General features: G+C 53.1%; 27 protein-coding genes. 6 read left to right on the plus strand and 21 right to left on the minus strand.

Features of this window, described 5'->3' with window-relative positions:
* Nucleotides 1–558 precede the first annotated feature (558 nt).
* From CRP01_RS38760 to CRP01_RS38800, 9 genes are all read right to left on the minus strand, one after another.
* The gene (locus CRP01_RS38760; RefSeq protein WP_099155487.1) at nt 559–1,842 is read right to left on the minus strand and encodes a Gfo/Idh/MocA family protein; all 1,284 of its coding nucleotides are present in this window, start codon (nt 1,840–1,842) and stop codon (nt 559–561) included.
* Between the two features lie 222 nt (nt 1,843–2,064).
* Nucleotides 2,065–2,826: an SDR family NAD(P)-dependent oxidoreductase gene (locus CRP01_RS38765; RefSeq protein ID WP_099155488.1), complete on the minus strand. Its 762-nt coding sequence runs from the start codon at nt 2,824–2,826 to the stop codon at nt 2,065–2,067.
* Nucleotides 2,827–2,929: 103 nt separating this feature from the next.
* Entirely contained in the window at nt 2,930–3,838 is a 909-nt protein-coding gene (locus CRP01_RS38770; protein WP_099155489.1) for a helix-turn-helix domain-containing protein, read from the minus strand.
* Nucleotides 3,839–3,872: 34 nt separating this feature from the next.
* Nucleotides 3,873–4,325, minus strand: coding sequence for a DinB family protein (locus CRP01_RS38775; RefSeq protein ID WP_099155490.1), 453 nt, complete (start codon nt 4,323–4,325; stop codon nt 3,873–3,875).
* Between the two features lie 41 nt (nt 4,326–4,366).
* Entirely contained in the window at nt 4,367–4,855 is a 489-nt protein-coding gene (locus CRP01_RS38780) for a hypothetical protein (protein WP_143473732.1), read from the minus strand.
* A gap of 6 nt (nt 4,856–4,861) precedes the next feature.
* Entirely contained in the window at nt 4,862–5,929 is a 1,068-nt protein-coding gene (gene rsgA, locus CRP01_RS38785) for a ribosome small subunit-dependent GTPase A (protein ID WP_099155492.1), read from the minus strand.
* A gap of 4 nt (nt 5,930–5,933) precedes the next feature.
* Nucleotides 5,934–6,518, minus strand: coding sequence for a DinB family protein (locus CRP01_RS38790; protein WP_099155493.1), 585 nt, complete (start codon nt 6,516–6,518; stop codon nt 5,934–5,936).
* Nucleotides 6,519–6,603: 85 nt separating this feature from the next.
* Nucleotides 6,604–7,437, minus strand: coding sequence for a DUF2306 domain-containing protein (locus CRP01_RS38795; protein WP_099155494.1), 834 nt, complete (start codon nt 7,435–7,437; stop codon nt 6,604–6,606).
* A gap of 146 nt (nt 7,438–7,583) precedes the next feature.
* Nucleotides 7,584–8,174, minus strand: a complete 591-nt coding sequence (locus tag CRP01_RS38800) for a TlpA family protein disulfide reductase (protein WP_099155495.1) — start codon at nt 8,172–8,174, stop codon at nt 7,584–7,586.
* A 58-nt stretch (nt 8,175–8,232) separates the two neighbouring features.
* Between CRP01_RS38800 and CRP01_RS38805 the strand changes: the two genes are divergently transcribed.
* On the plus strand, nt 8,233–8,475 hold the full coding sequence (locus CRP01_RS38805) for a hypothetical protein (RefSeq protein WP_099155496.1): 243 nt from the start codon (nt 8,233–8,235) through the stop codon (nt 8,473–8,475).
* 40 nt (nt 8,476–8,515) lie between these two features.
* Here CRP01_RS38805 and CRP01_RS43610 read toward each other — a convergent pair whose 3' ends face one another.
* Together CRP01_RS43610 and CRP01_RS38815 are read right to left on the minus strand one after the other, a co-directional pair.
* The gene (locus CRP01_RS43610; RefSeq protein WP_099155497.1) at nt 8,516–12,583 is read right to left on the minus strand and encodes a DUF7948 domain-containing protein; all 4,068 of its coding nucleotides are present in this window, start codon (nt 12,581–12,583) and stop codon (nt 8,516–8,518) included.
* A 705-nt stretch (nt 12,584–13,288) separates the two neighbouring features.
* Complete coding sequence (locus CRP01_RS38815) at nt 13,289–16,942, minus strand: family 78 glycoside hydrolase catalytic domain (protein WP_099155498.1); 3,654 nt, start codon at nt 16,940–16,942, stop codon at nt 13,289–13,291.
* A gap of 398 nt (nt 16,943–17,340) precedes the next feature.
* Here CRP01_RS38815 and CRP01_RS38820 point away from each other — a divergent pair, with 398 nt between their 5' ends.
* Nucleotides 17,341–17,916, plus strand: a complete 576-nt coding sequence (locus CRP01_RS38820) for a DsrE family protein (RefSeq protein ID WP_099155499.1) — start codon at nt 17,341–17,343, stop codon at nt 17,914–17,916.
* 13 nt (nt 17,917–17,929) lie between these two features.
* On the opposite strand, the gene CRP01_RS38825 is transcribed toward CRP01_RS38820, so the two are convergent.
* Nucleotides 17,930–18,553 carry a metallophosphatase domain-containing protein gene (locus CRP01_RS38825; protein WP_099155500.1) on the minus strand — a complete coding sequence of 208 codons (624 nt, stop codon included), beginning with the start codon at nt 18,551–18,553 and terminating at the stop codon, nt 17,930–17,932.
* Nucleotides 18,554–18,674: 121 nt separating this feature from the next.
* Nucleotides 18,675–20,447 carry an amidohydrolase gene (locus CRP01_RS38830; protein WP_222845925.1) on the minus strand — a complete coding sequence of 591 codons (1,773 nt, stop codon included), beginning with the start codon at nt 20,445–20,447 and terminating at the stop codon, nt 18,675–18,677.
* A gap of 172 nt (nt 20,448–20,619) precedes the next feature.
* Here CRP01_RS38830 and CRP01_RS38835 point away from each other — a divergent pair, with 172 nt between their 5' ends.
* Nucleotides 20,620–21,837 carry an MFS transporter gene (locus tag CRP01_RS38835; protein ID WP_170110731.1) on the plus strand — a complete coding sequence of 406 codons (1,218 nt, stop codon included), beginning with the start codon at nt 20,620–20,622 and terminating at the stop codon, nt 21,835–21,837.
* A 118-nt stretch (nt 21,838–21,955) separates the two neighbouring features.
* On the opposite strand, the gene CRP01_RS38840 is transcribed toward CRP01_RS38835, so the two are convergent.
* The 3 genes from CRP01_RS38840 to CRP01_RS38850 form a co-directional block, all read right to left on the minus strand.
* The gene (locus tag CRP01_RS38840; RefSeq protein WP_222845926.1) at nt 21,956–22,825 is read right to left on the minus strand and encodes a ThuA domain-containing protein; all 870 of its coding nucleotides are present in this window, start codon (nt 22,823–22,825) and stop codon (nt 21,956–21,958) included.
* A 550-nt stretch (nt 22,826–23,375) separates the two neighbouring features.
* Entirely contained in the window at nt 23,376–24,662 is a 1,287-nt protein-coding gene (locus CRP01_RS38845) for an aminotransferase class V-fold PLP-dependent enzyme (RefSeq protein WP_099155502.1), read from the minus strand.
* Nucleotides 24,659–25,189: a DUF7935 family protein gene (locus tag CRP01_RS38850; protein WP_099155503.1), complete on the minus strand. Its 531-nt coding sequence runs from the start codon at nt 25,187–25,189 to the stop codon at nt 24,659–24,661. The genes CRP01_RS38845 and CRP01_RS38850 overlap by 4 nt, the downstream gene beginning before the upstream one ends.
* Before the next feature lie 336 nt (nt 25,190–25,525).
* On the opposite strand from CRP01_RS38850, the gene CRP01_RS38855 reads away from it, so the two are divergent.
* A complete protein-coding gene (locus CRP01_RS38855; protein WP_099155504.1) occupies nt 25,526–25,873 on the plus strand; it encodes a HesB/IscA family protein in 348 nt (115 codons plus the stop codon).
* Nucleotides 25,874–25,967: 94 nt separating this feature from the next.
* Here the strand turns inward: CRP01_RS38855 and CRP01_RS38860 are convergent, their stop codons facing one another.
* A complete protein-coding gene (locus CRP01_RS38860) occupies nt 25,968–26,816 on the minus strand; it encodes a hydroxymethylglutaryl-CoA lyase (protein WP_099155505.1) in 849 nt (282 codons plus the stop codon).
* A gap of 105 nt (nt 26,817–26,921) precedes the next feature.
* On the opposite strand from CRP01_RS38860, the gene CRP01_RS38865 reads away from it, so the two are divergent.
* Together CRP01_RS38865 and CRP01_RS38870 are read left to right on the plus strand one after the other, a co-directional pair.
* Nucleotides 26,922–27,146, plus strand: a complete 225-nt coding sequence (locus CRP01_RS38865) for a hypothetical protein (RefSeq protein WP_099155506.1) — start codon at nt 26,922–26,924, stop codon at nt 27,144–27,146.
* Nucleotides 27,147–27,313: 167 nt separating this feature from the next.
* Complete coding sequence (locus tag CRP01_RS38870) at nt 27,314–27,751, plus strand: DUF2141 domain-containing protein (RefSeq protein WP_099155507.1); 438 nt, start codon at nt 27,314–27,316, stop codon at nt 27,749–27,751.
* 61 nt (nt 27,752–27,812) lie between these two features.
* Here the strand turns inward: CRP01_RS38870 and CRP01_RS38875 are convergent, their stop codons facing one another.
* From CRP01_RS38875 to CRP01_RS38890, 4 genes are all read right to left on the minus strand, one after another.
* Complete coding sequence (locus tag CRP01_RS38875; protein WP_099155508.1) at nt 27,813–33,029, minus strand: T9SS type A sorting domain-containing protein; 5,217 nt, start codon at nt 33,027–33,029, stop codon at nt 27,813–27,815.
* 777 nt (nt 33,030–33,806) lie between these two features.
* Complete coding sequence (locus tag CRP01_RS38880; protein ID WP_099155509.1) at nt 33,807–38,408, minus strand: T9SS type A sorting domain-containing protein; 4,602 nt, start codon at nt 38,406–38,408, stop codon at nt 33,807–33,809.
* A 769-nt stretch (nt 38,409–39,177) separates the two neighbouring features.
* On the minus strand, nt 39,178–44,151 hold the full coding sequence (locus CRP01_RS38885) for a T9SS type A sorting domain-containing protein (RefSeq protein WP_099155510.1): 4,974 nt from the start codon (nt 44,149–44,151) through the stop codon (nt 39,178–39,180).
* Between the two features lie 551 nt (nt 44,152–44,702).
* Nucleotides 44,703–46,042 (minus strand): T9SS type A sorting domain-containing protein (locus CRP01_RS38890; RefSeq protein ID WP_143473733.1); only part of this gene is annotated, 1,340 nt, incomplete at its 5' end.

The following is a 46,042-nucleotide window of genomic DNA, read 5'->3' on the forward strand; positions in this document are numbered from 1 at the left end:
CAAATACAAATCAGCATAATTTTTTCACTCTTTTGCTTGCATGGGAACACAGTTCATCCTGAATTTTTTCAGGACTCAAAAATAATCTCGTAGCGGTTAAACATTCGTAGAAAAATAGTAGAATTCCTGGTTTCGACCTCAGCGAGGTAGTGTGTACAATATAGCACACTAATCATGCGGTATTTTTTAAATTTCTCCGTACTTTTTTACGCCAAAAAAGTACCCAAAAGGCCGGGCAAAATTATCCCTCCCACGAAGCAGGCACCCACACCCACCATTTTGCCCGCTTCCCAACCCGCACCACGACATCTGATTGCACTAAGTCGAACGAAAAGTATTGATAAAAAATGCACGCAATTTCTACCCCGCAGATTGTACACCCTACCTCAGCGAGGCCGCACAACATGGAGCAATGTGGTAAATGTGCGACCTTCCTGAGGTCGGAAAACGCTTATCTAGGCTAAATTCTACGAATATTCGACCTCTCTGAGGTCATACACCGCCTTTTATAAAATCCGGGGTGATTCATGTCCCCTATTTTAAATTTTCCGAAGCTTTTTAAAAAGAACTCCGGTTCTTCTTTTTCCGTAGTTTATTGGCTTCCTTGTCCTTGATGAATTTTTCCTTTTTAGGATCCCACTGCAAGGGCCGATTCAGCCAGTAAGCAATATTGGCCAGATTGCAGACCGAAGCGGATCGGTGCCCCGTTTCCACATCACAGATCGGCTGGGTCCGGTTTTTGATCCCATTCAGCCAGTCCGTGTAGTGGTTGTCACTTACGTACAGTTTATCGTCACTGGCTTTCAACTCCGCCGTAACGATATTCTCCGGCGTACTTTCCAGAAACTGACGACTCACATCGATGCTGCCTTCGGAGCCGATAAAACGCACCGCCCATCCCCGACCGAAATCTTCGTGGACCATCTCCACGCCGTTCGCGTAACGCATCTTCAGGCCACGTACCGCTTTGGGATCTTCCGGCGGGATAAATTCTACCGGACCGGTATGATCCATACCCAGTCCCCACTGGGCGATATCGAACATGTGAGCGCCCCAGTCGCAGAGAATGCCACCCCCTACTTCTTTGAAGAGTCGCCAGTCGGGCCAGAAATCCACATCATTGCTGGAGGGAGCCAGGCGATGGTTGTAGGCCAGCATGGGAGCCGGGCCGCACCAGAGGTCCCAGTCCACTTCCGCGGGTTTAGGTTCGGCGGGCAGGTCGTAGTCCCGGGCCGGGTCGCCCACATTAACCAGTACTTTTTCGATCTTTCCGAGGTAGCCGTTCCGCACCAGCTGGCAGGCTTTTCGGAAACCTTCCCGCGACCGCTGCATACTACCGGTCTGGACGATGCGACCGGTCCGTTTGGCCGCTTTGGCCATTTCGCGGCCTTCCGCAATCGTATGGGTCAGCGGTTTTTCACAGTAGACGTCCTTGCCGGCTTCCATAGCGGCGATCGAGGGAATAGCGTGCCAGTGATCCGGCGTGGCGACGATCACAGCGTCGATATCCGGCCGGTCGATCAGTTGCTGGTAATCGCGGTAGACATCCACCCCTTTGAAATCAGCTTTCTCACGGTGCTCGGCGTAAACGGAGGATACATGATCCTGGAACCATTTCATTTTGGTGGTCCAGACATCGCAACCGGCCACGATCTGCGCTTCGGTCTGCTGCAGAAAACGCGAGGCCAGGCCTCTACTTTGTTTCCCCAGTCCGATCATACCGATGTTGATCTTATCGCTGGGCGGCACAAAGCCTTTACCGAGTACGTAGCGTGGAACAATGGAAATAGCGCCGGCAGTCAAAGCCGTCTGTTTGAGGAACTTTCGACGGGAAAGGGCCATAATTGTTGATTTTTTCGTTTTGAAGGATTTTTAAAGGTAAACATCTTCCGGCGGAATGGTGAGTATTTGGGAGAGATTGTTTGCGGGGTTGGTTACCGGGCGGCAGGAGACCGGATAGCATCCGGGCAGGCAATTGTAATCACTGGAATACCCTGATACGAATATGGCCGATCCAGTAAACTACCGGATCGGCCATATCCCAATCAATACTCATCAAACAACCTACAGCATCATCCCCCCGGAAACCTCGATCCGCTGACCGTTGATCCACCGACCTTCCTCCGAGCACAGGAAAGCCACTACCCCACCGATATCTTCCGGCAGGCCGGCCCGGCCGAGGGCAGTTACCGAAGAAACGAACTGATTGACCTGCTCGTTATCCCGTACGGAGCCGCCGCCGAAATCCGTTTCGATTGCGCCTGGAGCGACAATATTAGAGCGGATCTGTCTTGCGCCCAGTTCTTTGGCCTGATAACGCGTCAGGGTTTCCATGGCGCCCTTCATCGCTCCGTAGGCCGCATAACCCGGGAGGGCAAAACGGGCGAGACCACTGGAAATGTTCACAATAGAACCTCCATTGGCCAGGATCGGCAGAATCTTCTGGGTAAGCAGATAGGGCCCTTTGAAGTGAATGTCGAAAAGCTGATCCAATTGTTCCTCGGTAGTTTCCGGAAAGGAAGCGTACACTCCGATGCCGGCGTTATTCACCAGATAATGGAGTTTTTTAGTGCCGAAAACTTCCTGCAATTTGGTTTGGACCTGGCTGACAAAAGCATCGAAGCTGCCCGCCTCTGCGACGTCCAGTTGAAAAGCAACGGCTCGTTGTCCCAGTTGCTCCACCTCCCGGACTACGGCCTCGGCTTCTTCCTGCTGACTGCGGTAAGTGAGCACTACGTCCTTTCCCTGCTTCGCCAGATGCAATACCATGTTCTTTCCCAGTCCCCGACTACCTCCGGTTACCAGGGCTATTTTACTTTGACTCATCTTTTTTATTTTTTTAATCAGTAATGAGTACAAAAGTAAAGGCCTACCACCGCCAGGGGTTTGCAAACATCAATGGCTTATTTGCAAAAATCAAATGATGTTCCTATTGCCGGAAGGCCACCGGCGTAAAGGAGGTATGTTTTTTGAAAAAATTGGAGAAATGCGCCACTTCACCGAAGCCCAGGGCGAAGGCGATCTCGGAAACATTCCAGTCGGTCTGCTTCAGCAGGATCTTGGCCTCCTTGATAATCCGGCCGCTGATGATGGCCGATGTGGTCTTGCCGGTAGTTTCCTTGAGTACCTGGTTGAGGTGATTGACGTGTACTGCGAGTCGATCCGCGTAGGCAGCCGCGGTGCGCATCTGCAGCCGTTGCCGGGGAGATTCAATTGGGAATTGTCGTTCCAGCAGTTCCACGAACAGAGATGTGATCCGGGTAGATGCATTCTGGGTGGAATGCGTGGCCGACATCGGCTGCAGCTTTTGCCCGTAGTGGATCAATTCCAGGGTATAATTGCGCAGCAGATCGTATTTGTAGATGTAATCCGAGGCCAGTTCCCGGTGCATTTTCTGAAAGATCGCATCGATCTCTTCGGCCTGTTCTTCCGACAGCTGGAACACCGGGTAGCCGCCGGGAGCGAACAAAGGCAGGTCATCCAGTTGGATGCCGCTTTTATCTTTGGCCAGATAGTCGCCGGTGAAAATACAGAAGGAACCGGACTGATCCTCATCCTCCGGCACATAGTGATAAGGCACCTTCGGCGTAGCGAACAACAGGGCATTCTTCTCGATCTCAATGGTCTTATCCGCGTATTCGGCGCGATTGCGTCCCCGGATGAGACTGATCTTATAGTAAGCCCTGCGGTTGTACGGCATCACCGGTTTGCCTTTGCTGGCCGCCATCAACTCGTCGATCTTAAACACATTGAAGTGTCCGATCTCCCGGCCGATGTCCTCCGGCACAAAAGATCGGGTCTCTTCGTAAAACTGTTCCAGAGTTGATATCTTATCCATAACCTTCAAATTGTAAAATTCAAAGGTAATACTTTTAGTCCAGTAATCGACGGTGATAATTGACCTGCCCGAGGTGATAGCCCAAATGGGTAGCCAAATGCACGAGGAAGTACTGGACAGCGGTCTTTTCACGGAATACCAGCAGCGGATATTCGGCCTGCAGATCTTCCGGACGGAGCTGATCCAGCGCCCCTTCGATCTCACTAATGGTCAGGTCGATCTCGGCCAGTATCTGGTCACGCGGCACATCCTTCAGGGAGAACTCCTCGTCCCGCTTGCGGATGTAGCCGGTTTTCCCCAGTTCAGCGCCAATGAAGGCCCGTAAATTTCCGATGAGGTGTAGTGCCAGATTTCCCCCGGAATTTTTGATATCTCCTTTTACCAGCCAAAGGTTGGCCTCCGTCTGATAGGCAGTTAATTCCTGTTTCAGGCGGTTAAGGTCTCGCGTAAAAAGGGCCTTGAGTGCGGGAACGACGGTTGTTTGCATGAAGTCAGTGTTTTAGGCGAATATGGGTAATAAATCTCGATTTAAAGTTCGATCTGCTGCTCAGCCAGCAGATAAGGGTACAAAATGTCTTCTATGGAACAAGTGACCGTGTCCGCGGGAAAGATCCGCAGGCGATCGATCCCCCTTCGGATAAAATATTCCCGGTCCCAGGGCGGAGAACAGCCCTTGCGGGTGGGCAACTTATCCTGATGGGCCCGGCTCATGCAGTGTAAATTAGCGATCAGTTGATCGTACTCCGCTTTGGGGATCCGGATCGAATATTTTTCTTTGGGCCTGATGGTATGATGAACCAAATAAACATCCATAGAGTCAAGAAAAGAACTGAATTGGTAAGTAGCCCGGGTCTCGCCGACTAGTCCACCGTACGAAATGGCTTCTATTGTAAAGCGATAATCCGCCAGCATCCGGTCCAGTTCGTCGGGACCAACTGACCTTTCACAAGCTATACTTCCTACGACCAGCAAGGCTACAACCAAAATACGGGACCAAATACGACGGAAAAAGATCATGCTCATTCAGAATTTATTGCGCCGCCGCTCCTCCTGGATCCGTTTGTACAACTTCCCTAATGATTTATCCTTGCGGCGCTGCTCAGCTTTGCTGGCCTCAAAGCGGGCTCTTTCCCGCTGCATCTTTTGAAAATTTTCGTAGGCAGCTTCTTCCAGCTCTCCTGTTTCCAGGGCTTCCAGTACGGCACATCCCTGCTCGTGCTGGTGGGTGCAATTTTTAAAGCGGCAGGCGTCCGCCAGTTCCATGATCTGATCAAAAGTCATCTCCAGTCCCCCGGCAGCATCTGTAATCCCTACTTCCCGCATACCGGGATTATCGATCAGAATGCCGCCCCGTTCCAGCAGAATGAGTTCGCGGTGGGTAGTGGTGTGTTTTCCTTTGCTGACGGCATCGCTGATATCTCCCGTTTTCATCAGATCGGTACCCGCCAGCCGGTTCAGCAAAGTCGACTTCCCGACACCCGAAGAGCCCAGCAAACAGTAGGTCTTACCCGCCTGAATGTAGGGAGCAAGTTCTGCCAGGCCAGTACCCTCCGTATTACTTACCGGTATGACCGGAATGTCGTTGATCCGCCGGGAAAGCCCGGTCAGCAGTTCGGCCAGTGCGGTCTCTTCAATGAGGTCGATCTTGGTCAGCACCACGATCGGTTCTACACCGGACGCGTGGCAAATCGTCAGGTAACGTTCCAGGCGGTTGGGGTTAAAATCCCGGTCTACAGCCTGTACGATCAAGCCGTAATCAATATTGGTGGCAATGATCTGCACCTGGGCGGATCGGCCGGCGGCCTGCCGCTCGATGATGGAACTGCGGGGGAAAATGGCGTGGATCAGCGCTTTATCTTCATCGTATTCCGAGATGGCAACCCAATCACCAACCGCCGGAAAATCGTACCGGCTTTCGGCTGTGAAGCGGAGGTTTCCGATGAGTTCGGACTGAAATTCGCCATCGGTGGTTTTTACCGTATATCTTTCTTTGTGCTCGGATACGATCCGGCCGATGCTATACCCATCCAGTTGACGTTCGCGGTAGTAGGCTTTCAATCGATCGTTATATCCCAGGTCTTCCAGTGTCATGGTTTTAATTTGATTCGTGCGCCCGGGAAAACTCCAGAAACTCCGTCCGGTTTTCTTCCATTTGCTGCAAATGGCGCTCTGCGTGTTTACTGAGGAAATAAATGTATTCGTAGACATTCAGCCGACCGAGTCCGTTGACCGTCATGGTGGTGGTATAAAGCAGGCCTTCTCCGGCATGGAGCCGGTCCAGATAGGTCAGACATTGCTGCAACTGATCGGTCAGTTCGGCTTTTACCGTCAGCTCACTTTTGGTGCCAGTTGGCTCCATGTGTTCCGGCCGGATCCAGTCGAACGATTTGTGCACCCCGATCGCATTGATACGCGCCGGGTCGAAAACGGTTTCCGCCAGCAGCCTGTCCAGCGATAATTCCCGGACATTGCGCAGGGCTTTCCCCGTTCCCTTATCGATCAGGATTAGTAGGAAATGACTGGTCAGTGCAATGTGTTCCAGGATCTCGGCAACGGTCCAGCCCCCGTCTGCGGGTCGGTAAGCTTTCAGCGCATCCGACACCTCAAACCAGTCCAGTACCCGGACGTGGGTACGGATCAGGTGGATCCTGATGTGTTGTATGTAGCTGGCTAATTCCATAAATATCCAACCCCATAACTACCAAAATAATATTTTAATTCCCGATGCGTCGCATTTCTGCAAAATCCGTAAGACCAGCATCGTTTCAGGCACCTGTAAATAGTTCCACGATCGCCGGGCCCCAATAATGCAGCGTAAAGAAGTAAGTTGCGAGGATGAGAAAGGCCGTAGCCACGACCATTCCCGAAGCCGCCAGCCATTTGAGGACGGGCTGTTGGACGAGGCGCTGCCGACGAATGAAAAATTCGGCCACTACCAGATTGGGCAGATAGAAAAAGAAGTCCATAAAGTAATCAAATCCACCGGTGAAGGTGTCCGTATGCCAGAGCCCATCCGTAAACAGGATCCAGAAGCCGTAGTCCATCCGGTACAACCACGATCCGATAGCGAGGGCAAAAAGCCGGATCGCCCAGGCCCGGTGGCGTTCCATACGCCCGGCGCGCGCGTGGCGGATCGTCTCTACCGCAGCCAGGAACATCAGTATTCCGTATCCCGCGAAACCGATGTCCATCACCGTGCCGCCGATGGTACCTTTGACAAATATGAAGACCAGACCGCCTAGAGCGGTCAATAACGAAGCGGTTACATAAAGCCGGCCCAGCCAGCGGTGCAGTGCCGGATACTTTTCCCGGACCTGCCGGAGCAACTGGATACAGCCCAGTACGAGAATGATGCCTCCCGCTGCGAAGTGAATGCCGATCCCGATCGTTGCCGATCCCGTGCGGGTATCGTACAGGCCGGGCAGGATCTCATTCCACTGCTCCGTATTGCCTTTAAGCAAAGCCACAAAATAGAAAGACAGGATAAAGAGCCCGAACAGCAATGCACTGGTCCAGACGGTAGCGACCATAATCCGGCTGATCCAGCGCAGGGCCGTGTCACTTTTCGAATTGGGCGATACCAAAATTTGTTCCGACATAAGGTATAGGATTCTGCAAAATTAAGGAGCCCGACCGATGGCGATCCAGGGCTGGTTCCGGACGATCAATGATACAAAAAATTAATACCAAACTGGAACGTCCCGGTCTCCGGAAATCGTGTGCAGTATCCGCTTTTCCCGATGCGCTACAGTAAGCCGCGCAAAAAGGACCGGAAATCTTCGGTATTGTACTTGGCCATTCCCCGGTGCTCCAGTACGATCCTGCCGGACCGGTCGATCACGAAAGTGGAGGGGATGGTGGTGGCGTCCAGTTCGGGCGGCCAGTTACGCAGTACCTGATAAATGGGGAGCGCAAAGTCTTGCCCTTCCACGTAGGTTTTGGCCTTGGAGAAATCCTTATCGACGGAAAGCATGACAAAAACGACGTCCTCCTCGTCCATATCCCGGTACAACTGATCGATATTCGGCATTTCCGCCAGGCAGGGCGGGCACCAGGTAGCCCAGAGGTTGACGAAAATGACCTTGCCGCGGAACGCTTCCATTACTACCGGCTGACCGTTGACGTCCAGCAGGCCGATATTCAGGTCCAATGGCGGCCGGCTTTCCAGTTCTGCTGCTGCAAGCTGTTCCGTATCCGGGCGAATGAGGCCGGTAGCCAGCAGGGCCCGTTGCAAATAACCGATCGCCTGGGTGTGCAGGCTCGTGGCGTACAACACCAGGGCGATGAGCCCGATAATGCCGAATTGCACGAGCTCCTTTTTTACTTCCTTCTTCATCACTTTAGTTTGCGTCAGGGACCTGTTCTATCAGGTAAACATCCCATAATGGATTTCGGTGGAATCCATTGCCGGAAAATTTAACCGCACAGGCCGCGACGCTTACCTAAGTTTAGTGGATCCGGCACTTTGTGAATTAAAGAATGGCAAATCCAATGGCAATATCAATTCCAATAGTTTAAAATCAGGCAAAAAGGTCAATGACGATGTAAGCTGTTGCCTTTCACTTGCTATTGCAGTTGAAAGTGATATTGCCATTGAAAAAATGCATACCAAATTAATCCCAAACAATTCTACCTAAACAGCAGGAGCAAATGTTTGGAAATTAATTCTACAGCCCACTAGCGTACCACATTCACCTCACCCTGCTCGATGATCTGTTCTCCGCCATCCAGCTGGATCACCAGGTAATAGAGGTACATCCCGGTAGCCACCGGACGTCCCTGGACCGAGCCGTCCCACCACAGTCCCTGATCTCCCAGCGGAAAACCGTTGGCCTCGTACACCTGATTGCCCCAGCGGTTGAAGATGCGATAGGTCTCTACCTGACCGACGATACCGGCGGCGGCAAATACCGCAAAACGATCGTTCACGCCGTCACCGTTCGGTGAGAAGGCATTGGCGATGTAGATCGGACAATCGCCGCGGGCGACATTGATCTGCCGGGAAAGGCTGCAACCGGATTCATCCGAAACCGTCAGCAGATAATTCCCCGGAGCCAGGCCTTCAAATTCCGGAGTGGTCTGTACCGTGGTATCCAGTTGGTAGGTAATCAAGCCGGAGCCACCTCTGGCTATCACTTCCACGCTACCGCTGTTGCCCCGGCAATCGGCCGGTCGGCTGACCACCTCATCGATGACCAATACGCTCAGCGGTGGAATGTTGACTACTTCGGTCACCGAACAGCCGTTTTCATCCTCCACGGTGACGGAGTAGTTTCCGGGCAGCAAATTGGTAAAGCGATTGCTGTTCTGAAAATCCGTTCCGTTAATGGAGTAGGACAACTGATTGCTGGCGCTCACGGCATTCACCGTAATGCTGTTCTGATCAATGGCACAGGCCGCCTGCTCGATGAGTACTTCATCGATCACCGGAGGCTCACCACCACCGGCGAGGGTAGCCGAAGCGGAGATCACGCAGCCGGCCGCATCGCGTACGATGACCGGATAGCTCCCGGCGGGCAAGTTTTCAAAGGTATTGCCGGCCTGGAAGGTCCCCCCGTCGTTGATGGAGTATTCGAGTGGTTGCTGGTCTCCGGAAGCGATGATATTGATGGCCCCGTTTGTTTCACCGCAGTCCGGCGGTACGACCTCCAGGGACGTAATAACCGGCCCGTCGGCGGTCTGCAGACTGATGGTGCTTTCCTTGACACAACCGGAATCGTCCCGCACATAGAGATCATAATTGCCGGCCGTGAGGTCCGGGAAAGTATTCTGCGCACTGTAGGTGATCCCATCCAGAGAATATTCCAAAGTACCCGTACCGCTGGCGTCAACGGTAACCGTCGTACTGTTATCCGCACAGGTCAGGGGCGGAGCATCGATGCTGTTGATCACCGGAGCCCGGTTGACGACAATTTCTACGGTGAAGGTTTCCGAGCAGCCGTTCCCGTCATCGGCGATCAGTTGGTAGGTACCGGCAAAAGCCGCCGTTACATTCGTAATGGTCGGATTCTGTTCGGTGCTGGTGAAATTGGCGGGGCCGCTCCAGTTGTAGTTCATCGCGCCGTCTTCGGCCGTTAGCTGGATGTCCTCCCCTTCGCAGATCGGGCCGTTACCGGAGGCCGTGATATTAAGTGACTGGCAGGGTCCATCGCACTGCGGCACGCCGCTGATCGTAATCGTATCACAGCCCAGACCGGAAGTAAGCTGGAAGGAATAGTCCTGGGCCGCGGGGATCGGGTCCGTGGTAAATATATTGCCGTTGACCGTGCCCGTAGCCGGAGCCACCGGAACGTAACTGAGCGCTCCTCCCGAAAGCTCAACGCTGACGGTGTAAGTCTGGCTGGGCGTATCACAATCCACGGTCGGCGCCGCGGCAGCCAGTGGTTCTACCGTACGAATGAAAGGCAAACCCGTGATCGTACCTTCACAGTCTCCACTGCTTACGGCCGTGATCACTACCGAATCCTGATAATCCGCCGAAGTGAGCGACAGTAAATAAGCAGTATCCGAAGTAGTGACCGGCGATTGTTCGACACCGTCAATGGTGTAAATGAAGGTATAGGGTCCGGCTTCCGAAAAATTCAGTTCCAGCACGAAATCCTGATTGGCGCAGAGATAGCCGCCGTTCGGCACATCCAGCACCGGTTCATTACACGGACCGAAACGCGCCAGAAAGGCATCGGTCCCGCCACCACCAAAGTCCGGCTGGTGGATCGTCCCCTTACTGATATCCTGCATCGAACTGCTGACGCCGGCCAGGAAAACCTGATCGGAAGCGTCCACATCGATGGCATAGGCCTGATCGCTGAGCGCACCACCAAAATATGTGCCTACTTCGCGCATTCCGACGGCATCGAATTTTACCCAGTATCCATCCCAGTCCCCACCGGCGAAAATCGTCTGGTGCGCATCGGCGGTGGCGATCCCATCGGCAGAATTGGTAAATCCGGTCAGATATACGCCGCCATCCGCACCGATGGCGATCCCGTAGCCGGTTTCATCCTGACCACCACCGTAATAGGTACCCCATTGCCGGACACCGCCGGCATCCAGTTTCGCCAGGAAGGCATCGAAACCAACACTTTTGGCAGGTTGATGGGTGCCGGCCGTGGCCATAGCGTCGGCCGAAGTACAGGGCCCACCCAGGAAGATATTGCCCGAGTCATCCAGTTGCAGGGCATCTCCGTAATCGTCGCCGGATCCACCGTAATAGGTGGCCCACTGGCGAACGCCGGCTTCATCGAAAAAAACCAGAAATGCGTCGGCCGTTCCGCCGCCGTAGGTATCCTGATGACTACCGGCGGTAGCGATATTGGTAGTGGAAGAAGTCCAGCCCGATAGCAGGACGTTCCCGCTTGCGTCCGCTTCCAGCTGGAGTCCAATGTCCAGCCCCGCATCGCCGTAGTAGGTGCTCCATTGCAGGTTGCCATCGGTATCGTATTTTGTCAGATAGACATCCTGACCGCTGGAGAAAACGGTCTGGTGGGCCCCGGCCGTAGCGATACCGTCATCCGAATTGGTCCAGCCGGAGATAAAGACGTTGCCGGAGAGGTCCGTCGTCAGTGCATTAGAGAATTCATCCCGGGAGCCCCCCAGGTAACTCGCCCACTGCAGTATCCCACCGGCATTGAATTTGGCAACGTATCCATCGTTCCCGCCGCCGCCGTAGATCTCCTGAGCAGCGCCCGCAGTGGCGATCCCGGCGGTGGAGTTTGTTGCCCCCGTAATGTAAATGTTCCCCTGGGGATCGAGATCGATATTTTGTCCCAGGTCCGTTTCGGTCCCGCCGAAATAGGTACTCCACAAGCGCTGTCCGTCATTATCGAATTTAGCGACGAACGCATCGTAGCCTCCGGCCAGGGTATTCTGATAGGTGCCGGTTGTGGCCACCGCATTCATAGAGTTGCTGGAACCAACGATGTAGGCATTACCGGCAGGATCCAAAACCAGATCGCGACTGCCGTCATCGCCGCTGCCGCCCAGATAGGTCGCCCAGTCTAGATGGGGAATGGGGTCGATCACCAGGGTGCGGTGGATCTCCGCCAGGGGCGCGGAAAATCCCACGATCACCGCTTCCGGCGTACCGGCCAGGATCTGATAGTCGATGTCGACCGACTGCCGGTCATCCGACCAGAAACTGACGGGGATCTCTTCCCGGAGTACGACATCCGCCAGTTGCAGGCGCAGCATATCTTCTTCCAGCGTGAGTGCGGACATACCCGAATAGGCGAGTTGAACGTCGGCCAGACAGGCACCCGGGTGCAGAATAAAATTGTATTCAACCGGTTTGCCGGTAGTGACGGAAGCCAGGAATTCGATGTCGATCCGGGGGTAGATATTGCGGTAGACCAGTTTTTTAAATTGACGGACCTGCTCGGTTCCCGTCGATGGGTAATGGAGCACCTCACCGGTCGGTTCCAGCGCCAGTAGTTCGGCCGCCGGGTTAGCGTGGGAGAAGTTGATATCTACCCGGTGCAGCTTGAAATGGCCGTCCCCCGGCTGGGTTTGATAAGTATCGTAACTGAAACCATCCCGGCGCAACTGTACATTGAGGCCATTGCCCAGCGGCAGCAGATAAAGCACCTCCGGATTGGGCAAACCGTGCTGATCGTGGACCTGTCCCCGGTTTTCTATAAATCCGGCCGTGAGTCCGGGATCAGCAGGCAAATTTTGAGCATGGACAATTGAAGAAGACAGACCGAATGCCATCGCGGCCAATAACAGCAAAACCTTTGCTTGACTCATTTTAAAAGACGTTTGCGGATAGAATAAAGGGATGATCAGCTCGTATTGCCAGTCAACCTGAGAAGAAGAGTAGCTTGATAAGATCCATCAAATACAAGCAATTGAATATATATTGCTTCTTATCACTTAATTAATTCCGGGGTTTCACCTTTTGTTACGGATGCGCAAAGTAAATGAATTTATTGCTACCTCCTCTATTTTTTCCGGCCTATTAAGGGAGCTGACCATATCGTCGTTTCAACGGTAGGAAAACCATTTTTAACGGTAATTCTTCGGCACCGGAATTTTCCGTTCTGACACCTAACAGGGCGTGGCCGCGATCAGCATCCCATGGAAAAACCGGATCGGACGTAAAATGAGGTTACTCTTTTTCGCTGTTTTCGGTGGTAAATAATTCGGATAAGGGAGCAGGTAAATGATTTTGAATCGTGTGAGTGAGAGCCGGTCGCCATCTACAGCAACATGATTCATGCGAATCAGGAGTTAAAAGTCCCGGAGGGACGAGATATAGGTAGCCCGTCCAATAATTTGGGAGGTTCAGCGTGCCGTAGGTACGCAATATGGTTTTACATGGCGTACCTACGGCACGCTAAGCCGGCAAATGGTCATTTTGCTACCTACATTTTGTGCCTAAAGGCACATTGATTACAGGTTTAACTCCTGATTCGCATGATCCATATCTTTAGATCTCGCGGATAAAAAATACTACCGCCGGATCGTAAATTCGTATGTTCCGGACGCCAGTGTCATTTCGAGCCGGTCTCCCTGCAGTCCTTTCACTTCGATCCCTTTAGCTTTTTTCAGTTTTTTCCCCTGCTCCCGTACCTTCTTCGCCGAAGCGGCCGGCAAATAGAGGGTGGCAGTGGTATTTCCCGGAACGCTCACGGTATACGTCCAGGTCTTACCTTCCTGCGACCACGCACTGCGAATGGTACCGTACATGGAATCGTAATAGCCTTCGGCAAACTTCATCTTTCCGGTAGGATCCGGCGTAGGCTGCAGGATAAAATGCTTGAAGCCGGGGCTTTTCGGATCGCGCTGGATTCCCAGGGAATAGTTGTACATCCAGGCTGCTACCGCCCCGAAGGAGTAGTGATTGAAGGAGTTCATGCGGTTATTACCGCCGAAACCGTTCTCCACGGTGTAGGAATTCAGGCGTTCCCAGATGGTAGTCGCGCCGTTGACTACGGAGTACAACCAGGATGGGTAGGTCTCCTGCTGCAACATGCGGTAGGCCACGTCGTCCTCTCCGTTATCCGACAGTGCCTGCATCAGGGAAGCCGTACCGATAAAGCCGGTCATCAGGGAATAGGACGGCCGCCGGACGCCGCTGTCATCGGTATTTTCCCGCTCGATTGCGGCTACCAGATTTTTTACTGCCTGCGGTTTATGATCTTCGTTGAAGATCCCCAAGGCCAGTGGAATGGCGTAAGAGGCCTGGGTATCCACCAATTCCCCTTTGTCGGTTTTGGTTTCTTCGCGCGTTTCACCGGGAGGGGCCAGTCCGGCCGTTACCAGTCCCGATTTGACGGTTTTATGGGATTGCGGATCTACATAAGTGGCATTGAAGAAAGCCTTCCGCTCCTCGTATTGCCGGCGAAATTCCCGGGCATCAGCCGTTTTGCCGAGCAGTTCGGCGGTCTTCGCCAGGATCTCCAGATCGTAGGCGTGGTAGGCCGTCCACAGAAGCGTATTATCGTTCTTGTTGCCTTCCGGACTCAGCCAGTCCCCCAGTGGCCCTTCGTTCAGGATATTGGTCTCTTCATCGATCCGGGTACCCAGATAGGCGACGTAATCCTTCATGGCATCGTAGTGTTCCCGGAGCAGTTCCAGGTCACCGAATTGCTGATAGGTTTCCCAGGCGACCACGATGCCCGCACTGCCCCAGAGGGTACCGCCGAAGCCACCGCCAACCGGGGCCACATCGGTGAAACGGCCGTCTTCCCGCTGAATGTCGCGCATGGCCAACAGGTGCCGGCGTAGGAATTGATTAACCGAAGCCAGATAGGTCGATGCCCGCGAAAAAACACTGATATCACCGCTCCAACCCATGCGCTCGTTCCGGGCCGGGGTATCGGTAGGAATGGACAGGAAGTTGCCACGCATGGACCAGGTGATGTTTTCCCAGAGCTTGTTGACCAGCTCGTTGGAAGTCTCGTAATTGGAAGCCAGTTCATCGATCGAACTGATCACCAGCCCCTGTACGGATTCGAGCGGCAGAGCTTCGTCGATCCCGGTGATCTCCAGGAACCGGAAGCCGTGGAAAGTAAAACGCGGCTGAATGACCTCGGCTCCTCCTTTACGAATGTGTACGTCCTGCGTAAGTGCCGCCCGGATATTTTCCAGCATGATCATACCGATATTGCCACTGTATTCCGGCAGATCCGGATAGCGCACTTCCGCGTAACGAAGCGTCACGGTCTCGCCGGCCGGTCCGGCCGGCAGCTCGATCCGCGGAAAACCGACCATATTCTGCCCCATATCGTAAACGTATACGCCCGGGCGGACCTCCTCTACCGATACGGGCGTCAGGATCTTGGCTATGCCGGCATTTTTACCGACCTGTCCCATGATCTTCAGGTCATCGTAATCAAAGGTGATCTGTCCGCGCCGGCCGGCGTCGAAAGTTCCTATATAGCTGTTGCCTTCGAGCGGCACTTCCACCGCGGCTGTCCAGTCGGCATCATCGTAGGCCGCCGTGCTCCAGCCCTCGATAGCAGCTTCCTTCCGGGCGTCGTATACTTCTCCCTGGAAAAAACTGCCGTAACGAATGGGGCCGTCGTTGAAATACTTCCAGTTTTGATCGTAGGGATTGGAAGCGATCACCTGCTCCGTACCGTCTTCAAAGGTGATGATCAACTGGCAGAGCAAGGACTGGCGATCTCCAAAGAAATTCCAGTTATCTCCCGTATAGGTAATGTTACCACTCCACCAGCCTTCACTCAGCCAGGCCCCCAGAGCATTACCGCCGGAACGCATCAGGTCCGTTACATCGTAGGTCTGGTACATGTGGGTTTTGTTGTACTGGGTCAGTCCGGGATTGAAGTAATCCTCCCCTACCCGCTCTCCGTTGAGATACAGTTCGTAGATACCGCGCGCCGTAGCGTAGAGGCGGGCTTTTTTTACGGTTTTGTTCCCGGTAGTGAATTCCGTGCGGAGCATGGGAACGGCATTGCGACTGGGATCGGCCAGCAAAAGGACGCCGTCCTCACCGCCGTTCAGCTGAAAACTGCCTTCCTCTATTTCCAATCCGGATCCGTTTTTCGCTAATTCGGAAAATGTTCCACGGTAAGCGGCACCGGGTTCTTCGGTATAGATAACATTGGAAGGATAGCGATAATGCCGGATGGCGATATCCGTGAAAGCAGCCTGCTGTCCGGCGGGCAGGCGAAAGCCGATGTCTCCAAGCATGGGAAAACTGATGTAGTCGTGCCCCCGGCCCACCGGGTTAATATTCATGCCGGGCATGGCGAAGGGAGAATCCTGCTGATCGCCTTCGGAGATCATGTCCGCGGGTTCCCGACCATCCAGGAATATTTCAAACAGGCCGAAATTGTTGTCTACATAGAAATGGTGCGCCTCGTATTTATTCCAGTTGCTGATCTTGTCGGCCGGAATGTCGATACTTTTCCAGGGTACATCGGCCCGATCGTCCTCGATGTAACCGACCCGGTAAATATTGAATTTTGCCGGTCCGCTACCGTCGTTCAGGTCCGAAATATCCAGTTCGAAGGCGATGTAGCTTTCGTCCTTCCCGTTTTCGACTGCCTGCATGTTCAGATCGCGGTCCATCAGTCGCTGATCGTTGCCTCCGAACACGAAAGCGGCACGGGTAGATCCGGAAGCGGCATCCAGAGCGAGGCTGTATTCCAGTTTGAATACCGACAGATAATGTGGGTAAAAAACCTGATCATCATCGCGTCCGCCGATCCAGGTAGCTCCGTTCCAGGCCGGGAGCTTCGGATCGCTGTTCATCAGTCCGGTCTCGAACCAGGAGGTATTGCTTTGTTGCGCACCGTCCTGATCCCAGACGGTCACCGTCCAATGGTACTGGGTGGTGGCCTCCAGCGGTTGGCCCTCGTAGTAGATATTCAGCGACTGGTCCGAGCTGACTTTTTCGGAATCCCATACCTCCTGTCGGTTTTCATCCGTTACGACTATGCGATAGGCGGTTTGCCGGTAGCCCCGTTCGGTATCATCGGCCTGCATTTGCCAGCTGAACCGCGGCAGATCTTCATCGATGCCCAAGGGCGTGGTCTGGTATTCTACCTGTAATGCATGGATACTAAAATCAGCCCGTACCGATAACAGGCTACACCCCATTAAAAGTAGGGTAAGAAAGGTCTTGCTTAGTTTCATACTTGTTCGATTTTGCGTCGTGAGGACACATTGTGGGTTTTCGCTACAATAATAAGCATCTTTGGGCATAAGACTGTTCCGGCCCATTCTGATCCGACACCCAATCCTGGGAAAAACCGATATCCGGTAGACTAAATGAAGTTCTCTACCTATGCATGTTCCGCATTTTTCCAATTAATCTTTGATACCTTCAATTTCCGTGACGAAAAACTACCCGCAGTTTCCCATTCCCTTTCTATATTGCAGGATCACATTTAACCCAGATCAGAGCCATTCCCTGGAGGCTGCCCCGACCCCATTCATACGTTCGCAACTGCCTGCATACCGGCAGGAGAAAAATTTACCACCTCGTTTTCACAAATAAGCAGTCATCTTCATCATTCATCAAAGTTCACAACATGCGCTTACAAAAGACCGCCATCATTTTGATCAGGACCGTAGTACCTGCTTTTTTTCTGCTGCTTTTACTCCACCAACCGGTCCTGGCCCAAAACGGCCGCCGGGTGAAGGGACCCGTCATCGAAAATTACGGAAACACCTTTGCCGTGGATAATCCGGATTTCAAAACCGATACCAAAAAGAAATACAAGGTCGTCTTCGATGTGCACGATTCTCCGGATGATCCGGCTGCGGTCAACCCGATGCTCAACACGCTGGCCCGGTTTATCAATATGCACGCTAATGCCGGAGTGCCGCTGAAAAATCTGAAAGTAGTGGGCGTGATCCACAACAAAGCCAGTAAGGATGCCCTGGATAACGAGACCTATCGCCAAAAATACGGCGTGGACAATCCCAATATCCCGCTGATGGAAGCTTTGGAAAAAGCCGGAGCGCAGATCTATATGTGCGGGCAGTCGATCAACGCCCGAAACATTGATCCCCAGCATCTGGCTGCGCCGATACAAACGGCACTATCGGCAATGACGGTGTTTTTGAACCTGCAGAACGAGGGTTATACGATGATCCGGTTTTAGACTTTTGCCAGGTCTACCATTCGAAGGTAACCGCTTCATTGACCAGGCCGTGGCGGGAATTGATGTTGGAGGCATTGATGAAGTGGATCCCATCCCGCCGGTCCTGACCGTAGGCAGCGTGGATATGGCCGAACACGTGTACCCGGGGCCGGATAAACGCTAACCTTTGTTTCAGTTCTTCACAACCGAGCGTAAGTCCGGAACTCGATTGGTCGAGTATCCCCTGCGGGGGCGTATGGGTGAGGAGCAGATCGGTCGATTCGGGGATCAGGTCCCAGTGCTGCTGCATGGCCGCACCGCGGGGCCGCCCAAACGCCCATCCGATCAGATCGGGCTGATACGGCGATCCCCAGATCTGGATCCCTCCAATGGTAATGCCGCTATCCTCCAGATAAGTGATGCCTTCCGGAATGAGGCTGCGAAATTTCCTGGGCTCATCGGCGGCCATGAGGTCGTGATTCCCGGCAATGAAGATCTTATGGGCGAAATCCAGTGAATCGTACCAGTCCAGAAAATCGTGTACCTGTGCCTCTTTCCCGAGATCACAAAAATCTCCGCCGTGCATGATCACGTCGCCTTCCGGCAAAGACAGGTTCCGGTGCAGGCCATGGGTGTCAGAGATCGCTACAAATTTCATGTATGGTGTTCGGTTAAGGCAAAAGCGGGAAAATACACCTTATTATAACGCGATTCAAGGGCTTGGTTCGAATTTATTCATTCAACGGATCGTGGGACGGAAAGCGGTACCGCCAATCCCCTTACTGCCGCGCAAAAACCACTTTTCCGCCGACTATCGTTTTTTCTACCCGGGCTTCCCGGATAGTTTCCGGTGCAATTTCAAAGATGTTGCGATCCAGGATCACGAAATCCGCCAGCTTCCCCGGCTCCAAAGATCCTTTTAGGTCTTCTTCAAAGGCAGCGAATGCGGCGCCCATGGTATAGGCCCGCAGGGCTTCGGTCACGGTGATCTTCTGTTCGGGTACCCAACCGTCCGGATGAGCATCATCCAGTGTGCGCCGGGTAACCGCCGCGTAGATCCCTTCCAGCGGCGTAGGCGGAGCAACGAACCAGTCGCTTCCAAAAGCCAGATCGGCCTCCGCATCCAGTAGGGACCGGAAGGCGTAAGTGGTTTTACTGCGCGCTTCCCCGATGACCTTATCGGCCCAGCGCCCGTCGTCGATCGCGTGGTAAGGCTGCATGCTGGCAATGACTCCCTGTGCGGCAAACCGGGGAATATCCGCCGGAGCGATATGCTGGGCGTGTTCAATGCGAAAACGGCGATCCTTCGGGCCATTTTCGGCCGCAACCTGCTCGAAAGTATTGAGCACTTCGTGAATCGCTTTATCCCCGATGGCGTGGACTGCCACCTGAAGCCCCGCCGCATCCGCTCCCTTGATCCAGCGGTACAGACTATCCGGCCGGTTGACGAACAAGCCCGTATCCTGCGGAGCGTCGGTAAAGGGCTCGAAAAAGGCGGCCGTGTGGGATCCCAGAGAGCCGTCGATCATAGCCTTTAGCACACCGATCTTCAGCCACCGGTCGCCCGCACCATCCTCCTGGATCTTATCCCGAAGATCCATCCAATGACGCAGGCCAAGTGCCACGTAGAAGCGGGTGATCTGTTGGTTGGCCGCCCGCAGGCGTTCGTAGGCTTCCAGGAGACCGATGCCTCCCGGGTCCATATTGTGGATGGAAGTCACGCCGTGGGAAGCCACAAATTCCATCGCAGCCCGTAGCGCCCGGTCTTCCTGGGCTACGCCCGGATCGGGTATGCTGGGATAAACCAGGCCCATGGCGTTGTCTTTGAGAATACCGGTCGGTACGCCCGCCGCATCGCGCACAATGGTGCCGCCGAATACCTCTTCCGTACTTTGGGTGACACCGGCAGCCTCCAGGGCCGCGGAGTTCGCCAGCGCCATATGACCGTCCAGCCGTTGTACAAAGACCGGATTATTGGGGGTGTAGCGGTCGATCCATTCGCGGGTAGGCAGTTCGCCGCCCCACTGTTCGTGGTCCCAGTTCCCTTCCAGGATCCAGGTGCCGGGTTCGAGTGCTCGCACGTATTCCGCAAAGCGGCGGGCAAACGCTTCCGGGGTTTTGGCATCGCGGAGCTGGATGCTGGCCAGCCCGAGCCCTCCGTTCATGAAGTGGACATGACTGTCGATAAATCCGGGAACGATGAGTTTCCCCGCCGCATCCAGACTGGCGGTCTGTTCTCCCCGGTAGTCCTCTATTTCGGCCAGATCACCAACGGCCAGGATGGTATCTCCACCGATGGCCATGGCTTCGGCCACAGTATTGGCCTCATCACCCGTCCAGATCCGGGCATTGGTTACGATCAGATCCGCCGTCGGTTTGGTGGTTTGCCGGCAGGCCGTACTGGCCAACAGCAAAGTTAAAAGGCATGGAATAAGGAATGTGGCCGGGAGACTCCGGCCCCAAAGGATGGACTGGGAATGCATGATGATGGGTTTTAGGCTCGTCCCGACAATATGGTAGCTGCCGGAAAATGATACCGTTAAGCTAACCATTTTCCCGCGGTTTTTGGATGAGTAATGATCTCTACCCGGCAAAGCAAAGGGGATTTTCTCACCTGCCGACCGGCTTTGGCGCAAATTAGCGGTATAAACATCAGTTATGGTTAATATGATGGGAAAAACCCGCAACTTAATCCCTTACCTTCGTGACGCAAAACCAACCGTCATGCGCAGTTTTTGGTACTTTATCCGCACCAACCGTTATCTTTTATTTTTTGGCGTCCTGCTCACCTACTTCTCCAGCTTCGGACAGACTTTCCTGATCTCACTCTATATCCCGGAGATCGAACGGGTATTCGGATTTACGAATACCGGACTGAGTTCCCTGTACGCCGTTGCGACGATGGGCTCGGCATTTTCCCTTCCGTTCATTGGCCGACTGGTAGATACCGTATCGTTGCGGCGATTTTCCATCGGTGTAGTCCTCGGGCTGGGTGTCGCCTGTCTGCTGCTGTCATTGGCCATTCATCCCGTTATGATCCTGTTTGGATTTTTTGGGCTGCGCCTTTTCGGCCAGGGACTGATGAGTCATACGTCCATTTCGACTATGGCCCGCGCGTTTGACTCAAATCGTGGTAAGGCCATCAGTATAGCCACCCTGGGGCATCCGCTGGGCGAAGCTACGCTCCCGTTGCTGATTGCGCTGCTCATCGGAGCGTTGGGCTGGCGGACCAGCCTGCAACTCGAGGCGCTCAGTCTGGCCGTTGTGGTGCTGCCCCTCATACTTTTCTTTCTGAAGGGACAGGAACGCAGCGTGATCTATCCCCACCAGACGGAGGGCGCCGAAGTGTCAAAAAGTAAAAATCCCTTTCGGGTCATGCGGGACAAAGACTTCTGGATCATCACCCCCATGGTCTTCATCATGGGCTTTTTGAATACCGCTATTTTCTTCTTTCAGATCAAACTCGGCAACAGTCGCGGCTGGGATCCGGCCTGGGTGGCCGGTTCACTTTCCGTTTACGCCATCGCCAGTGCGCTGTCGATGATGAGTTCCGGCCCGCTGGTGGATAGCCTGACCGCTCGCCGCCTCTTTCCCTTTGTGTTACTGCCCTATACCGCCGGAGTTATTTTGCTGGCTTCCTTCACCCACCCGCTGAGCTATCCGCTGGCACTCGTACTCATCGCGATCTCTAACGGCGGCGGCAGTACCATCAAGAACGCCCTGTTTGCGGAGGTCTTCGGTACGGAGATCATCGGCACCGTGCGCAGTGTTTTCATGACCATCATCGTGTTCAGTACGGCGCTGGGACCGATCAGTTTCGGGCTTTTGCTGGATGCGGGTTGGAGTTACGGGCAGGTTTTCTGGCTGTCGGCGGGTCTTCTCGGCCTGATCATCATCTGGAGTTTGCGTCCGCTGCGTGGCCGCCGGCAAGCCAAGACTTAAAAAAAGGCCGGCAGAGGGGCTGCCGACCTTGAAGTTTTAGGTGTTCATGTCCATCTAATCCGACAAATATGGGAAATGATCCCAAAAGGAAAATACCTGAAATCATAGGTACCGAAAACTACCGGTTTTCATGGATGCCGGTCAGCCACAGGATCGCATTGCGTACCAGTCGGTCCTGCTCCGGATTACCGAAGGTGAAGGATAATTCCCGGTTGGTGCCGCCCTCGTAGTCGATATCGTTATGGCCCATATTGAAGTAGATCATCCGGTATTGCATATTCGTCCAGACTACCGGATAATCCCCGCTGTGCCAGATCTCATGCGGCTTGGGCCCGGTTCCCAGGGGAAAGCTACTGGGATCAATGGACAGCAGTGCCCGAATTGCGGGATCTTCCCGGAGATTATTCTGCCAGCGATACCATTCGTTGGGAGAGGAAGTGATCAGCGCGGGCAATTGCCGGGCAACGGGATGATCCGGTGCTTCCACTTTCAGGCGAGCCGAGGTCGGGCGCCAGGTGTTGCTTTGGTATTGTCCCGATCCCAGAAATTCGTTGTGATACCAGTCCCAATTCTGGGGAAAAGCGGAAGGAGTAAGCGCAAAAGCCGAAAAGTGAAATCCCATCCAGGCGCCGCCATTTTTCATGTATTGCTCAAAGGCAGACCGCTGGTCGCTCGTTTCCGGACGCGTATCCAGAAAAACGACCAATTGGTAATTTCGAAGGTGATCTTCGTTCAGGAGATCCCAGTTAGAGGTGGAATCATAGGCAAATTTGTACTCCCGCCCCATCCGCTCGAACCAACGATTCGCTTCGTGCACAAAACTGATATGGGCCCGGTCGTTTTCAGCCGTGTAAAAGGCGATCACACGTGGCAGATCCTGCGCTTCCTTTTTGGGAGATACCGCGCAGCCGGTGAAAAACCAAAGCAGGGCCATCGCCCAGATCGCCGGCCAGTGCACGGGTTGCCAACATTCAATTTCCCGGTTCATAATATTTCATCTTTTATACATGCTGTCCGTAAATATGGTGCTTTCCGTCTATCCCTAACGATGACCATTGGCCATCCGTCAACGGGACTTCCGGCGGGTACGGTCACCAGCGGGAAATCTGTTTTCTTTCCACGGTCAAACCTTACCGGAAGGAATTTTAACGTTTTTTGCAGCTACGGCACCCTGGCTATTGGCAAGAACAAATACCCTGCTGTATATCAATTGATTACACAACAAATCAAATCTAATTTCCAATAATTTCTACCGGTAAAAAGCAAGCAGGTGTAACAAGAAATTGTTACACCTGCTTTTTGGGTCAACCAGATTAAAGACCGTATTTGCCGCAGTATTTTACAGGGTTTTTTATGCCTTAATTTTTCTTGACAACCTCTGTGCCCCTAAGGGCGTGCTCTTATTTAACGCTAAGGATCTCTTTCCATACATTTTATGTAACACGATCTAGCTCAATAATTTCTAACGGGAATATTTCTAAACCCGAATTGTATCGGGGCGGCAGTCTGATGCCGCCCTGTTTTTTTTAGGCCAAATATCAAACGGGGTACTCCCGGATCGCATCCACCAGTACATCGAGATCACGGGGAGTGGTGTAGACATTCGGCGTAATACGCACTCCGTTAATATTGTCCCATTTGATGCCCACCGTATGGAGCTTGTAATTCCGGAATAACCAGCTGCTCACATCTACCGGATCGTGCCCTTCGATCTGCAACAGGCCGATCGCACAACCGTAATCCCGGTGCAGGGAGGTACCGATGCTTACTCCGGGAAACTCCTGCGCTTTTTCGGCCCAGTAGTTCTTGAGATAGTGCAGTCGCGCTTCTTTCCGCTCCGCTCCGATCATGTGGAAGAAATTGACGGCATGACCAATGGCCTGTTCGATGGCGAAGGATCGGGTACCCAGGTTTTCGAATTTGCGGATATCATCGCTTTCGGGATCCGGAGCGGCAAACAGCGGATAAAGATTAGCGATCTTTTCTTTTTTAACGTAGAGCATGCCGCTGCCGAAAGGAGCACACAGCCATTTGTGCAGACTGGTGGCCCAGTAATCGCAGCCCAGATCCTCAATGCTGTAATTCAGGTGCGCAAAGGTATGGGCGCTGTCCACCACCACTTCGATACCGCGTTCGTGGGCCGCATCGGCGATCTTCTTCACCGGCATGATCTGCCCGTTCCAGTTGATCATGTGCGTGATGTGCACCACTTTGGTCTTTTCCGTAAAGGCGTTGACGAAAGTCTGGACGATCTCATCGTCATTTTCCAGTGGCAGGTCAAAGGACAACCATTTCAGCTTGATACCATCCCGGTGTTCGCGCTGCTTGTAGGCATTGATCATATTGGGATAGTCCTGTTTGGTCAGTACCACCTCATCGCCGGCCCGCAGGCGCAAACCGAAGATGATGGTTTCCAGGCCTTCACTGGAATTCCGGTTGATGGCGATCTCGTCCGGGGATGCCCCCAGGAGGTCCGCCAGTTTACGGCGCAAAGGTTCACGCCCGGCATCAAGTATCCGCCACATGTAGTAGGACGGTGCCTGATTGCTGAGGCGGTTATAGTGTTCGACGGCTTCCTGCACCACCTTGGGCTGGGGGCACACCCCACCGTTATTCAGGTTGATCACATTGGCGGAAACCGTGTAAGCTTGCTGGATCTGATTCCAGAAATCCTCATCGGTAGTAGCTTCGGCCAGTCGTTGGGCCTGGGTACGTTCGAAAGCTGCGAGCAGCTTGTCGCCCTGCGAGGATTGTAGGAACGGACTTACGGCAAATGCGGTGCCGAACTCCGTCATTTTTCTTAAAAATTGTCTGCGTGGATTCATAAATAGATCGAGGCCTCTTTTTTTATGGCTTGTAAAGCCGTGTCCATACCGGTCGCTTCCCGGCCGGCATTATAATTCAATAGCGCTTTCCTGAATTCAGCGGCAGAAGCGTCCGGCTCGATCTTTTCCGATACAACAGAAATGAAGTTGACCGCGTCGTCGCGGGCCGCCTTAATGATCTCCCACAACTGGCTGGAGATGTAAACCTGTTGGGTAATGTTATGCTCGAATTCCTGCTGAATAGCCAGCAGTAGGGCCAGGCGGTAGGTTTTGGCCGGTTGGTCCCCGGGAGGGACCCGCAGTAGCAAAGTGGGGATGGAAACCCGTTCGCAAAAGAGGGATAGTCGTTCGTAGGCCTGCATCCGCAACGGCAGGGACGCTCCTTTCTGTTCTCTTTCTATTTCCTGTTGCCGCAGCCTTTGCTGGCCTTCCAGATAATTTCGGAACAGATAGTTAACGGTAAAAAATACGATCAGAGCGGGAACGCTAATTTTTATAATCTCGAGAATTACGGTGATGACCGACATGGATTTTATTTAGGTTTTCAGTTAGCTAAGACGTCGTAACATAAAGTCTGGTTGGAAAATTACGTGGTCATTTTGACACCAACCGGATTGCAGGAAAGAGATCTGCCGTGGCGATGGGCGGTTGCAGCCATCAGGGATAGTGCCAAAACAGGGGCCGGAATTATCAGGTGAACTTAATGCTACAGAACACGAATCCGACAAATGTAACATCCATTGGCCAATAAGCCAACCAAAAGGCTACCTTTGACGTTATTATTTTGCTTAGTTTTGCATAGTATCCTTAGTGGTATATCGCCCGGAGTGATATGCAGGACCTGACAAAAAATGATTGATACAATGAACGCCACAATAACAAACGCTCCCGTTTCCCTGACGGAGGGAGCCATTAATCAACTGTTGCGCATCCGAGCAGAGCAGAACGTACCGGAGGATCACGGCCTACGCATCGGCGTGAAAGGTGGTGGCTGTTCCGGGTTTTCCTATATTCTCGGTTTCGACGTCCAGAAAGAAAAAGACCAGGTTTTTGAAGTGCACGGCATCAAGGTGCTCATGGAAAAATCCCACGGCATCTATCTGATCGGCATGGAGATCGACTGGGTAGAAGGACTGAATAACCGGGGTTTTACTTTCAATAATCCGAATGCTTCCGATACCTGCGGTTGCGGGACTTCCTTTTCCGCATAATTGACCGGAGTATACGGACCCGATACGAAGCGGGGTGTTGCACAGTGCGACACCCCGCTTTGTATTTGGGTATTACCAGCAGAAGGGTATTACCTTAGGGGAATACTTCTACGGCATCCTGCATCGCCTCGAGAAATAATTTCCGGTCCACTCCGGTAGGAACCTCTGCTTCTTCAAAAAAGGCCAACAGCTTCTCGGTGGGCATATTTCCGGTCAGATCATCCTTGGCCATCGGGCATCCGCCAAAGCCCTTAATGGCTCCGTCAAAGCGGCGGCAGCCGTTTTCGTAAGCAGTTTTCACCTTTTCTTCCCAGTTGTGCGGCTGGGTATGGAAATGGGCACCGATCTCCAGGTCCGGATAAGCCGGGATCAGCGAACTGAACAGATAGGCAATATTCGCGGGATTCGCCACGCCGATGGTGTCGGAAAGCTGAAAGATGGTGATCCCCATGGTTTCCAGTTCATCCACCCAGCGCTGGGCGATCTCCACATTCCAGGGATCGCCGTAGGGATTGCCGAAACCCATGGAAATATAGATCACCATTTCCTTGTTGTGGGCCACACAGAGTTCCTGAATTTCCTGTACCCGCTCGAGGGATTCGGCAATGGTGGCGTTTGTATTTCGCAACTGAAAGGTCTCGGATATGGAAAAGGGGTAGCCCAGATAATCGATCTCCGGAAAGGCGATGGCGGATTCCGCCCCCCGTCGGTTGGCGACGATGGCCAGTAGTTTGGTGTCGGTATTGGAAAGGTCCAGTTGACTAAGTACTTCGGCCGTATCCCGCATCTGCGGAATGGCCTTGGGAGAAACGAAACTGCCGAAATCCAGAGTGTGGAAGCCGACGCGCAGCAATTCATTGAGATAAGCGGCTTTGGTTTCGGTAGGGATAAAGGTTTTCAGCCCCTGCATTGCATCCCGGGGACATTCGATTATTTTCACCATAGGTTTTATGCTGGCAACTTTCGATTTCTGACAAAATTAGCCCTTTTTCAACCATCAAATGGAAAGAATAGTTGTTATTTGTGTGAATTTTTACAAACGGAAATTATGACTGAAAATACCAGAGTAACCATTACTACCATTGGTTTTTTACTGGCCGGCGTCGGATTCCTGGCCCTTGTACTCAGTATCGTGGGTGTGAAACTATCCTACCTGGTCTGGCTGGACCGGATGGGTGCCCTGTTTGGTTTTGTGGCCAAGCTGGCCATGGTGATCATCGGGTTCATCCTCGTATACGTGGGCAAAACGGATCTGGATCAGGAAGAAATCTGACCGGTAAGGCCAGGTCGAAAACGGAACAGGCCGTCCCGCAGGCTGATCGCCCCTCTAAAAGCGGCGCGATTCTTGCTAATTTTACGAATATCCGGTTCCGGTCTGCACCAGGACAATTTTTATCGCCTGCTTCCGTCTAAATTGCATGAGCTGATTTACACCTGATTATGTTGCGTTTATACTTTCTACTGCTGTTGCCGCTGTATTACCTTTCCGCTTCCAACGGAGAACCGGAAAAAGGGGTCCTTTACCTGAAGGTCCGGAATGTGCAACACGCCCAGGGGACGATCTGGGTCGGTGTCTACGATTCGGAAGAAAATTTTCTCATCAAGGAAAAAGCCGTGCTGAAGGGATACGATGTAGACCACACCGGCACGGTGAACATCCCCGTCGATCACGTCAAATTCGGCCCCTGTGCCGTAGCCATCATGCACGATGTGAACGGCAACGGCACCATGGATCGCAACTGGCTGGGCATTCCTACCGAACCTTATGCCTTTTCCAAAAAGCCGCGGTCCAAATGGCGCTTACCGCGTTTCCAGGAGGTCGTCTTTGATTTTGAACCGCAACACGACCACATTTCCGTAGAACTGGATCGCTGGTAAAATAGCTGCTGCGATACCTTGTTAAAAGTATCGCAGCAGATCCGAATTTTGCATTATTTTGTTAGTCCAGCACGATCATTTTACGGGTGGCCGTAAAATTACCGCTCGTCAGGGTGTAATACAGAACGCCGCTACCTCCCAATTCGTTTCGATCGAGGCTCAATCGGTGATGACCAGGTCCAAAGTCTCCGCCCATGGTCTTAAGTAAGCGGCCGGAGGCATCACGGATCTGTAACTGAATACCGGCCGCTTCCGGCAGGTAGAACCCGATCTGGGAAGTTCCGCGAAAAGGGTTCGGGAAATTCTGTTCCAGCCGAACGGAGGTCGGTACCGATGAGGTAACAAATTCCAGCGCCAGCGGCCGCAGCGTTCCCTCCCGATCGTAGGCCTCTGCCCGCGTCAGACGGGAGGAAAGAAGCAATACCTCACTGATCTGAACTTCCTGACGTGCCCTCACCAATAAGGTAAACAGGGGTTCGTCCGGTTCTTCCAACTCGGCACCGTACCAGCTGAAGGTCAGCGTACCTTCCGGCAAACGGTTTAACCCAAAGTGCTCTCTTTCCATAATCCCCGGCTCGATGCCCAGGATCTCTATCCGTTCATCGGTCCATTGCAGGGTACCCTGAAAACCCTGGTACGCAGCCAGATCATCCGCCCGTACGGGGATGCGTTCCGTTTGATTGGGCTGCAATAAACTTGCTGCCACGGTAAGCTGCAAGGCGGCACCGGTCCCGCGTGATGTCGCCGCCAGCGCATCGGTAATGACACTACCATTCAGGTCTCCGATCTTGATCCCTACAAATTCCTGGTCTCCCCTGTCTCCCTGCAGGTCGTTGATGTGAGCCACTTCCGGGAAGGGCACCTGCCAGGGATCCCCCGGTAACGGAAAGCGATAAGCCGTCGGTACAAAACGCCAACTGGTGTTGTTCCCGAACTCCAGATCGATGTTCAGGATCAATCGCCGGAGTGCGATAGCATCGAGAGAAGTGATACTGCCGGAATTGTTGACATCTGCCGCGATCATCTGGTATGGGCTCTCCAAACCCTGGGTGCCCAGAATATGTTTGCTCATCAGGATGAGGTCGAAGGTAGAAACGCCATTCAGCGGGTCCGTATCCAGTTGCGGCGTAATGGAATAGTCATAGCCTTCCGCGAGTTCTCCGAAACGGTAATGGCCGGTCCCATCGGTTTGGCGTTCGGCGGAGGTGTTGCCGCTGATATGAACCGCTACACCGGGTACCGAGACCGCTGTTTCCGTGCGGATCGTGCCCGCAATAGCGCCCTGGCTACCGTCACATTGCACCAGATTATCCTGCACCATAAGGTAAGTTTCGCACAGATCGGCGTTGCCGGCTGCATCGTACGCCCAGATCTGGATCAGTTGGGTGGGGGCATCGCCGCAAACGAGAGTCAGTGACGTTTGCGAGGGGTCCGGACTTTCCGTCAGCGAGCGATTGATCGAATAGCTAACCGGGCCGGAACAATCGGATACCGGGCTGGCAATGAAATCCGAAGCCCAGATGGTGACCGCCCCATTATCCGCCACTCCGTCGCCGTCGATATCTTCTTCCGGAATTACCGGCATCAGATCCACGGCCAGACCGTTCAGACAGATCGGGCCCGGTGCCTTGCAATCCACTACCGAGAAGAGAATTTCCTGACCGGACCGGTTCCCACAGCCGTCGCTAACGGTTATCAGTAGTCGGTGATCACCCAGCGGGAAAGTGCCGCTCAGGGTATAATCCGGATACTGGCCGCTAAGCTGATCGCTGAGGTCTCCATCGAGCTCGCCGTCGGCAAATGCATCCAGTTCTACCTGGATCGTTAGGTCTTCGGGGGTGCAGTTTTCTGCTACCCGGAAGTCGATAAGGACGTCAGCCGGGCACCCCTGATCTTCATTTCCGGAAAACGAACAGAAGGGATCGGGAATTTCATACGTAATTACCGGATCGGTCGTATCGTATACTTTGATCACCTGGGTGTATTGCCAGTAACCCGTGGAGGCGATATCGCAATTGGCCGTTCCCCGGGCGGGATAGTCATCACTATCGTGCTCTTCGTTCTCCGTCAGCGGGCTCAGTTCTTTCCAAAAGCCGGCGGGGTTCGTTGTGTAATCACACGCCTCGCCTTTGGTGCCTGCCGCCGGAACGGTATTGAATGGATCGGCATCCCGATCGTACCATACGTGCTGGTAAACAGATGCATCGGTACCCGCGTAAGGATCGGAACAGGGATCCGGATCCGCCTGAGTACGGACAATGACGAAAACGCTTTCGTCACCGGGACGGCCGTCGCAGTCTTCGTCCCGGCTCACCACTACGGGATCCGCCTGGCCGTCGTATTCACACCAGTTGATCACCGAATAGGTCCGGAATATTTTGTAGCATTCGTCCCCGGAAGCAGCAAAGCGATCTTCCTGCACGCTGATGGCCAGCAGATCGCAGGCACCTTCGCTGGTCATAATGGTATCCACTACGGGTACTCCGCAATCGGCAGCGGCATCCGCCGGGAATTTGATCCAGTAATCGTGGACCTGCCGGATCTCTACCCGTTGTTCACAGATGTCGGAGCTGATGCCCTTGGCATCCGTCACCCGAAACCGGCGTACGAAACTTCCTGCCCCGCAATCGGTCAGGCCGTCCGTCTGGGCCTCCAGTTCTTCCACCTGCCAGCCGGGGCAATTGTCCTGTCCGGACGCCGCACCGAAGAGCGAAGCCATCTGGAGTTCATTCTGCGGATCGAAGTCGAAAGGCAGGGCATTACAATCCGTAGTGACCGGCAGCGGCGGCACACACCCGGGAGCCACTTTATCTTCGATCAGGACATCGAGCCAGCAGACATTGTAATTATCCGTAGCCACGTATTTTTCTCCGTCGAAGCAATTTTCCGATTCGATGGAGTCGCCGGCCCAGCCGTTGCCGTTGGCGTCGTCCCAAACCCGCATTTCAATACGAACGTTCTCGTTCATATCGCAACAGGAGAAATCGACGTATGCTTCCCAGGGCGTATAGTAAAAGTATTCACCGGGCACGCCGAACGCATCGGTATCGCCAAATTCGGCGCTCAGCCGAACTTCATCATTCAGCACGATCCCGTTTCCGTCCAGGTCAAAATTGTCCAGACATTCGTATTGCTCAATATCCAGGATCCGCCGGCGCACTTCGACCCGGATCGTTCCGCAATTATCGTTGCTGCCTTCATCAATATCCGCTGCGGTCACCCGGGCGGTTCCCGCTCCACCGATACTGATGTGGAGGTCGTCATTACAAACTGCGATCGGGGCCACACGGTCTTCTACGTAGAACGGACAGTAAACCACCGTCCGGTTCCCGCATTCGTCCGTCACCGTATACCGAAAATTATAACAACCTACGGCCAGGCCACTGATATAACGATCCGCCCCGGGCGATACGGTCGCGAGCACGCTTTCGTCCTGCAGGACTTCCGTCAGTACCTCCCAGTTCGAACAGGCATCCGAAACCAGGGGCAGCGGTGCCGAAAAGGCGGCGGTGCAATCGTAGGGACCGGTGGAGAACGTCAGGATATCCGGCTGACCGTCCTGATCGTAATCCGGTTCAACGCAGCTGACCTCGGGCCCCTGCTTATCTACCACTTTGATCACCTGATCGTATTCGGATAGCTGTGATCCGCTTTCCGCGCACCAGTCCAGGATCTGCCAGTGCCGGAATATTTTGTAGGTACCTCCACAGGCTTCCACCGGCTCACTGTCCTGGTAACTGGCGCCCAGGTTACAGAAGGTCGAAGCCAGGGCATAGGTACCCATTCCGGAAGTGACTTCGGGATAACCGGTGACCTCCGGATGGGGATGGCCGTTGGCATCCAGTGCGAAATCGTCGGTACAGGCCAGTTCGGCATCATCCGGCACGGAAACATCCGCTAGATGCGGCACCGTGAAGTGCAGGGTTTGAATGCAGGACTCCGACTGGGTTTCCCCGTTGATCCGGGCCTCGACCCAAAAGGTACGTTCGATCGTCCGGTCTTCACAATCTCCGCCATCCAGCAGTTCGTCCGAAACGTAGATGGTCAATTCCCCGCAATTGTCAAAAGCCGAAGCGTAGCCGGTCCAGTCCAGGATCGTCTTCAAAGGCTCCGATGCCTCCACTACGGTCCCGAACTCCCCTACTTTGTAGCTGTGTACGCCTTCGAGTAGGAGCAGATCAATATCCTCACAAAAAAGCGGTTTGCCGTCAACGGCTGAATGAGGTTTCCAGCAGGCCAGTCCCGGCAAGGTATTGTCTTCCAGGTAGACTTCTCCCCAGGAAGTGCTGCAGGCATTATTCACCGTCCGGATGGAGTAACTGAATTTGCCGTTTACAATGGATTTGCCGTCCACACAGGCTTCGAGCAGGTCCTCCCCTACTCCGGGTACCGAAATGCGGTAAAAGCCGCCCAGCGGGAAAGCATCCGTCCCGCACTGATCGGCCGACCCGGTGATGAGTTCCTCCGGTTCCAGACAAACACCGCAAAGGATATTGGCGGATATATTCACCTGGCCGGGTACCACCAGCGGTTGTACCTGTTGCCAGCAATCCACGAAGATCGTTGGATCATCGGGATCATCGTAGGAACCGTCAAAACTCCAGGTCCCCGAACTCAGATCGTTTACCATGCTTGGTCCTCCGGCCTGCTGGTAGTAGCCATGACTTTCGGCTACGCCGGCCACGCCGGCCTGGAAGCTGATCGTGGCGGCAGCCTCCGGGCTGAGTTGACCGGGATCGATCGTAACCGCCAGACGAACGCAAAAGCTTTCTCCGGGGTACAAAGTACCATCGGTGTTGAGTAATTCGGTTTCCGTCCGACCGTTGTAATCGGGCCGGATAGCGGGCAATCGTTCGGCAGTGGGTGGGTTCCCCAGTTTGGTGAGATCGTAACCCATCGAAGTGATCACCTGCGGCGGGCCGTCCAGGTCGATCAGCGCCTCTCCCAATGCCGCTTCCAGGTCCAGTTGGGCCCGCAGCGCCGTTAGTTGGGCGCCGTAGGCTCCGTCCTCACCGGGAATATACCCGGTATTGGCTACGCAGAGGTCCAGTATGAGGTTGAACTGTCCGCATGCCTGCGGATCCGGAGCGAAATCGACACCGGATACGTTTAGCAGCGCTTCCAGGTTGGGTGCCGGGTCCTGCCCGGCCAGGCGGGCGGCGAAAGTTGTACTCCCGAAAATGAAGATCAGGAAAAACAGGAACGATCTGGAGGCTATACGTGGAATATGGGTGTGCCCGGCCAGCCTCCGGCCGGTGTGTTCATTGTGTTTGTTCATAAGGTGTAAAATTGTTTATGGTCGTCTTTGTGTGTTGTTCTCTCTTTGAAACTGTTTTAAAAGTCTGTTTAGGAATTATTAATCGGACTGCAAACGCCACTAAGAAAAAATCCCAAACACCCCCTAATTTTTTACCGGGGAATTAGTGAATCATCCAATCCAACGTACGCAGCAACGGGAACGGTTATGGGTTCAACCGTCCCGGCCAGGTACCGAATGATTGGGTCACATAAATGGGGAGTTTAAAGATGAGGGATCGGCCTGGACACAGCTCGTACACGTACGAAGCCGGATGCAAGCGATCCGCCCGAATCTCGTGATCAGGTTTTTATCCGGCCCGCAGCCGGATGAGGTTATTATGTAAGGGAACCGGATAAACGGGTTTTCCCGCAGATCCACAGATAAGAGCTAAACGGAATACCGCATCGTGAGCAACTACCACAATGGCAATTCACCCGGGCGTTCCAATGCCAATTTGAAAAATGTGTAAGGGAATAAATCTACCTGGAATTTAATTTAAACCAAGAAGGATCAGCCATTCGGTAACGAACGGGCGCTGTACATCGGTTCTATGGTAGATTTAGAATAAAGTGGTTAGTTTCTTACCGCAGCAGAGGGGAATTATGCGGTAATCATCTCTTCTGAAGCAAATGTAGATAAAAATACCTGTTCCGGGAAATTTCCTCTTCGGAAAATTGCCCTCTAATGCAAGCGGAGCGAATTTCACACTGGAAATCCGCTCCGCCGGCTTTATAAAGATCTGTCTTTAATTGCAGTTTATTCGATGATGATCATCTTCTTAGTAGCGGTAAAGGTGCCGCTTGTCAGCGTATAGTACAGGACACCGGAGCTGGCCAGGTCACTGCGTCGGATATTGAACTGGTGGTTACCACGGGCAAAATCACCACGGATCAGCTTGATCATTCTACCGCTGGCATCGTGGATAGTCAGACTAACCGATGCCGCTTCCGGCAGATAGAATCCGATCTGGGAATCTTCAAAGAACGGGTTCGGACGGTTCTGATACAGTTCGATACCCGCCGCCTGCGCTTCCGCGCCGAAGCTGAGATTGAGGTCCAGCAGTTCGTCATTATTGTTGTAGGCTTCCGCTACCGTCTGGCGGCTGGAGAGGCGAATGACCTCGCTCAGCGGCGCCTCCGTGCGGGACCGCAGGATCAGCGTAAAGAGTATCTCCTCACCGGAAGTCTGTAGGTCTCCGATGCGGTGCCAGCTCGTGGTGATGAACCCTTCGTCGATCAGGCGGAGTCCGAAATTATCCATAGTCAGTACACCCGCTTCGATATCGATCAGTTCTACAGCACCCTGTTCCAAATTGATCGTTCCCTGGAAGCCCTGGATATCGGCGAGGTCCTTAGCCCGGAAATCCACGCGGTAAGTACCGCCGGCCTGTAGTTGCTGTTCGTCCAGATCCAGCGCAAAGGCCCCCTGGATATTTCTCGGATTGCCTTGGGCCACGTTGCCGATGGCGCTGCTGTTCAGGTCACCGATCTTGATCGCTACAAAACTGCGGTCGGTAACCGTTCCCTGCAGGTTGTTGATGTTCAACACTTCGGGGAAAGGAGCGCTCCACGGGTTGCTCGCATTCGGGAAATCAAAACGTCTCGGAATGAATCGCCAACTGGAATTGTTGGAGAATTTCGTATCGATGTTCAGTACCAGGCGACGCAGGGAGATGGCATCCATCGAAGTGATCGTACCGGAGTTGTTCACGTCGGCAGCGATCATTTTGTACGGACTGTCCAGCAACTGGGTGCCCAGAATATGCTTGCTCATCAGTACGAGGTCAAAAGTAGATACCCCGTTCAGCGGATTTTCATTTTTATGAGCGATCAGCGAGTAGTCGAACCCTTCTTCCAGGCCTTCGATGGTGTAGCGACCTTCCACATCGGTCATCGCGCCCATCAGTTCCTGTCCACTTACACTTACTTCCACATCCTGCACGGCTACTGAGCTTTCCAGCGCAACTACCCCGGCTACGGCACCGCCGCCGGTGAGTCCGTTACACTGAACCATATTATCCTGAACCAGCAGGTAGGTTTCACAGAGGTCGGAATTACCGGCTGCGTCGTAAGCCCAGATCTGGATCAGCGTATTGGGCGGATCGCTACAGGTCAGGGTCAGAGCAGTTTTGGAAGGATCGGGCGTTTCACCGATAGAGCGGTTGATGGAATAAGTCACTTCACCGGAGCAGTCGTAAGCCGGGCTGGCCACAAAGTCGCTGGCCCAGATCGTCATGGCTCCGTCGTCGATCACACCGTCGCCGTTTACGTCTTCTGCGGGGATGACCGGCATCAGTTCGATCGCCAGACCGTTCAGACAGGTCGGTACCGGTGCTTTGCAGTCTGCAACTTCGAAAGGAATGTTGATGCCTACCTGATTGCCGCAACCGTCATCTACGGAAACTCCGAGGGAGTGCGTACCCAGCGGGAAGGTTCCCGTTACGCTGTAGTTCGGATAGGTACCGCTCAGCAGATCGGTGATCTCTTCGTCGATCACACCGTCGGCATCGGCATCCAGGAACAATTTGATCGTCAGATCATCCGGTGTACAGTTCTCATCAACACTGAAGTTGATGGTTACTTCCGCCGGGCAACCGTTGTCAAAATCGCTGGAGTAAGAACAGAACGGATCCATTTCATCCCAGCTCACGATCGGGTTGACCGTATCGTATACCTTGATCACCTGGGTGTACTGCCAGTAACCCACGGAAGCCATAGTTTCACAGTGGTCACCGTAGTATCCTTCGGGATAGTTGTCCGTATCTTTATCTTTAGGTTCGTTTTCGGTAATCGGAATAACCTCTTTCCAAAATCCGAACGGATTGGTCTCATAGTCACAATCTTCGCCTTTCGTACCGGCCATTGGCAGCAGATTGAAAGGATCGGAATCCCGATCGTACCATACGTGCTGGTAAGATTCAGCCGGCTCTCCGCCGTAGTAATCAGCACAGGGATCGGTATCTTTACGGGTTTTTACGATCACGTATACATCCTCATCACCGGGGTAACCGTCGCAATCTTCGTCGCGGTTGACTACCACAGGACCGGATTCGCCGTCGTACTCACACCAGTTGATCACGGAGTACGTACGGAAGATCTTATAACACTCATCTCCGGAAGCGGAGAAGAACTCATCTTTCACGCTAATCGCCAGCAGATCACAGGCATCTTCTTTGACCATTACGGTATCCGGGGTCGGCGTACCGCATTCTGCCTGCGCATCGGCGGGGAATTTGATCCAGTAATCGTGGATCTGGTGGATGGTGATCACCTGCTCGCAGGTAGCGGATTTGATGCCCTTGGCGTCCGTCACTTCAAAACGACGTACGAAAGAGCCGGCACCGCAGTCATTGATATTATCGGTGACCGGGTCCAGTTCAGTTACCGTCCAGTCCGGGCAGTTGTCGCTTCCTTCGGCCGCACCGAACAGTTCGGTCATCTGGTCCGCATCGGTCGGATCGAAATCGAAAGGCAGTGCATTGCAGTCTATCTCTGCGGGCAGCGGCGGAACACAAACGGGTTCTACCTTATCCTCGATCAGTACATCCAACCAGCATACATTGTAATTATCGGTCACCAGGCTGGTCTCTTCGTAGTTGAAGCAAAGGTCCACTTCGTCGGTATCACCCGGGTAGCCGTTGCCGTTGCGATCATCCCACACCCGCAGTTCAATGCGGACGTTCTCGTTCATATCGCAGCAGGAGAATTCTACGTATTCTTCCCAGGGCGTGTAGTAGAAAAATTCACCGGGAACGCCGTCTCCGTCCGGATCGCCGAATTCGGCACTCAAACGGACTTCATCGTTAATCACCACGCCGTTGCCATCCGTATCAAAGATATCCAGACAGTCATACGTGGTAATATCCAGGATCCGGCGACGTACTTCAACGCGGATCGGACCGCAATTGTCGGAGCTGCCTTCGTCAATATCCGTTGCATCAACACGGGCATAACCCAGACCGCCGATACCGATGTGCAGATCATCATCACAAACTGCGATCGGAGCAACCTGGTCTTCGATCTGGAAAGGGCACAGCTTAACCGTTTTATTGCCGCAATCGTCCACCACGGTGTAACGGATCACGTGGCATCCCAGCGGAATACCGCTTACATAACGGGATTTGTCCGGCAGGATGGTAGCTACCACCGGGCCTTCGTATCCACCGGCCAGGATCTCCGTCAGGACCGTCCAGCTGGAGCATTCGTCCTCAACGATCGGCATCGGTACTTCGAAGGAAGCCGTGCAGTCGTAAGGGCCGGTAGAGTAAGTGCGCAGATCGCTGATACCGTCGTGGTCGTAATCCACCGGTTCGCACATGACCACGGGGCCTTTGGAGTCCACCACCTTGATCACCTGGCTTGCTTCGAGGATCCGTTCCAGACCGTTGCACCAGTCCAGGATCTGCCAGCTACGAACGATCTTGTAGGTACCCTCGCACACTTCAACGCGTTCGCCATCTTTATAGCTGGCTCCCAGGTTGCAGTAGGTATCGTTCAGATCATAGGTGCCGAAGGCAGAGGTCACCGTTGGGTAACCGGTCTCATCCGGATGGGGATTGCCCTTATCATCGAGTTCGAATTCGTCAGAACATTCCAGTTCGACGGTTTCTTTCGGCAGGTCTACATCATCCAGGTCAGGAAGATTGAAATAAATATTGGTAACACAACTGGCGGAAGATTCCAGACAGGCACTATTGGTTGCCGTGAAAGTTCTTTTGATACTCGTCCGTAGGCAATTGTCATCAGGTACTACTACTTCATCCTTAACGGTAACGACTACATCACCGCAGTTTTCGATGATGGTCGGATAACCGGTAATATCCAGGATCTTTTTCAGCTCATCGGAGATCTCTACCACGTTGCCGTCCGCATCGGTGGTATACTCGGCCACGCCTTTGATCAGCAGGGTATCCAGGTCAGAGCACAGGAACTCTACAAATCCGGCTTCCGTTTCGTAGCCGTTGATATCTTCGAGACATTCAATGGCAACGGGTTCTTTGTCTTCCGCCGTCACATAACCCCAGCAACCGAAATTATCCGGTCCGCTGATCTCATAGATGAACGTACCGCAGCCGTCCACCGTGCCGCCATTGGATTTATCCGCGTCATCTACCACAATGGAATACAGGGACATATCGAGCCCGGTCTTATCCCCGAGTAACAGATTCTCGGCCACCAGTAACGCCTGGCAGTCGCCCTGCAGATTGACATTGACCTGGTTGGAACAGGTCAGATCGAATTCCGATGGAAAATTGTTTTCGCTGGCAAAAGCTTCATTGGGAAGAATCAAGCCCGCCCCGATCAAGCAGAACAGGACAAACCTCAGGGAAGCAGGAATCAGGCAAGATGTACCTTTCATGAGATAATGATTTGTTTAGTAGTAGTAATAATCTAAAATGGCCGTTGATCAAACTCAACAGCTGGTCGTCTTTTAATTCAGTTGGTCGTCACCGCTAAGTCCGGGATCAGCAATAGTTATTTATGGGATTTATCTATGCTCATCTCCGACGCTCAGCAAATTGCAAATTTGTCTTTAATTAAAAAAGAACTTTACCTTTTTTAAGATGCGTTGTGTGGGTAGAAAGACATCTCCAGATCTGGTAAAGCCAGGTTCTCAAAGCTTTCTCAAGGTATAAGGCCCCCTCAAATCATTGAGCCTGTTTACGGAAGGGAAAAAATGAATGTGTTAGGATGTCACCTATGCTTATTATTTCAAAAACAAAAATAAGAGAATTTATTAATACTTCACAATACTTTGACAATTTTACCAAATGAACGAGGTGTGCCCGGCCAGTTGCCGAACACACCTCGTTGGTATTAACGCTAATTCTTTGATTTTTTTGGAGGGGTTAGGGAAGAGGTGTCAGGTGTCAGGGGGCAGGTGTCAGGGGGCAGGTGTCAGGGAGGAGGGGGCAGGTGTCAGGGAAGTGGAAGGTGCGAGGTATCAGATACGAGGTGTCAGGGGGGAAGTAAACTTTCCTATTTACTACGTACCCCCTGATACCTTACACCGGATACCTCTACTCTACCCGCTCCCACCTGACACCTCTCACCTCACACCTGACGCCTCTCTTCTCACACCTCTCACCTGACCCCTCGCCCCTCTCTCCTCAAACCTCCAATCCCCACTACTTCACCACGATCATCTTACGGGTAGCGGTGAAATCACCGGAAGTCAGGGTATAGTATAGTACGCCGGCTTCCGTCAGATCGCTGCGGTTGAGCTGGATCTGATTGCGCCCCTGGGCGAAGGTACCGCGTACCAGTTTGATCACTCTACCGGCCGCATCGTGTACCTGCAGGCTAACCTCACCGGCTTCCGGCAGGTAGAAACCGATGGTGGTCTCTTCGCGGAATGGGTTAGGTACGTTTTGCTGCAGTTCGAAAGTGGAAGCGCTGATCGTACCGTTGCTGAATTCGATACCTACATCCAGCAGTCCGTCTTCCTGATCGTAAGCCTCGGCTACCGTCAGGCGGCTGCTGATGCTCAGTACTTCGCTCAGGCGTACATCCGTGCTTGGTTTTACCAGCAGGGTGAACAGTACTTCATCGGACTGATAATCCTCGGTAAGGCTACCGGAACGGTTCCAGGAAGTCGTGATCAGGCCTTCAGCCGCCAGTTGCATACCGAAGTTTGCCGCCTGGGCCACACCGTATTCCATATCTACCAGTTCTACAGCGCCTGATTTCAGTTGCAGGGTCATCTGGTAGCCCTGGATCCGGGCCAGATCATCGGCGCGGAACGCCACGCGGTATTCCTGTCCGGCGCGCAGTTGCTGCTCTTCCAGTTGGAACAGGAAGCGACCGTTGCTGGATCTGGTTACCGCTTCCAGCAGGTTAGCTTTGGCGCTCAGGTCCATATCACCGATCTTCACGGCGATAAAGTCTTTCTTAGCCAGTTCACCCTGTACGTTGTTGATGTTGATCACTTCGGGGAAGGCTTCTTTCCACGGGTTTTCCGGATTCGGGAACACATAGTCCGCAGAAACGAAGCGCCAGCTGGTATTGCTGCTGAATTTCGTATCGATATTCAGGATCAGTTTTCTCAAAGCGATCGCATCCAGAGCCGTGATCTTCTTGTCGTTGTTGATATCGGCGGCAATCCGTTTGTACGGGCTGTCGAGCGATTTGATACCCAGGATGTGTTTGCTCATCAGTACGAGGTCAAAAGTAGACACGCCGTTCAGCGGAGTAGCGTCGTACTGGGGAGTAACAGTGTAGTCAAAGCCGGTTTGCAGAGAATTGAATTTATAATCACCATTTGCTTTGGTGGTCATTCCTTCGAATTTTTCGCCGCTCAGCTCTACTTTTACACCTTCCACCGTACTGGTCTCCTCAGTTACGATCACACCGGATACGGAGCCCGTACCGCCGTCGCACTGTACGCGGTTGTCCTGTACCAGCACGTAAGTTTCGCAGAAGTCACCGTTGCCGAGGCCGTCCCACGCCCAGATCTCAACCAGCAGACTGGCATCATCGTCGCAGGTCAGGGTCAGACCGGTCTGATCGGCATCTACAGCCTCTCCTACCCGGTTGATGGAGTATTTCACTTCACCGGTGCAATCGGAAGACGGACTGGCAATGAAGTCAGACGCCCAGATCGCCATAGCACCTTTATCGGCATCACCGTCACCGTCCACGTCCGCAGCGGGGATCACCGGCATCAGCTCGATGGCCAGACCGTTAATACAGATCGGAGCGGGTGCTTTACAGTCAACCACCTCGAAAGGCAGGTTCAGTGCATTTGCGTTACCGCAGCCGTCCTTAACGCTGATGCGTATCAGGTGCGTGCCCAGCGGGAAGTTACCCTTCAGGCTATAGTTCGGATAGGTTCCGGTAATAGAAGCCGTCAGGTCACCGTCCATAACACCGTCGCTGTAAGCGTCCAGGGTAGCGGTTACTTTCAGGTCTTTCGGCGTACAGTTCTCATCGATCGTGAAATTGAGGGTCACCGGAGCCGGGCAGTCGTTACCGAAGTCGGAAGAGTAAGAGCAGAATGCTTCCGGCTGGGTGTATTCGATGATCGGTTTAACGTTGTCGTATACTTTGATCACCTGGGTGTACTGCCAGAAACCGACAGAAGCCATGTCATCGCAGTGATTGCCGTAGTATCCTTTCGGATAATTGTCGCTGTCTTTGCTTTCATTCTCCGTGATCGGAGCTACTTCTTTCCAGAAACCGTACGGGTTGGTCTCGTATTCGCAGGATTCGCCCTTGATACCGGCTTTGGGAGTCAGGTTAAACGGATCGTTATCCCGGTCGTACCAGGTATGCGCGTAGGAAGCAGCCTGAGTACCACCGTAGTAATCGTGGCAGGGATCCGGTTTGTTAACCGTTTTTACGATCACCCATACGTCTTCGTCACCGGGTTTGCCGTCGCAATCTTCGTCGCGGCTAACCACTACCGGATCGGAAATGCCGTCGTATTCACACCAGTTGATCACGCGGTAAGTCCGGAAGATCTTGTAGCATTCGTCACCGCTGGCGGTGAATTTATCATCTTTTACGCTGATGGCCAGCAGGTCACAGCCCAGTTCTTCTACTTTGATCGTATCCGGCTGAGGATCGCCGCAGTTGGCAGCTGCATCTTTCGGGAATTTGATCTTGTAGTGGTGTTGTTCCTGCAGGGTCACCACCTGCTCACATTTGTTGGTAGAAGTTTGTCCTTTAGCATCCGTTACCTGGAAGCGGCGAACGAACTGGCCAAAGCCACAGTCATTCAGTCCGGTAGTCAGCGGAGCCAGTTCTTTTACGGTGAATCCGGGGCAGTTGTCCGAACCGCTGGCGGTACCGAACAGGGTCGTCATCTGCTCTACATTTTCCGGATCGAAATTGAACGGCAGTTTATCGCAGTCGATAGACTTAGGCAGCGGTGGTACGCAGTAGGCGGGGAGTTTGTCCTCCACCAGAACGTCCATCCAGCAAACGTTGCTGTTGTCTTTCACATCAGCGGCCGTATCGTCACAGAAGGTCTTTTCGATGGTGTTACCGGGTTTGCCGTCGCGGTTGCGGTCATCCCATACGCGCAGTTCGATCCGCACGTTGGCATTCATATCACAGCAGGTGAAATCTACGTAATCCGCCCACGGAGTGTAGTAGTAGATCTGACCACTACCGGTACCGTCCGGATCACCGAACTGTACGCTCTCCTGGATCTCGTCACCAATAACCTTTCCGTTCTTGTTGTAGTCAAAGTTCTCGAGGCATTCGTAGTTCTTACCCCCCTGAATGCGGCGGCGCACTTCCACGCGAACCGGACCGCAGTTGTCGGAGCTTCCTTCGTCAATATCTTTGGCGTAAACACGGGCCACGCCCTGACCTCCAATAGAGATGTTCAGATCGTCATCACAAATAGCAATAGGTTCGATCTGGTCTTCCACCTGGAAAGGACAGTAGACCACTTCTTTGTTACCGCAAGCATCGGTAACTGTGTATTTAATGTAGTGGCAACCCAGCGGGATACCGGATACATAGCGAGGTTTACCCGGCAGAATGGTAGCTACCACCGGACCGCTGGTGGAACCGGCGATCACCTCCGTCAGTACTTCCCAGCTGGAGCAGTTCTCTTTCACTTTAGGCATCGGCACCTGGAAGGCAGCCGTACAGTCGTACGGGCCGGTAGAATAAGTACGCAGGTCCGGTTTGCCGTCTTTGTTATAGTCGGTAGTTTCGCATTCTACCACGGGCGCTTTGTCGTCACCCACCTTGATCACCTGAGTACATTCGTAAGTTTCCTTGGAGCACCAGTCCAGGATCGTCCAGGTACGGACAAATTTGTAGGTGCCTTCGCAAACGTCAATCCGGGTGCCGTCTTTGTAGGAAGTACCGATGTTACACATTACCTGCTTCAGCGGGAATTTGTAGTTTTCCTTATTGTCATCGGTGTGGTCAAAGGCGGTGTATACCCAGGGATAACCCGTTACATCGGGATGCGGGTTGCCTTTAGCGTCCAGTTTGAAATCTTTATCACAGCTCAGTTCGGCATCAGCCGGGCAGTGCACATCATCCAGGCCGGGTTTGGTGATGATGATCTCCTGGTAGCAAAACTCGGAGAGCAGACCTTTGCAGGCATCTTTGGCCTGGAATTTGCGAATGATCTTTACGTCATCGCAATCTTTATCGTAACCGTAAACAACCTGATCGCTCACTGTGATGATCAGATCACCGCAGTTATCGGTGAACACGGCGTAACCGGTCATATCCAGCAATGCTTTAACGGCCGGAGTCAGGTTGGAGTAGTTGATGTTTCCATCGCGGTCGGAAGTATAGGAGACCTGACCGGGCAGCAGCAGGTTGCCAAGATCCTGGCAGACAAATTCCTGATAACCGTAACCCTTCTGGGTACCGTATACCGTCGGCGGGCAGGTTTTTATTTCGGGAGCTTTTTTGTCTTCGGCCAGTACGTAACCCCAGCACTCCGGACCGTTCGGGCCGGTTACGGCGTATTCGTACTTTCCGCAGCCGTCCACTACTCCACCGTTGGACATATCGCCGTCCTTCACGGTGATCTTGTAGTTGGCTTCGTCCAGGCAGGTCAGACTGCCCTGCAGTACATTGGTCCAGTCCAGGGTAGCCTGGCAACCGTCCTGCAGGTTGACGTTCACCTGTCCGGAACAGACTACGTTGTGATCGGCAGCTTTCACTTCAATAGTGAAGGGGTCCGATGCTTCGCAGGTTGAAGCACAATTAGAGTCCCGTACCTTAAAAATGAAATTGTACTTACCGGGAGCAATGTTGGCGGGTACCGCGTAATTCAGCGGAGAGCCGGTCAGTGCTTTCCAGTCTACGTCCGCAAATCCGGCCGCTTCGGCCGTTGCGTCCGCATCGATCAGGTACTGGTTGGGAGTTTCCGGGTTGCCGGCAGCCGTGTACTTGATTCCTACCTGGTTGTCGCCGGTGCAGATAAAGGCAACTGCGGATTCCGCCGTTACTACCAGGGCAAAACTTGTTCTTTTACTTTCGTCGATCGTTCGGGATGATCCCTTAGCAGAGGTGTTTTCCTCGTGCGCTGCCCGGAGCGGAGAAGCACCGGATAGGAGTACCAGCAACACGAACAGGAAGAGCCGGCCTACGGCCAGCAAGCTGTGTTCATTTCTTTTCATGAGAAAACAATTTGTTATTATTAAACTAACCTAAACTACCGCAACGCCCGGCGTACGGTAAATCTTCAACTTGTACAGCGAATAATTAAAGGTTGGCTTATCCAGCGGTGTGGATAAGTCTCCGATATGAATTAGGAAATAGCTTGTTGCAGCAAGCCAAAAAGGTGTGGAAAACGTCGAGAATTGACTTGGAGTGGATTTTTAAATTATTTCTATTCTGGATCCACCTTACATCAAAGTTTGTAAGGATCTAAAAGTTTACTAATTCAACAGTGAATCAAGAAATAAGGTAAAATACAATTCATTAATATATGCTTACGATATAGACTTTTTTTGGATGCTATTATCCTTGAATCATCTCCTATCGACTGTACAAATGTACTGCAAATTAGCAATAGCTTGTACTTGTTGGTGGTCAGATTTTTCGGCAGATTTTAGTTAAAAATTTGATGCAATTTCCCCAAACAGAAAGGGCCGCCAGACATTGTCCGGCGGCCCTTCTGTACGAGTTGGAAGGCCTTAAAAAGACCTCCCTTCTCCGTGTTTATCGCTTACTCAACAACCATGGATCTGGTTGCAGTAAAGTCATCAGTGGTCAGCGTGTAGAACAACACACCGGCAGGCAGATCCTTACGCTCAAGCGTCAGAACGTTTTTGCCTTGTACGCCGGAAGTACGCAGTACCTGTACCAGTTTGCCCGCAGCATCCGTGATCGTGAAGGTCACATCAGCAGCTTCCGGCAGACTGTAGTTGATCGTAGTCTGCGTACGGAATGGGTTGGGAGCGTTCTGACCCAGCTCGAAGCCGGCAGATACTACCTCACCGTTGCCGAAGTCGATCGCCAGATCCATCAGCTCGTCGTTGCTTCCGTATGCCTCAGCAACCGTTACGCGGCTGTTGATGCTCAATACGTTGCTCAACTCAGCTTCCGTTCTTGCGCGAACTACCAGGGTGAACAGTACTTCGTTGTTTTCAGCTTTGCCGTCCCAGCTGGTGGTGATCATACCTTCACCTACCAGGTGCATGCCGAAGTTATTAGCCGTGGCCGCACCGTATTCCAGGTCTACCAGCTCTACTTTGCTGTTGTCGAAGGTCAGCGTACCCTGGAAGCCTTGCAGCTTAGCCAGTTCAGCAGCCGTCACTTCTACGCGGTATTCGTTTCCGGCTTGCATCGATACGTTCTCAGCGTTCAGTGCGAATACACCCTGCTTGGAACGAGTCTCAACCATCAGTGCGTTAGCTTTCGCATCCAGGCTCATGTCACCCACTTTGATCGCTACGAAATCTGCATCCTGGATCGCTCCGGCCAGATCGTTGATGTTGATCACTTCGGGGAACTCATCCGCCCATGGGTTCAACGCATTGGAGAACACATAGCTTGCATCCACAAAGCGCCAGCTCGTGTTGTTGGTAAACTTGTTATCGATGTTCAGGATCAGACGACGCAGGGAGATGGCATCCAGTGCGGTTACCCGTCCGTCGTTGTTCACGTCAGCAGCCAGTACTTTGTATGGCGTATCCAGGGTCTGAAGTCCCAGGATGTGCTTGCTCATCAGTACCAGATCGAAAGTAGATACACCGTTCAGCGGATTCGCATCCAGCTGAGGCGTGATGGTGTAGTCAAATCCTTCGTCCAGTGCGCTGAAGATGTAGTGTCCATCGTTACCCGTGGTCATGCTCGCGAAGGAGTTGCCACTCATATCGATGCGTACTCCGGCTACTGTAGCCAGTTCTTCCGTGGTTACCACACCGGCGATGGCGCCGCTGCCGCTGTCACACTGTACCATGTTGTCCTGTACCAGGATGTAAGTCTCACAGAAGTCTCCGTTGCCAAGACCGTCCCATGCCCAGATCTCAACCAGCAGGCTGGCGTCATCATCACAAGTCAGGG

The organism is Flavilitoribacter nigricans DSM 23189 = NBRC 102662, from assembly GCF_002646595.1.
Classification (GTDB): domain Bacteria; phylum Bacteroidota; class Bacteroidia; order Chitinophagales; family Saprospiraceae; genus Flavilitoribacter; species Flavilitoribacter nigricans.

What these genes read in the sequence shown, in the direction of transcription:
- CRP01_RS38760 (WP_099155487.1), bottom strand. Translation starts at nt 1,842, where the DNA reads ATGGCCCTTTCCCGTCGAAAGTTCCTCAAACAGACGGCTTTGACTGCC.
- CRP01_RS38765 (WP_099155488.1), bottom strand. Translation starts at nt 2,826, where the DNA reads ATGAGTCAAAGTAAAATAGCCCTGGTAACCGGAGGTAGTCGGGGACTG.
- CRP01_RS38770 (WP_099155489.1), bottom strand. Translation starts at nt 3,838, where the DNA reads ATGGATAAGATATCAACTCTGGAACAGTTTTACGAAGAGACCCGATCT.
- CRP01_RS38775 (WP_099155490.1), bottom strand. Translation starts at nt 4,325, where the DNA reads ATGCAAACAACCGTCGTTCCCGCACTCAAGGCCCTTTTTACGCGAGAC.
- CRP01_RS38780 (WP_143473732.1), bottom strand. Translation starts at nt 4,855, where the DNA reads ATGATCTTTTTCCGTCGTATTTGGTCCCGTATTTTGGTTGTAGCCTTG.
- rsgA (WP_099155492.1), bottom strand. Translation starts at nt 5,929, where the DNA reads ATGACACTGGAAGACCTGGGATATAACGATCGATTGAAAGCCTACTAC.
- CRP01_RS38790 (WP_099155493.1), bottom strand. Translation starts at nt 6,518, where the DNA reads ATGGAATTAGCCAGCTACATACAACACATCAGGATCCACCTGATCCGT.
- CRP01_RS38795 (WP_099155494.1), bottom strand. Translation starts at nt 7,437, where the DNA reads ATGTCGGAACAAATTTTGGTATCGCCCAATTCGAAAAGTGACACGGCC.
- CRP01_RS38800 (WP_099155495.1), bottom strand. Translation starts at nt 8,174, where the DNA reads ATGAAGAAGGAAGTAAAAAAGGAGCTCGTGCAATTCGGCATTATCGGG.
- CRP01_RS43610 (WP_099155497.1), bottom strand. Translation starts at nt 12,583, where the DNA reads ATGAGTCAAGCAAAGGTTTTGCTGTTATTGGCCGCGATGGCATTCGGT.
- CRP01_RS38815 (WP_099155498.1), bottom strand. Translation starts at nt 16,942, where the DNA reads ATGAAACTAAGCAAGACCTTTCTTACCCTACTTTTAATGGGGTGTAGC.
- CRP01_RS38820 (WP_099155499.1), top strand. Translation starts at nt 17,341, where the DNA reads ATGCGCTTACAAAAGACCGCCATCATTTTGATCAGGACCGTAGTACCT.
- CRP01_RS38825 (WP_099155500.1), bottom strand. Translation starts at nt 18,553, where the DNA reads ATGAAATTTGTAGCGATCTCTGACACCCATGGCCTGCACCGGAACCTG.
- CRP01_RS38830 (WP_222845925.1), bottom strand. Translation starts at nt 20,447, where the DNA reads ATGGTTAGCTTAACGGTATCATTTTCCGGCAGCTACCATATTGTCGGG.
- CRP01_RS38835 (WP_170110731.1), top strand. Translation starts at nt 20,620, where the DNA reads ATGCGCAGTTTTTGGTACTTTATCCGCACCAACCGTTATCTTTTATTT.
- CRP01_RS38840 (WP_222845926.1), bottom strand. Translation starts at nt 22,825, where the DNA reads ATGAACCGGGAAATTGAATGTTGGCAACCCGTGCACTGGCCGGCGATC.
- CRP01_RS38845 (WP_099155502.1), bottom strand. Translation starts at nt 24,662, where the DNA reads ATGAATCCACGCAGACAATTTTTAAGAAAAATGACGGAGTTCGGCACC.
- CRP01_RS38850 (WP_099155503.1), bottom strand. Translation starts at nt 25,189, where the DNA reads ATGTCGGTCATCACCGTAATTCTCGAGATTATAAAAATTAGCGTTCCC.
- CRP01_RS38855 (WP_099155504.1), top strand. Translation starts at nt 25,526, where the DNA reads ATGAACGCCACAATAACAAACGCTCCCGTTTCCCTGACGGAGGGAGCC.
- CRP01_RS38860 (WP_099155505.1), bottom strand. Translation starts at nt 26,816, where the DNA reads ATGGTGAAAATAATCGAATGTCCCCGGGATGCAATGCAGGGGCTGAAA.
- CRP01_RS38865 (WP_099155506.1), top strand. Translation starts at nt 26,922, where the DNA reads ATGACTGAAAATACCAGAGTAACCATTACTACCATTGGTTTTTTACTG.
- CRP01_RS38870 (WP_099155507.1), top strand. Translation starts at nt 27,314, where the DNA reads ATGTTGCGTTTATACTTTCTACTGCTGTTGCCGCTGTATTACCTTTCC.
- CRP01_RS38875 (WP_099155508.1), bottom strand. Translation starts at nt 33,029, where the DNA reads ATGAACAAACACAATGAACACACCGGCCGGAGGCTGGCCGGGCACACC.
- CRP01_RS38880 (WP_099155509.1), bottom strand. Translation starts at nt 38,408, where the DNA reads ATGAAAGGTACATCTTGCCTGATTCCTGCTTCCCTGAGGTTTGTCCTG.
- CRP01_RS38885 (WP_099155510.1), bottom strand. Translation starts at nt 44,151, where the DNA reads ATGAAAAGAAATGAACACAGCTTGCTGGCCGTAGGCCGGCTCTTCCTG.